This window comes from Streptomyces sp. MI02-7b (assembly GCF_033793585.1).
In the GTDB taxonomy this organism is placed as follows: domain Bacteria; phylum Actinomycetota; class Actinomycetes; order Streptomycetales; family Streptomycetaceae; genus Actinacidiphila.
The window spans coordinates 167,462-223,730 of the sequence record NZ_JARAWX010000007.1 but is presented as its reverse complement, the minus strand read 5'-3'; the positions used below and the strand labels follow the sequence as shown (position 1 = coordinate 223,730).

The 56,269-nt window shown below is 71.4% G+C and carries 55 protein-coding genes and 1 tRNA gene (2 of these 56 cut by a window edge); 23 read left to right on the top strand and 33 right to left on the bottom strand.

Features of this window, described 5'->3' with window-relative positions; genetic code table 11:
- Positions 1–215: the beginning of an aspartate aminotransferase family protein gene (locus tag PV364_RS14115; protein WP_319660260.1), read on the bottom strand. Its footprint begins 1,144 nt before the window's first position; the window shows 215 of its 1,359 coding nt (coding positions 1–215); its start codon is at positions 213–215; the stop codon falls past the left edge of the window.
- Between the two features lie 113 nt (positions 216–328).
- The gene (locus PV364_RS14110) at positions 329–1,612 is read right to left on the bottom strand and encodes an adenylosuccinate synthase (protein WP_319660259.1); all 1,284 of its coding nucleotides are present in this window, start codon (positions 1,610–1,612) and stop codon (positions 329–331) included.
- A 187-nt stretch (positions 1,613–1,799) separates the two neighbouring features.
- Here PV364_RS14110 and PV364_RS14105 point away from each other — a divergent pair, with 187 nt between their 5' ends.
- Complete coding sequence (locus tag PV364_RS14105) at positions 1,800–2,579, top strand: diacylglycerol kinase (protein ID WP_319660400.1); 780 nt, start codon at positions 1,800–1,802, stop codon at positions 2,577–2,579.
- 45 nt (positions 2,580–2,624) lie between these two features.
- On the opposite strand, the gene PV364_RS14100 is transcribed toward PV364_RS14105, so the two are convergent.
- Complete coding sequence (locus tag PV364_RS14100; RefSeq protein WP_319660399.1) at positions 2,625–3,086, bottom strand: GbsR/MarR family transcriptional regulator; 462 nt, start codon at positions 3,084–3,086, stop codon at positions 2,625–2,627.
- Positions 3,087–3,186: 100 nt separating this feature from the next.
- On the opposite strand from PV364_RS14100, the gene PV364_RS14095 reads away from it, so the two are divergent.
- A complete protein-coding gene (locus tag PV364_RS14095; protein WP_319660258.1) occupies positions 3,187–4,122 on the top strand; it encodes an ABC transporter ATP-binding protein in 936 nt (311 codons plus the stop codon).
- On the top strand, positions 4,119–5,711 hold the full coding sequence (locus PV364_RS14090) for an ABC transporter permease (protein WP_415924551.1): 1,593 nt from the start codon (positions 4,119–4,121) through the stop codon (positions 5,709–5,711). Before PV364_RS14095 ends, PV364_RS14090 begins: the two co-directional genes overlap by 4 nt.
- 62 nt (positions 5,712–5,773) lie before the next feature.
- Here PV364_RS14090 and PV364_RS14085 read toward each other — a convergent pair whose 3' ends face one another.
- From PV364_RS14085 to PV364_RS14020, 14 genes are all read right to left on the bottom strand, one after another.
- Entirely contained in the window at positions 5,774–6,991 is a 1,218-nt protein-coding gene (locus PV364_RS14085) for a cytochrome P450 (RefSeq protein WP_319660257.1), read from the bottom strand.
- Between the two features lie 24 nt (positions 6,992–7,015).
- Positions 7,016–7,684: a response regulator transcription factor gene (locus PV364_RS14080; RefSeq protein ID WP_319660256.1), complete on the bottom strand. Its 669-nt coding sequence runs from the start codon at positions 7,682–7,684 to the stop codon at positions 7,016–7,018.
- Positions 7,681–8,976, bottom strand: a complete 1,296-nt coding sequence (locus tag PV364_RS14075) for a histidine kinase (protein WP_415924550.1) — start codon at positions 8,974–8,976, stop codon at positions 7,681–7,683. Before PV364_RS14075 ends, PV364_RS14080 begins: the two co-directional genes overlap by 4 nt.
- 84 nt (positions 8,977–9,060) lie before the next feature.
- Positions 9,061–10,014 (bottom strand): alpha/beta hydrolase, encoded by a 954-nt coding sequence (locus tag PV364_RS14070; protein WP_319660255.1) that lies wholly within the window; start codon positions 10,012–10,014, stop codon positions 9,061–9,063.
- A gap of 2 nt (positions 10,015–10,016) precedes the next feature.
- Positions 10,017–11,252, bottom strand: a complete 1,236-nt coding sequence (kynU, locus tag PV364_RS14065; protein ID WP_319660254.1) for a kynureninase — start codon at positions 11,250–11,252, stop codon at positions 10,017–10,019.
- On the bottom strand, positions 11,245–12,078 hold the full coding sequence (locus PV364_RS14060) for a tryptophan 2,3-dioxygenase family protein (RefSeq protein WP_319660253.1): 834 nt from the start codon (positions 12,076–12,078) through the stop codon (positions 11,245–11,247). Before PV364_RS14060 ends, kynU begins: the two co-directional genes overlap by 8 nt.
- A 195-nt stretch (positions 12,079–12,273) precedes the next feature.
- The gene (locus PV364_RS14055; protein WP_319660252.1) at positions 12,274–12,687 is read right to left on the bottom strand and encodes a DUF3151 domain-containing protein; all 414 of its coding nucleotides are present in this window, start codon (positions 12,685–12,687) and stop codon (positions 12,274–12,276) included.
- Positions 12,688–12,767: 80 nt separating this feature from the next.
- Complete coding sequence (fbaA, locus tag PV364_RS14050) at positions 12,768–13,790, bottom strand: class II fructose-bisphosphate aldolase (RefSeq protein ID WP_319660250.1); 1,023 nt, start codon at positions 13,788–13,790, stop codon at positions 12,768–12,770.
- A gap of 191 nt (positions 13,791–13,981) precedes the next feature.
- Entirely contained in the window at positions 13,982–14,521 is a 540-nt protein-coding gene (pyrE, locus tag PV364_RS14045) for an orotate phosphoribosyltransferase (RefSeq protein WP_319660249.1), read from the bottom strand.
- A 10-nt stretch (positions 14,522–14,531) separates the two neighbouring features.
- A complete protein-coding gene (locus tag PV364_RS14040) occupies positions 14,532–15,362 on the bottom strand; it encodes an aldose 1-epimerase (RefSeq protein ID WP_319660248.1) in 831 nt (276 codons plus the stop codon).
- 10 nt (positions 15,363–15,372) lie between these two features.
- Complete coding sequence (locus PV364_RS14035) at positions 15,373–16,326, bottom strand: SRPBCC domain-containing protein (protein WP_319660247.1); 954 nt, start codon at positions 16,324–16,326, stop codon at positions 15,373–15,375.
- An 84-nt stretch (positions 16,327–16,410) separates the two neighbouring features.
- A complete protein-coding gene (locus PV364_RS14030; RefSeq protein ID WP_319660246.1) occupies positions 16,411–17,991 on the bottom strand; it encodes a polyamine aminopropyltransferase in 1,581 nt (526 codons plus the stop codon).
- Positions 17,992–18,099: 108 nt separating this feature from the next.
- On the bottom strand, positions 18,100–18,633 hold the full coding sequence (locus tag PV364_RS14025; protein WP_319660245.1) for a DUF2617 family protein: 534 nt from the start codon (positions 18,631–18,633) through the stop codon (positions 18,100–18,102).
- Positions 18,634–19,280: 647 nt separating this feature from the next.
- A complete protein-coding gene (locus tag PV364_RS14020) occupies positions 19,281–19,826 on the bottom strand; it encodes a tyrosine-type recombinase/integrase (protein WP_319660244.1) in 546 nt (181 codons plus the stop codon).
- Between the two features lie 31 nt (positions 19,827–19,857).
- On the opposite strand from PV364_RS14020, the gene PV364_RS14015 reads away from it, so the two are divergent.
- Entirely contained in the window at positions 19,858–20,442 is a 585-nt protein-coding gene (locus tag PV364_RS14015; RefSeq protein WP_319660243.1) for a hypothetical protein, read from the top strand.
- A gap of 271 nt (positions 20,443–20,713) precedes the next feature.
- On the opposite strand, the gene PV364_RS14010 is transcribed toward PV364_RS14015, so the two are convergent.
- On the bottom strand, positions 20,714–21,250 hold the full coding sequence (locus tag PV364_RS14010; RefSeq protein ID WP_319660242.1) for a hypothetical protein: 537 nt from the start codon (positions 21,248–21,250) through the stop codon (positions 20,714–20,716).
- 809 nt (positions 21,251–22,059) lie between these two features.
- Here PV364_RS14010 and PV364_RS14005 point away from each other — a divergent pair.
- Entirely contained in the window at positions 22,060–23,253 is a 1,194-nt protein-coding gene (locus PV364_RS14005) for a pyridoxal phosphate-dependent aminotransferase (RefSeq protein WP_319660241.1), read from the top strand.
- A 134-nt stretch (positions 23,254–23,387) separates the two neighbouring features.
- Here PV364_RS14005 and PV364_RS14000 read toward each other — a convergent pair whose 3' ends face one another.
- Entirely contained in the window at positions 23,388–23,933 is a 546-nt protein-coding gene (locus tag PV364_RS14000; protein WP_319660240.1) for a YbjN domain-containing protein, read from the bottom strand.
- Between the two features lie 95 nt (positions 23,934–24,028).
- Positions 24,029–26,626: an ATP-dependent chaperone ClpB gene (gene clpB, locus PV364_RS13995; protein WP_319660239.1), complete on the bottom strand. Its 2,598-nt coding sequence runs from the start codon at positions 26,624–26,626 to the stop codon at positions 24,029–24,031.
- 166 nt (positions 26,627–26,792) lie between these two features.
- On the opposite strand from clpB, the gene PV364_RS13990 reads away from it, so the two are divergent.
- The 6 genes from PV364_RS13990 to PV364_RS13965 all read left to right on the top strand — a co-directional run bounded on the left by PV364_RS13990 (position 26,793) and on the right by PV364_RS13965 (position 32,791).
- Complete coding sequence (locus PV364_RS13990) at positions 26,793–28,553, top strand: PA14 domain-containing protein (protein WP_319660238.1); 1,761 nt, start codon at positions 26,793–26,795, stop codon at positions 28,551–28,553.
- Positions 28,554–28,566: 13 nt separating this feature from the next.
- Positions 28,567–28,971: a pyridoxamine 5'-phosphate oxidase family protein gene (locus tag PV364_RS13985; protein ID WP_319660237.1), complete on the top strand. Its 405-nt coding sequence runs from the start codon at positions 28,567–28,569 to the stop codon at positions 28,969–28,971.
- A gap of 102 nt (positions 28,972–29,073) precedes the next feature.
- Positions 29,074–30,669: an Hsp70 family protein gene (locus tag PV364_RS13980; protein WP_319660236.1), complete on the top strand. Its 1,596-nt coding sequence runs from the start codon at positions 29,074–29,076 to the stop codon at positions 30,667–30,669.
- 22 nt (positions 30,670–30,691) lie between these two features.
- Positions 30,692–31,852 carry a hypothetical protein gene (locus tag PV364_RS13975; RefSeq protein WP_319660235.1) on the top strand — a complete coding sequence of 387 codons (1,161 nt, stop codon included), beginning with the start codon at positions 30,692–30,694 and terminating at the stop codon, positions 31,850–31,852.
- Positions 31,849–32,478 carry a nucleotide exchange factor GrpE gene (gene grpE, locus PV364_RS13970; RefSeq protein ID WP_319660234.1) on the top strand — a complete coding sequence of 210 codons (630 nt, stop codon included), beginning with the start codon at positions 31,849–31,851 and terminating at the stop codon, positions 32,476–32,478. The genes PV364_RS13975 and grpE (PV364_RS13970) overlap by 4 nt, the downstream gene beginning before the upstream one ends.
- Positions 32,479–32,494: 16 nt before the next feature.
- On the top strand, positions 32,495–32,791 hold the full coding sequence (locus PV364_RS13965) for an NIPSNAP family protein (RefSeq protein WP_319660233.1): 297 nt from the start codon (positions 32,495–32,497) through the stop codon (positions 32,789–32,791).
- Here the strand turns inward: PV364_RS13965 and PV364_RS13960 are convergent.
- Positions 32,749–33,213 carry a hypothetical protein gene (locus PV364_RS13960; protein WP_319660232.1) on the bottom strand — a complete coding sequence of 155 codons (465 nt, stop codon included), beginning with the start codon at positions 33,211–33,213 and terminating at the stop codon, positions 32,749–32,751. The genes PV364_RS13965 and PV364_RS13960 overlap by 43 nt on opposite strands.
- Positions 33,214–33,418: 205 nt before the next feature.
- Between PV364_RS13960 and PV364_RS13955 the strand changes: the two genes are divergently transcribed.
- From PV364_RS13955 to PV364_RS13945, 3 genes are all read left to right on the top strand, one after another.
- Positions 33,419–35,443, top strand: coding sequence for a PA14 domain-containing protein (locus PV364_RS13955; protein ID WP_319660231.1), 2,025 nt, complete (start codon positions 33,419–33,421; stop codon positions 35,441–35,443).
- A 65-nt stretch (positions 35,444–35,508) separates the two neighbouring features.
- The gene (locus PV364_RS13950; protein ID WP_319660230.1) at positions 35,509–36,666 is read left to right on the top strand and encodes an ImmA/IrrE family metallo-endopeptidase; all 1,158 of its coding nucleotides are present in this window, start codon (positions 35,509–35,511) and stop codon (positions 36,664–36,666) included.
- Positions 36,663–37,205: a hypothetical protein gene (locus PV364_RS13945; RefSeq protein ID WP_319660229.1), complete on the top strand. Its 543-nt coding sequence runs from the start codon at positions 36,663–36,665 to the stop codon at positions 37,203–37,205. Before PV364_RS13950 ends, PV364_RS13945 begins: the two co-directional genes overlap by 4 nt.
- A gap of 10 nt (positions 37,206–37,215) precedes the next feature.
- On the opposite strand, the gene PV364_RS13940 is transcribed toward PV364_RS13945, so the two are convergent.
- From PV364_RS13940 to dnaK, 4 genes are read right to left on the bottom strand one after another with little or no spacing between them, the layout of a single operon-like run.
- A complete protein-coding gene (locus PV364_RS13940; RefSeq protein ID WP_401973125.1) occupies positions 37,216–37,665 on the bottom strand; it encodes a heat shock protein transcriptional repressor HspR in 450 nt (149 codons plus the stop codon).
- Positions 37,666–37,684: 19 nt separating this feature from the next.
- Positions 37,685–38,869: a molecular chaperone DnaJ gene (gene dnaJ / locus PV364_RS13935; RefSeq protein ID WP_319660228.1), complete on the bottom strand. Its 1,185-nt coding sequence runs from the start codon at positions 38,867–38,869 to the stop codon at positions 37,685–37,687.
- Between the two features lie 39 nt (positions 38,870–38,908).
- A complete protein-coding gene (grpE, locus tag PV364_RS13930; RefSeq protein WP_319660227.1) occupies positions 38,909–39,580 on the bottom strand; it encodes a nucleotide exchange factor GrpE in 672 nt (223 codons plus the stop codon).
- Positions 39,577–41,421 carry a molecular chaperone DnaK gene (gene dnaK, locus PV364_RS13925; protein WP_319660226.1) on the bottom strand — a complete coding sequence of 615 codons (1,845 nt, stop codon included), beginning with the start codon at positions 41,419–41,421 and terminating at the stop codon, positions 39,577–39,579. Before dnaK ends, grpE (PV364_RS13930) begins: the two co-directional genes overlap by 4 nt.
- Before the next feature lie 335 nt (positions 41,422–41,756).
- Here dnaK and PV364_RS13920 point away from each other — a divergent pair, with 335 nt between their 5' ends.
- Positions 41,757–44,024, top strand: a complete 2,268-nt coding sequence (locus PV364_RS13920; protein ID WP_319660225.1) for a (Fe-S)-binding protein — start codon at positions 41,757–41,759, stop codon at positions 44,022–44,024.
- Positions 44,025–44,111: 87 nt separating this feature from the next.
- Here the strand turns inward: PV364_RS13920 and PV364_RS13915 are convergent, their stop codons facing one another.
- The gene (locus PV364_RS13915) at positions 44,112–44,891 is read right to left on the bottom strand and encodes a thioredoxin domain-containing protein (protein WP_319660224.1); all 780 of its coding nucleotides are present in this window, start codon (positions 44,889–44,891) and stop codon (positions 44,112–44,114) included.
- A 226-nt stretch (positions 44,892–45,117) separates the two neighbouring features.
- Between PV364_RS13915 and PV364_RS13910 the strand changes: the two genes are divergently transcribed.
- Positions 45,118–45,972: a Yip1 family protein gene (locus PV364_RS13910; RefSeq protein ID WP_401973117.1), complete on the top strand. Its 855-nt coding sequence runs from the start codon at positions 45,118–45,120 to the stop codon at positions 45,970–45,972.
- An 86-nt stretch (positions 45,973–46,058) separates the two neighbouring features.
- Here the strand turns inward: PV364_RS13910 and PV364_RS13905 are convergent, their stop codons facing one another.
- Entirely contained in the window at positions 46,059–46,925 is an 867-nt protein-coding gene (locus PV364_RS13905) for a GNAT family N-acetyltransferase (protein WP_319660223.1), read from the bottom strand.
- 594 nt (positions 46,926–47,519) lie between these two features.
- Between PV364_RS13905 and PV364_RS13900 the strand changes: the two genes are divergently transcribed.
- On the top strand, positions 47,520–48,359 hold the full coding sequence (locus tag PV364_RS13900; RefSeq protein WP_319660222.1) for a calcium-binding protein: 840 nt from the start codon (positions 47,520–47,522) through the stop codon (positions 48,357–48,359).
- 75 nt (positions 48,360–48,434) lie between these two features.
- Here PV364_RS13900 and PV364_RS13895 read toward each other — a convergent pair whose 3' ends face one another.
- From PV364_RS13895 to PV364_RS13885, 3 genes are all read right to left on the bottom strand, one after another.
- Entirely contained in the window at positions 48,435–48,935 is a 501-nt protein-coding gene (locus PV364_RS13895) for a phosphoribosyltransferase (protein WP_319660221.1), read from the bottom strand.
- Positions 48,936–48,939: 4 nt separating this feature from the next.
- The gene (gene dcd, locus PV364_RS13890; RefSeq protein ID WP_319660220.1) at positions 48,940–49,515 is read right to left on the bottom strand and encodes a dCTP deaminase; all 576 of its coding nucleotides are present in this window, start codon (positions 49,513–49,515) and stop codon (positions 48,940–48,942) included.
- Positions 49,516–49,586: 71 nt separating this feature from the next.
- The gene (locus tag PV364_RS13885) at positions 49,587–49,766 is read right to left on the bottom strand and encodes a hypothetical protein (protein ID WP_319660219.1); all 180 of its coding nucleotides are present in this window, start codon (positions 49,764–49,766) and stop codon (positions 49,587–49,589) included.
- Between the two features lie 313 nt (positions 49,767–50,079).
- On the opposite strand from PV364_RS13885, the gene PV364_RS13880 reads away from it, so the two are divergent.
- Together PV364_RS13880 and PV364_RS13875 are read left to right on the top strand one after the other, a co-directional pair.
- Positions 50,080–50,153, top strand: a tRNA-Gly gene (locus tag PV364_RS13880).
- Positions 50,154–50,383: 230 nt separating this feature from the next.
- Complete coding sequence (locus PV364_RS13875) at positions 50,384–50,557, top strand: hypothetical protein (RefSeq protein WP_319660218.1); 174 nt, start codon at positions 50,384–50,386, stop codon at positions 50,555–50,557.
- Positions 50,558–51,187: 630 nt separating this feature from the next.
- Here the strand turns inward: PV364_RS13875 and PV364_RS13870 are convergent.
- Entirely contained in the window at positions 51,188–51,439 is a 252-nt protein-coding gene (locus PV364_RS13870) for an integrase core domain-containing protein (RefSeq protein ID WP_415924549.1), read from the bottom strand.
- A gap of 87 nt (positions 51,440–51,526) precedes the next feature.
- On the opposite strand from PV364_RS13870, the gene PV364_RS13865 reads away from it, so the two are divergent.
- The 4 genes from PV364_RS13865 to PV364_RS13850 all read left to right on the top strand — a co-directional run bounded on the left by PV364_RS13865 (position 51,527) and on the right by PV364_RS13850 (position 54,530).
- Positions 51,527–51,874, top strand: coding sequence for a hypothetical protein (locus PV364_RS13865; protein ID WP_319660217.1), 348 nt, complete (start codon positions 51,527–51,529; stop codon positions 51,872–51,874).
- Between the two features lie 282 nt (positions 51,875–52,156).
- A complete protein-coding gene (locus PV364_RS13860) occupies positions 52,157–52,444 on the top strand; it encodes a hypothetical protein (protein ID WP_319660216.1) in 288 nt (95 codons plus the stop codon).
- Positions 52,444–52,695 (top strand): alpha/beta hydrolase, encoded by a 252-nt coding sequence (locus tag PV364_RS13855; RefSeq protein WP_319660215.1) that lies wholly within the window; start codon positions 52,444–52,446, stop codon positions 52,693–52,695. The genes PV364_RS13860 and PV364_RS13855 overlap by 1 nt, the downstream gene beginning before the upstream one ends.
- A 161-nt stretch (positions 52,696–52,856) precedes the next feature.
- The gene (locus tag PV364_RS13850) at positions 52,857–54,530 is read left to right on the top strand and encodes an esterase-like activity of phytase family protein (protein WP_319660214.1); all 1,674 of its coding nucleotides are present in this window, start codon (positions 52,857–52,859) and stop codon (positions 54,528–54,530) included.
- A gap of 224 nt (positions 54,531–54,754) precedes the next feature.
- On the opposite strand, the gene PV364_RS13845 is transcribed toward PV364_RS13850, so the two are convergent.
- Both PV364_RS13845 and PV364_RS13840 read right to left on the bottom strand, forming a co-directional pair.
- Positions 54,755–56,011 (bottom strand): hypothetical protein, encoded by a 1,257-nt coding sequence (locus PV364_RS13845; RefSeq protein WP_319660213.1) that lies wholly within the window; start codon positions 56,009–56,011, stop codon positions 54,755–54,757.
- Between the two features lie 69 nt (positions 56,012–56,080).
- Positions 56,081–56,269, bottom strand: the 3' portion of a protein-coding gene (locus PV364_RS13840; protein WP_319660394.1) for a SigE family RNA polymerase sigma factor. The gene runs 327 nt beyond the window's last position; 189 of the gene's 516 nt are visible here — the last part of the coding sequence; its start codon lies off the right edge, out of view; the stop codon is at positions 56,081–56,083.

Sequence of the window (56,269 nt, the reverse complement as noted above, 5' to 3'; positions counted from 1 at the left end):
ACCGCGGGGTGCTGGTACCCGATGTTGGTGAACACCAGGCCACTGGTGAAGTCCAGGTAGCGGTTGCCGTCGTAGTCCCAGAAGTACGCGCCCTCCGCCCCGGCGACCGCCAGCGGGTCGATCAGGTCCTGCGCCGACCAGGAGTGGAAGACGTGCGCGCGGTCGGCGGCCTTCACGGCGGCGCCGGTCCCGGGGTCTGCGTAAGGAGGGGTCATGGCCCCAAGGCTAAGCAGACGCCCGGGCGACCTCCCATTGGCACCCTGTATGACGGTGGGCGGGCACGCCGACAGCTTGTACGGCACGCCCGCCCCTTCTCCGTCAGGTGCGGCTACAGGAACGAGTTGATCTCGATCGTCTCGGTCCGGCCGGGACCGACGCCGATGGCGGAGATCGGGGCGCCCGACATCTCCTCCAGCGCCTTCACGTACGCCTGCGCGTTCTTCGGCAGGTCGGCGAAGGTCTTGGCCTGGGTGATGTCCTCGCTCCAGCCGGGCAGCGTCTCGTAGATCGGCTTCGCGTGGTGGAAGTCGGTCTGGCTGAACGGCAGTTCCTCGACGCGCTTGCCGTCGATCTCGTAGGCGACGCAGACCGGGATGCGCTCCCAGCCGGTCAGCACGTCGAGCTTGGTGAGGAAGAAGTCGGTCAGGCCGTTGACCCGGGTCGCGTACCGGGCGATGACCGCGTCGAACCAGCCGCAACGGCGGTCACGGCCGGTGGTGACGCCCCGCTCACCACCGATGCGCCGCAGCGCGTCGCCGTCCTCGTCGAACAGCTCGGTCGGGAAGGGGCCGGCGCCGACGCGGGTGGTGTACGCCTTCAGGATGCCGATGACCCGGCTGATCTTGGTGGGGCCGATGCCCGAGCCCGTGCAGGCGCCGCCCGCGGTCGGGTTGGAGGACGTCACGAAGGGGTACGTGCCGTGGTCGACGTCCAGCAGGGTGCCCTGGCCGCCCTCCAGGAGCACGACCTTGCCCTCGTCGAGGGCGGAGTTGAGGAGGAACGTCGTGTCCGCGACGTAGTCCTTGATCTGCTCGGCGTAGCCCAGGTACTCCTCGACGACCTGGTCGATGCTGATCGCCCGGCGGTTGAAGATCTTGACCAGGACCTGGTTCTTGTCGTGGAGCGCGGCCTCGACCTTCTGCCGCAGGATCGACTCGTCGAAGAGGTCCTGCACCCGGATGCCCACGCGGTTGATCTTGTCGGCGTACGCCGGGCCGATGCCGCGGCCGGTGGTGCCGATCCTGCGCTTGCCGAGGAAGCGTTCCGTCACCTTGTCCAGGGTCTGGTGGTACGGCGTGATCAGGTGGGCGTTCCCGCTGATGACGAGCTTGGACGTGTCGACGCCGCGCTCGTTCAGCCCGCTCAGCTCGGAGAGCAGGACGGCCGGGTCGACGACGACGCCGTTGCCGATCACGGGGGTGCACCCGGGCGAGAGGATTCCGGAGGGCAGAAGGTGCAACGCGTACTTCTGGTCACCGACGACCACCGTGTGGCCGGCGTTGTTGCCGCCCTGGTAGCGCACCACGTAGTCCACGGAACCACCGAGCAGGTCGGTGGCCTTCCCCTTGCCCTCGTCACCCCACTGAGCACCGAGCAGCACAAGTGCGGGCACAGGCGTACACCCCTTCCGGGCGGGGCATGTCCAACGTGGCTCCCCATGGCGGGGAGAGCGGTCGGACCGGTGCCCCGGAATAGACGAAGCCCCTGGCGCAAGGCAGCGCAAGGGGCTCTTGCACCGAGATGTTACCTGAGGAAGGACCAAGGTGTCGGCTCAGCGACCGGTCGGGCAGCCCCTGCTCGTGGTCATCGACCCTGCCGCCCGTGTCATGGACGGCGAATCCGTACGCATCGCGAAGGATGTGCTGTGCGGGGGATCGCTCTCCGTGAAGATCGCACTTCCGGAGTCCGAGGAAGAGGCGGTACGGGCGCTGGAGCACCGGGGACGGCGGCGCCCGGTCGTGGTGGGCGACGACGCGGCGCTGCTGCGCACCGTACGGGCGCTGTACGGGGCGCGGGCGCTGGGCGAGGCGGTGGTCGGACTGGTCCCGGTCGGGCGGAGCACCGCGCTGGCCCGGGCGCTGGGCGTCCCCGGCGGTGCGGTGAACGCGGCGCGGGCGGTGCTCGACGGGGCCGAACGGGAACTGGACCTCCTGCTCGACGACAGCGGCGGCATCGTGCTGGGCGCCCTGCGCATCTCCTCCGCGACCCCGGCGTGGCTGATGCCCGTCGAGCGGCGGGCCCGCTCACTGGCCCGCACGTTCAGCCTGCACGGGCACCCCGCGGGCCTGGCCATGCGCGGCGTCCAGCGGCTGCGCGTCGAGGCCGACGGGGTCGTCCTGGCCGACCTGGACGACGGCGTCGAGGAGGTGTCGGTCTCCATGGCCGCCCCCGGCCTGGCCGAGGTCCTGGTACGCCGCGACGGCGCCGCGACCGCCGCGCCGGTGCACGCCCGCACGGTCACCGTCTCCGGACGGGACTTCCGCTACACCGCGGACGCGGCGAATGCGGGCCCGGTCCGCCGCCGCACCTGGACGGTGATGCCGGCGGCCTGGCGGCTGACGGTGCCGCGGTCTTTTTAAGGGGCTCGGTTCGCCTCCGGCTCACTCGCGACGGGGAGGCAGGGGCTAGAGGAGGCCGTTCTCGCGGAGTTCGGACTTGTGCTCGCGCCAGCGGTCCATGAGGTCGACGATCTCCTTCTGGAGGAAGTCGAAGAACGCGGCGGTCTCGGCGATGCGGCGGCCCGCGGGAGTGTCGGGGCCGGCCTCCTCGATGCCGTCGCGGAGGGCGCCCTCCCAGCGGGCGAGGATGCGGTCGCGGCGGGTGAAGGTCTCGTACCACTGGTCGCTGTGCACCCGGTAGCGCTCGCGCCGGGAGCCGGGCTCGCGTTCGCGGGTCAGCATGCCGACCTGTGAGAGGTAGCGGACCGCGCCGGAGATCGCGGCGGGGCTGGCCTGCAGGCGTTCGGCCAGCTCGGCGGCGCTGAGCATCCCGGTGTCGGAGGCGAGCAGCGCCGCGAAGACGCGGGCGGCCATGCGCTGCATGCCGGCCTCGACCAGTTCCGCCGCGAACCGCTCGACGAACGTCATCGGCTCGAAGGATCGCTCTGCCACCACTATCGCCTCCCGTCCGAAGTTTATACAGTTCCTTAACTTCACAAATTTGTGAATGTACTGTACGTTCAGAACCATGACGAAGGCAATCAGTGTGGCCGGACTCCACAAGTCCTTCGGCCGCACGCACGCACTGGACGGCCTGGACCTGGCCGTCGAGACCGGTGAGGTGCACGGCTTCCTCGGGCCCAACGGGGCGGGGAAGTCCACGACCATCCGCGTCCTGCTGGGGCTGCTCCGCGCGGACGGCGGTGCCGCCCGGTTGCTCGGCGGGGACCCGTGGCGGGACGCGGTCGCGCTGCACCGGCGCCTGGCCTACGTCCCCGGTGACGTCACGCTCTGGCGCAACCTCAGCGGCGGCGAGGTCATCGACCTGCTCGGGCGGCTGCGCGGCGGGCTGGACGAGGCGCGCAGGCGCCGGCTGCTGGAGCGTTTCGAGCTGGACCCGGCGAAGAAGGGCCGCGCCTACTCGAAGGGCAACCGGCAGAAGGTCGCGCTCGTCGCCGCGTTCGCCTCCGATGTCGAGCTGCTGATACTCGACGAGCCCACCTCGGGGCTGGACCCGCTGATGGAGGAGGCCTTCCGGGAGTGCGTCCGGGAGGAGCGCGACCGCGGGCGCACAGTGCTGCTGTCCAGTCACATCCTCAGCGAGGTCGAGGCGCTGTGCGACCGGGTGAGCATCATCCGCAAGGGACGCACCGTCGAGACCGGGAGCCTGGCCGAGTTGCGGCACCTCACCCGCACGTCGGTCACCGCCGAGCTCGCCGGGCCGGCCGACGCCCTGGCCGGCCTGCCCGGCGTGCACGACCTGGACATCCAGGGCAGTCGCGTGAAGCTCCAGGTCGACGCCGGGGAACTGAACGCGGTGCTGAGGCGGTTGAGCGAGGCCGGGGTCCGCAGCCTGACCAGCACGCCGCCCACGCTGGAAGAACTGTTCCTGCGGCACTACGAGACGGACAGCGACGCCGCCGCGGACGACGACACCGCCGGCGTGACGGAGGCGGCGCGGTGAACCGGCCGGACACGCTCGCCGGCACCGCGGTGCTCACCCGCCTCGCGCTCCGCCGCGACCGGATCATGATCCCGGCGTGGGCGGTGCCGATCGCCCTGCTCGTCGCCTCCAGCGCCTCCGCCTTCGGTTCGCTGTACGACACTGCCGCCAAGCGTGCCGAGGTGGCCGCGAGCGCCGCGGGCAACGCCTCGCTCCGCGCGCTGTACGGACCCGTCTTCGACACCGGCATCGGCGGGCTGACGGCCTGGCGCACGATGGCCTTCGGTGCCGCCGCGGCCGGGCTGATGGCCGTGCTCCTGGTCGTCCGGCACACCCGCGAGGAAGAGGAGGCCGGCCGGCTGGAACTCGTCGGCGCGGGCGCCGTCGGCCGCCGGGCGCCGCTGGCCGCGGCCCTGGCCACCGGTTTCGGGGCCTCCGTCGCGCTCGGCGTCCTCGTCACGCTCGGGCTGCTCGGGCACGGCGCGCTCGGGGCCGTGGCCTTCGGCTGTGCCTTCGCGGGCGTGGGCTGCGCCTTCGCCGCCGTCGGCGCGGTCGCCGCGCAGCTCACCGAGAGCGCCCGTGCCGCCCGGGGCATCGGCGGCGCCGTGCTCGGCCTCGCCTTCCTGCTGCGCGCCGCCGGCGACGGCGGCTCCGGCACGCTGACCTGGCTCTCGCCGCTCGGCTGGGCCGAGAACATACGGCCCTACGGCGACGAACGCTGGTGGGTGCCGGCGCTGTTCGCCCTATGGGTCGCCGGGCTCGTCGCCCTCGCGTACGCCCTGGTCGCCCGGCGGGACATCGACGCCTCCCTGATCCCGTCCCGTCCCGGACCCGCCGCGGCCGGTCCCCGGCTGCGCGGCGCGCAGGGCCTGGCCTGGCGGCTGCAGCGCGGTTCCCTGGGGGGCTGGGCGTTCGGCTTCGCCGTGGGCGGCGCCACGCTGGGCGCCCTCGCCGACGGGGCCACCGGCCTCGTGCGCGGCAACGACCGGCTCGCGGACGTCATCAGGGACATGGGCGGCGCGTCGGGCCTCGTCGACTCCTATCTCGCCTCGATGAGCGGCGTGATGGGCATGATCGCGGCGCTCTACGCCGTCCAGGCCGTGCTGCGGCTCCAGGGCGAGGAGAACTCCGGCCGCGCCGAACCCGTCCTCGCCACCGGTGTCGGCCGGGTCCGCTGGGCCATGAGCCACACGCTGCTCGCCGCGGGCGGGTCCGTGCTGCTCCTGCTGGTGTCCGGGCTCGCCATGGGCCTCGGTTACGGGGCGACGACCGGGGGCACGGGGCACCAGATGGTGCGGCTGACGGGCGCGGCCCTGGTGCAGCTGCCCGCGGTGTGGTGCGTGGCGGCGGTCGCGCTCCTGCTGTACGGCGCCGTCCCCAAGGCCGCTGTGGCGAGTTGGGGCGTGGCCTCGCTGACCCTGGGGATCGGGCTGTACGGACCGGCGCTGAAGCTCTCGCCCTGGGTGATGGACCTGTCGGTCTTCACGCACCTGCCGAAGGCACCGTCCGCGGAGGTCACCCCCGGCCCGCTGGTGCTCCTCACCGTGCTCGCGCTCGCCCTGGGCACCGGCGGCCTCGCGGCCCTGCGCCGCCGGGACCTCGTCGCGTGACGTCCCCGCGACGAAGCGCCCCCGCCGCCCCGGAGGACCGGGCGGCCGGGGCGCGCCGACGTTCAGCAGCTGACGCGCAGTTCCCGCAGGCCCCGGATGACGTACCCCTCGTTCCAGCTCGGCTCCGCCACCAGTTCCAGGCGCGGCGCGGCCCGCAGCAGAGCCGAGAAGGACGCGGCGAGTTCGATGCGGGCCAGCGGCGCGCCGAGGCAGTAGTGGATGCCCGCGCCGAAGGTGATGTGCGGATTGTCAGGCCGCGTGAGGTCCAGGCGGTCGGGGTCGGCGAACCGCTCGGGGTCGCGGTTGGCGGAGCCGAACAGCAGGGCCACCTCGCTGCCGCGCGGGATCACGGTGCCGCCGACCTCGATGTCGTCCAGCACCCACCGCTCGAACATCTGCAACGGCGTGTCGAAGCGCAGCAGTTCCTCGATCGCCGTCGGCAGCAGTTCCTCAGGTGCCGCACGCAGCGCCGCCAGCTGGTCGGGGTGCCGGAACAGCGTCCACCAGCCGTTCCCGGTGGTGTTGACGGTCGCCTCGTGCCCGGCGTTCAGCAGCAGCACGCAGGTGGAGACCATCTCCTGCTCGCTGAGCCGGTCGCCCTCGTCGTGCGCCGCGATCAGGGCGCTGATCAGGTCCTCGCCGGGCGCCTTGCGCCGCTCGGCGATCAGCTCGCGCAGGTACTCGGAGAACTCCACGCTCGCCCGGACCGCCCGCCGCGCCGCCTCCTCGGTCGGGTTGAGCTCGAACATCCCGACGATGTCCGCCGACCACGGCCGCAGCAGGTGCCGGTCGCCGGCCGGTATCCCGAGCATCTCGGCGATGACCGCGACCGGCAGCGGCTCGGCGACGGCGGCGATCAGGTCGCCGCCGCCCTCCGCGACCAGCCGCTCCACGAGTTCTCCGGCCAGCCGCTGGACGGTCGGGGTGAGCCGCTCGACCGTCCGCGGGGTGAAGGCCTTGGAGACCAGTCGCCGGATGCGGGTGTGGTCCGGGGCCTCCAGGTCCAGCAGGCCGTTGCCGTTGAGCACGGTGAAGGGCTCGTGCTCGGGCGGCGGCGGGGTGCGCCCGAAGTCCTCGTGGCTGAAGCGGTGCAGGTAGGTTCGGCCGAGGCGGCGGTCCCGCAGCAGGGCGCTGACGTCCGCGTAGTGCGGGATCAGCCACTGGCTGCTGGGCTCGAACCAGTGCGCGCGGCCCTCTGCCCGAAGCCGGGAGTACGCCGGGTAGGGGTCGGCCACGAACTCGGCCGACCAGGGATCGAAGGCGGTCGCAGGGCTGCTCATGTGCGGAGACTACCCTCCGTCCCGTCAGCCGCCAGGGGTGACCAGCCGCGCCTCGTACGCGAAGACCGCCGCCTGCGTCCGGTCGCGCAGCCCGAGCTTCACCAGCACGCGGCTCACGTGGGTCTTCACCGTCGACTCCGCGACCACCAGGTGCTCGGCGATCTCCCCGTTGGACAGTCCCTGGGCGACCAGCACCAGCACCTCCGTCTCACGCTCCGTGAGGTCCCCGACCCGTTCCTGGGTCGGCGGCCGCGGCGTGCCGAGCCGGTTGAACTCGGTGATCAGCCGCCTGGTGACCGCCGGGGCCAGCAGCGCGTCCCCCGCGGCGACGATCCGCACCCCGTCGGCGAGCTGGCGCGCGGAGGCGTCCTTGAGCAGGAAGCCCGACGCGCCAGCCCGCAGCGCCTGGTAGACGTACTCGTCCAGGTCGAAGGTGGTCAGCACGAGCACCTTGGCGTCGGCGTCCGCGGCGACGATCTCGCGGGTCGCCTCCAGGCCGTTCATCTCGGGCATGCGGATGTCCATCAGGACCACGTCCGGCCGCAGCGCCGCGACCTGCTCGACCGCCTGCCGGCCGTCGACCGCCTCACCGACCACCTCGATGTCCGGCTGTGCGTTGAGCAGCACCGAGAAGCCCTCGCGGACCATCATCTGGTCGTCCGCGACCAGCACCCGGATCGTCGTGGCGCTCATGACCGGTCCGCGACGACGGGGATGAAGACCGCGACCTCGTAACCGCCGTCCTCGGTGGTCCCGTCGGTCATCTCGCCGCCGAGCATCGTCACCCGCTCCCGCATGCCGGTGATGCCGTGTCCGGCCCCGGGTGACGGTTTCGCCAGGCCGCGCGGCGGCCCGTTGACGACGCGCAGGCCGAGGCCGCCGAGGACGTAGGAGATCTCCACCCGGGCCGAGGCGCCCGGTGCGTGCCGCAGGGTGTTGCTCAGCGCCTCCTGGATGATCCGGTACGCCGACAGCTCGACGCCCTGCGGCAGTTCGCGCACCGCGCCGGTCACCGTCTTGTCCACGCCGAGCCCCGCCTCGCGCACATTGGCGATCAGCCGGTCCAGATCGCCCAGCGTCGGCTGCGGGGCGTCGGGCGCCTCGTAGTCCTCCGCCCGTACGACGCCCAGCACCCGGCGCAGCTCGGTCAGGGCGATGACGGCGTTCTCGCGGATGATCGCGAAGCTCTGGGTCAGCGCCTCGGGCGGGTTCTCGACGCGGTAGGGGGCGGCCTCCGCCTGGATGGCGATCACCGACATGTGGTGGGCGACGACGTCGTGCAGTTCGCGGGCGATGGTCGTGCGCTCCTCCAGCAGCGTGCGACGGGTGCGCTCGACCTCGGTGACGGCGACCTGCGCGGCCACCTTCTTCTTGGAGTCGCGCAGCCCGCGCACCGCCGCCACGACGAACAGCAGGACGCCGGACAGGAAGATCATGATGAACGGGTCGGCCCCGTACCAGCCCCCCAGGGAGCTGAAGGCCAGTGCCAGCACGGCGGTGAGCAGCCACATCTCGACGGCCACCCGGGCCCGGGAGCGCGCCGCGACCACCGCCAGCACCGTCAGGTGCGAGACGAAACCGGCGTCCGTCCACGGCGCGGTGGACGACCAGCCGTCGGTGAACAGCAGCCCCGTCACGACCGCGGCCCCGAGCGACAGCCACCAGGCGCCGACCGGCCGGAACATCGTCGTCAGCAACGGCACACCGGCGAGCAGGGCGGCCAGGAAACCGCCGAGGCCGCCGTTGCTCTCCGCCGCCACCAGCGTCAGCAGGAACGCGAAGCCGGTCAGCACGGCGTGCGGCAGCCAGCGGGCGTACACCCGCAGCCGGCGCGGCACCAGGCTGAGCAGGGGGTGCCCGTCACGGAGCGGTGCCATCGGGTCGAAGGCGAAGGCGTCGGTTATCAGGTCCTGCCGCAGTCCGCTCAGGGCGCCGCGGGCCATGCGGAGCTCGGTCCGCAGCGTGGTCTGGCTCGTCTCGGTCACGCTCTCACCGTAGGGATCGCTGCGTCCGCCGTCGTCACCGCAGAAGATGACGTCCGGGCATCCGTCTCAAGTACGACACGGGCGTCACCAGGCCAGTTGCGCGATCTCCTCGGCGACCACGGCCGCCGCGTCGGCGTCGGGGTCGATGACCGGGAAGTGGCCCACATCCGCCAGCAGCGTCAGCTGTGCCTCCTCGCCCGCCTTCGCCGTCGCGGTCACGAACGCCTCCGCCACCAGGGACGGCACCACGGTGTCGGCGCTGCCCTGCACGACGGTCACCGGGATGCCCGTGGGCAGCAGCGCGGCCGGGTCGGTCTCCGGGCCGCGCAGCGCCAGCTGCTCGGCGCCGCCGAGCAGTTCGGTGACCGCGCCGGAGCAGACGTCCAGTTCCACCGCCGTCGCGAAGTCCGCCAGCGGCGCCAGCGCGACCACCCCGCGCAGCGGAGCGGGCGCCGGACGGTACCAGCGCGACCGCGGCGGCAGCACGTGCCGTGCCGCCGCCCACAACGCGAGGTGACCGCCCGCGGAGTGCCCGGCCAGCACGATCCGCCGGGCGTCCACGGCCGGTGCGCCCAGGGCGGCCACGGCCAGTCCCGGCACGGCGTCCACGGCCGCGGCCACGTCGTCGAAAGTGTCCGGCCAGCGCCCCGCCACCGGACCGCCGTTGCCCCGGCGGTACTCCACCGAGGCCACCGCGAAGCCGCGCCGCGCCAGGAACGCCGCGAGCGGCGAGACGTGACGACGGTCGTACGCGGCACGCCAGGCGCCGCCGTGGAAGAACACCACGAGCGGCCCCGGGCGGCCCTGCGCGGCGTCGCCCGGGCGGTAGAAGTCGACGACCTGGTCGGGGTGTTCGCCGTACGCGGCGGTGGCGTCGGGCGCCACGGGGGCGTGCCCCAGCGCCGACGCCTCCTCGGCGGCGTCCCGCAGCGCGGCCGCCTCCCCCGCCCCGGCGCCGCCGGCCGCGGTGGTGCCGCTCGGCCCGGAGGCCACCTCCGGTCGGCCGGCGGAGGCGGGGAACGGGGTGGGGTCGTGCATGCTTACCGGCTTCCTTCGAGGACCTCGGCGAGGACCCGGGCCGCGCGCTCCGCGTCCGCGAACCTCGTGTACAGCGGGGTGAATCCGAAGCGGAGGATATCCGGCTCCCGGAAGTCCCCCACCACGCCCCGGCCGATCAGTTGCCCCATCACCGCGCCCGCGTCGGCGCAGCGCAGGGCGACCTGGCTGCCGCGCTCGGCGTGCGCGGCCGGGGTCACCGGGGTGACCAGGCCCGCCGGGACGTACCCGGCCACGCACTCCAGGAAGAAGTCGGTCAGGGCCAGGCTCTTGGCCCGCACGGAGTCCAGGGACACGCCGTCCCAGACGTCGAGGGCCGTGTCCAGCGCCAGCAGCGACAGGATCTCGGGGGTCCCGACCCGGCCGCGGGGGCTGCCGTCGGCAGGCCGGTAGGCGGCCTCCATCGCGAACGGGTCGCGGTGGGAGTTCCAGCCCGGCAGCGGCGAGTCGAAGCGCGGCTGCAGGTCACGGCGGACGTACAGGTACGCCGGCGCGCCCGGGCCGCCGTTGAGGTACTTGTAGGTGCAGCCGACCGCCAGGTCCACACCGTGCTCGTCCAGTCCCACGGGCAGCGCCCCTGCCGTGTGGCACAGGTCCCAGACCACCAGCGCGCCGGCCGCGTGGACGGCGGCGGTGGTGCCCGGCAGGTCGTTCAGCCGGCCGGTGCGGTAGTCGACGTGGTTGACCAGCGCGACCGCGGTCTGCGGGCCGGCCGCGGCGGCGAGTCCGGCCGGGTCGACCGCGCGGATCGAGCAGCCGGTCATCCGGGCGGCGGACTCGGCGATGTACCCGTCGGTGGGGAACGTGGTGGCGTCGACCAGCACCTCGGTGCGGCCCGGATCGGCCTGCTGCGCCATCCGGACGGCACCCACGACGGCCTTGAAGACGTTGACGCTGGTGGAGTCGCCGACCACGACCTGGCCGGGCGCGGCGCCGATCAGCGCGCCGACGCGGTCGCCGATCCGCTCGGGCGCGGTCCACCAGCCGCTCTCGGTCCACGAACGGATGCGCAGGGAGCCCCACTCGCGCGCGATGACGTCCGCGATGCGGTCCTGCACCCCGGCGGGCAGCGCGCCCAGCGAGTTGCCGTCCAGGTAGACCACGTCGTCCAGCACGAAGCGGTCGCGGACCTTGGCCAGTTCGTCGCCGGTGTCCAGGCGCAGCGCCCTGGCCGCGGGGGACTCGGAGCCGGAGTCGGGGTGGTTCGTGGTGTCAGACATGGCTGCGGGCCGTCCAGAGCTCGGGGAACACGTTCTTGCCGGCGCGCTTCTCCAGCCAGGCGACCCCGGCGGAGCCGCCCGTGCCGGTCTTGGCACCCATCGCGCGGCGGGTGGCGACCAGATGGTCGTTGCGCCAGCGCCACACCAGTTCGGCGACCTCGGTCAGCGCCTCGCCGAGCCGCACCAGCTCCGCGTCCTGGTCACCGGAGTAGATCTCCTGCCAGGCCCGCTCGACGGCCGGATCGCCCTCGTACCGCTGGGACAGGTCGTCCCGCGCCGGGATCGCGTACCCGCGCCGCGCCAGCAGGCGCAGCACCTCGTCGTACAGGCTCGGCTCGTGGAGCGCCTTCTCCAGTTCGGCGTGGACGCGCGGCGAGCCGCGGTGCGGCACCAGCATCGAGGCCGACTTCTCGCCGAGCAGGAACTCCATGCGCCGGTACATCGCCGACTGGAAACCGGAACCCTCGCCGAGCGCGGCTCGGTAGGCGTTGAACTGCGCCGGCGTGAGGTGCGCGATCGGCTCCCACGAGGCGTTCAGCGACTGCAGTTCATACGTGCTGCGCTTCAGCGCGGCCATCGCCGTCGGCAGGTCGTCGGCCGCCAGCGCCCGGGAGGCGGTCTCCCACTCGTGCACGATGACGGTGAACCACAGCTCCATGACCTGGGTGGTCACCAGGAAGACCATCTCGCCGGGGTCGTCGGAGCGGGGGTGCTGAAGGTGGGTGAGGACGTCCGCCTGGACGTAGTCCTCGTACGGGGTGGTGCCCTCGAAGTCCAGGTGCGGGGCCTCGGCGGCCGCCTGGGAAGCATCGGGGTGGTGGGACATCGGTGTCTCCGTGAATACGAGCTACCGGGTAGCGGTCTGCCCCCCGCCGTCCGGCGGCGGGCCCCGGTCCCCTCGGGTCCGCGCTCACACGGGTGCCGGACCCATCGCGCATCATCCGTGGTCGGGGCCCGGTCCGGCAAGCCCCTCCCACCAGCCGCGATGGTCCGAGGTCGGCCGTTCCGGGCCCCGCGGGCGTCAGCCCAGGGTGTCCGCGGCGGTCGGGGAGGAGTCGCGCAGGAAGGTGGAGCAGCGCTCGTACTCCTCCTTCTCGCCGATCGACTGGGCGGCCCGCGCCAGTGCGTGCAGAGCGCGCAGGAAACCGCGGTTGGGCTCGTGCTCCCAGGGCACCGGGCCGTGGCCCTTCCAGCCGTTGCGGCGCAGCGCGTCCAGACCGCGGTGGTATCCGGTGCGCGCGTAGGCGTACGACTCGACGACCCGGCCGCCGGCGTAGGCGTCGTCCGCCAGTTCCGCCCAGGCCAGGGAGGACGCCGGGTACTTCGCGGCGACGTCCGCGGCGGCCGCTCCGGAGGCGAGCAGCTCGCGCGGCTCGGGGTCGTCGGGCAGGTTGGTCGGGGGCGGTCCCCCGAGCAGGTTCTCGTGAATGGCCATGGGCCCCAGTATGGCCGGGGCCCGGCCCCTCCACCTGGAGGGGCCGGGCCCGGTGCCGGTGCCGTTCGCGCGGGCGACGGCTACTTCATGCGGGTGCCCGCGGAACGCAGGTCGCCGCAGGCCTCGACGACACGGGCGGCCATGCCGGCCTCGGCCGACTTGCCCCAGGTGCGCGGGTCGTACTGCTTCTTGCTGCCGACCTCGCCGTCGACCTTCAGCACACCGTCGTAATTGCGGAACATGTGCTCCACGACCGGGCGCGTGAAGGCGTACTGCGTGTCGGTGTCGATGTTCATCTTGACGACGCCGTTCTCCAGCGCCGTGGCGATCTCCTGCTTGGTGGAGCCGGAGCCGCCGTGGAAGACGAACCAGAACGGCTCCTGCTTGCCGTACTTGGCGCCCACGCCCGCCTGGAGGTCCTTCAGCAGCTCGGGGCGGAGCACGACGTTGCCCGGCTTGTAGACGCCGTGGACGTTGCCGAAGGAGGCGGCGAGCAGGTAGCGGCCCTTCTCGCCCAGGCCGAGCGCCTCGGCGGTGCGCAGCGCGTCCTCGACGGTGGTGTACAGCTCGTCGTTGATCTCGTGGGAGACACCGTCCTCCTCACCGCCGGTGGGGGTGATCTCCACCTCGAGGATGATCCTCGCCTTGGCGGCCTCGGCCAGCAGCTCCTGCGCGATGGCGAGGTTGTGGTCGAGGGTCTCGGCGGAGCCGTCCCACATGTGTGACTGGAACAGCGGGTTGCGGCCGGCGGCCACGCGCTCCTGGGAGAGCTTCAGCAGCGGGCGCACATAGCCGTCGAGCTTGTCCTTCGGGCAGTGGTCGGTGTGCAGCGCGACGTTGACCGGGTACTTCTCGGCGACGATGTGCGCGAACTCCGCGAGCGCGACCGAGCCGGTGACCATGTCCTTGTTGTACTGGCCACCGAGGAACTCGGCGCCGCCCGTCGAGATCTGGACGATGCCGTCGCTCTCCGCCTCCGCGAAGCCGCGCAGCGCGGCGTGCAGGGTCTGGGTCGAGGTCACGTTGATGGCCGGGTAGGCGAACCTGCCTGCCTTCGCCCGGTCGAGCATCTCGCTGTAGATCTCGGGGGTTGCGATGGGCATTGTGTCCGCTCCTTGTGATGTGCGGGTTGTTCGGTGAGTGACCCTGACCTGGGATCGACGTCATCGTCGTCCCCATCTTGGCAGACGACCGCATCAGCTCCACACTATGCGCACCGTGGACATACGTCAGGGGTCGGCCGTTTCACGTGAAACGTCCGACCCCTGATGAAAACCCCAGCTCAGGACGGGAGTCAGGCGAGGTCCAGGTCCTCCAGCCCGAAGGCCTGGAGGTACGGGAGGCCCGCCTCCGCGATGGCCGGCGCGGCGCCGCGCTCGACGATCACGGCGACGGCGACCACCTCGGCACCGGCCTCGCGGGCGGCCTCCACGGCGGTCAGCGGGGAACCGCCGGTGGTGGAGGTGTCCTCGACGACCAGCACCCGGCGGCCCGCGATGTCCGGGCCCTCGATCCGGCGCTGCATGCCGTGCGCCTTCTGCGCCTTGCGGACGACGAACGCGTCCAGCTTCCGGCCGCGCGCGGCGGCGGCGTGCAGCATCGAGGTGGCGACCGGGTCGGCGCCCAGGGTGAGCCCGCCGACGGCGTCGAAGTCCAGGTCCGCGGTGGTGTCCAGCATGACCTGGCCGACCAGCGGGGCCGCCTCGGCGTCCAGCGTGATCCGGCGCAGGTCGATGTAGTAGTCGGCCTCGATGCCCGACGACAGGGTCACCTTGCCGTGCACCACGGCCTTGTCCTTGATCTGCCGCAGCAGGGCTTCACGCGCGTCACTCATGGTCGCGAGCCTATCCGAGCCGTTCCCAGGCCCAGGTCGCGCGCATCTCCAGCGGCTCGATCGGGGTGACCAGCCGCGGGTCGGTGTTGAGGCCGTTGGGCGGGCCGGACTGCGGTTCGACGCAGACCGCCTCCGGCTGCTCGTCGTACAGGACCACCCACGGCGCGGGGCTGGTCACCCGCAGCAGCAGCTCACCCGGCCAGGTCAGGGTGACGTCCACACCGTCCGGCATGCCGAAGCAGTCGTCCCACGGGCGCGGCGTCGGGTCGACCCGCTGCCCGGTGGGCAGGTGGTCCTCGCCGCGCAGCTCCATCCAGCCCGGCGAGAAGGCGATCTCGGCGTCCTGGCCGCCGCGGCCGAGGTTGCGCAGGAACCAGGGGTGCCAGCCGGCCTGGGCGGGGAAGGAGTCGCCGGTGGTCTCCACGCTCATGGTGAGCTCGGCGTGGTCCTCGGCGAGCGCGAAGCGCTGGGTGACCCGGCCCTTGTACGGCCAGGGCTCGGCGAGGTCGTAGTAGAAGCTGGCCTCGCTCGCGGTGGCGCCCGGCGCCTGCTGCCAGGCGGTGTGCCGGCCGGTGCCGTGGATCGCGTGGGGCCCGGCGTCGCGCGGCAGCTGGTGCAGGACGCCGCCGTTGCGGAACTGCCCGTCCCGGGTGCGGCCGCACCACGGCACCATCGGGAAGGACCCGAACTTCTCGCCCTGCCGCAGCAGCTCCACGCCGCCGACGGTCAGCGAGGCGACGCGGCAGCCGCGATCCGGGTGGATCGTCAGCCGCGCCTGCCCGGCCTCGAGTTGGACTGCCTGCTCGTCGATTCGCCCGTCATGGGTCTGGTCCGTGGCCACGGACCCGACCCTACGGGAACGACCGCCTGCGGCGCCTCAGTACGCGCCCCGCGACCACCGCCGACAGCAGCAGCGCCGCCGCTGCCGGGGCGTAGCGGCGCAGCGAGGCCGTGGCCGAACCGTTCTGCGGGGCGGGCACGGGGGCGTACCGGCCGCGCGGCGGGGCGTGGTCGACCTCCTCGGCGCTGCGGCCGATGAGGGTGCGGCGGGCGTAGGCGGCCTCGGCCGGCAGGTCGATCCCCGCGGGGTCCTCGGGGACGTCCGGGACCCGGCCGATGGGTCCGATGCCGTCGATGTCCTCGTCCTCGTCGAGGTCGTCCGCGAGGTCGTCGTCCGCGAGGTCGTCGTCCACGGCGTCCAGGTCGCCGGAGAGGTGATCGGCGAGTTCGCCGGGTTCCCCGGTCTCCGGGCCGCGGGCGTCGCGGGTCTCGTGCACGTCGTGCACGTCGTGCACGGTGAACTCGTCGACCTGCGCGGGCAGGTCCTCCTCGGCGAGGTCCACCAGGCCGGCGATCTCCTCGATGCCCTCCCCGGCCGGTTCCAGGTCGGAGGTGAGGGCGGCGGCGAACCGGTCCAGCAGCCGTACGCCCGCGGCCGCCGCGACGGCGTCGTCGTACTCCGCGAGCCGGCCGTCGGCCTGCGCCCCGCCGGTGAAGGTCAGCAGCGTCCCGCCCGACACGGCGTCCACGCCGACCTCCAGCGCCAGCTTGACCGTGCCGGCGCCGCGCGCCTCCACCGCCTCGCCCTCCACGGACAGGCCGCCGCCGCGCGGGGCCAGCCGGAGGGTGCCGCGATAGGTGATCGTCGAGCCGCCGATACGAAGCCTCAGGCGGCCGGCGAGGCCCTCCGCGGCGCCGGCGTCGCGCTGGAGGCCGGGAACGCAGCGGGCGACGCGTTCCAGGTCGGCGAGCGCCTGGCGAATGGTTTCGGCCGGAAACGGAACGAACACCTCATGCGGCTCCATGCGGGCGAGCCTAATCGCCCCCGGCGCGATCCGGTGGGCGATCGGCCCTGGTTCGCGCCCCCGGATGGCGCCCACCGGGTCCGCTCAGCCCGTCCGCGGGTGCATCAGCGTGGAAGGAGGCAGGTCCCGCACGGCGGACGCGTCCGCCCTGCGCTCGGCCGCCGCGAGCGACGCGGGGGACAGCGAGCGCAGACGGGGAGCGTCCGCCGCCAGGCGCAGCGGCGGGGCGTGGTGCCGGGCGGCGAGGACGAAGCCCCGGTCACCGCCCCGGTGGCCCGCGCCGATCCAGTAGTCGGCGGTGCGCAGCCCCGCGGCGCGCACGGTGGCGTCCACGGTCCAGAAGCCGCTCGGCGACGCCCCGAGCGCGCCCGCGTGCACGGCGAGCCGCCCGTCCGGGGCCAGCACGCGTTCGGCCAGCCCGTAGAACTCCTGCGAGTAGAGCTTCGCGCTGCGCGAGAGGTCCGGGTCGGGCAGGTCGACCAGCACGACGTCGTACCTCCGCGACGGCCCCGCACCCGGGCCCGCCCGGCGCAGCCACTCGAAGGCGTCCCCGGTCCGCACACGCACCCGGGGGTCGCGGTAGGCGTGCCGGTTCAGCCGGGAGAGCTCCGGGTCGGTGCGGGCCAGGGCGACGAGTTCGGCGTCGAGGTCGACCAGCGTCACCGAGCGGACGTCGGGGTAGCGCAGCACCTCCCGCAGCGCGAGGCCGTCGCCCCCGCCGAGGACGAGGACGCGGCCGTGCGGGCCGGCCATCGCGGGGTGGACCAGTGCCTCGTGACAGCGGTACTCGTCGCGGCCGGACACGCGCAGCCGTCCGTCGAGGTAGAGCCGCAGCGGGGAGCCGGTCACCACGACCTCCTGGACCGCGGTCCGCTCGGCCAGCCGCACATGGCCGCCGTACACCGCCTCCCGTGCCGCCCGCTCGAAGGGTCCGGCCGCCCAGGCCGCGCCGGCCAACACCGCCAGCACGGCGGCGTTGGCGACGAGCAGCCGGGTACGTGCCCGGGCGGTGACGTCGGCGCGGAAGAGCCACAGCACGATGAGGCCGCCCGCGACCGCGTTGACCGCGCCCGTGAGCAGCGCCCCGGTCAACTGGCCCAGCGCGGGCAGCAGGAGGAAGGGGAAGGCCAGCCCGCCGACCAGGGCGCCCACGTAGTCCGCCGCGAACAGGTCGGCGACGGCCCCGCCCGCGTCCTGCCGGCGGATCCGCTGGATCAGCGTCATCAGCAGCGGGACCTCGGCCCCGATCAGCACCCCGATCGCGAACGCGAAGCCCACCATGGCCGCACGGGACTGGCCGCACCAGGCGAAACTGGCGTACAGCCCCATCACCGACAGGCCGCCGACCAGCGCCAGCAGGATCTCCACCGCGGCGAAACCGACCGCCGCCGCGCAGTTGAGCCGCTTGGCGAGCAGCGAGCCGACGCCCATGGCGAAGACCATGACCGACAACACGACGGACGCCTGGGTGACGGAGTCGCCCACCAGGTACGAGGCGAGGGCGACCAGTTCGAGCTCGTACACCAGCCCGCAGGCGGCGCAGACGAAGACCGCGGCGAGCACCAGCGCCCGTGCCCGCCCCGCCGGGACGGGCAGCCGGAGCCGGCCCGGGTGTCCCGCCGGGGCCCGTGACCCGGCCGCGGTGGAGGTCGACTGGTCGATCATGTCTGAACGCTATGTCACGTTTGCGGCCTCACATGTCACCCACAGGGGTGCGACCAGTGGCACCCGGCGGCGCGTTGACGCCCCGGAGGTCGCCCGCCGTACCCACGCTCACGTCTGCGCGCTCAGCCGCGACCGGGTGGCGACCAGCCGTCCTTCCTGGGGATACGCGTGCCACGTGCGCCACAGCACGCTTCCGCCGCTGTACTGCACGAGCATCGCGGTGAACGCGTGCGGATCGCCGGGGAACGTTCCGGCGAGGCCATTGGGGTGATCGGCCACAAGTGCGAGCAACTCCTGTGCCCGACCGGCGAACCCGCCCCGCGTCAGCGTCTCGATCCGTGCCGCGAACTCGTAGTCCCAGCCGGACACCCGTCTGGCCACCCCGAAGGGCAGCGGCGTGCTGCTGCCGGGCATGCAGGCCACGGTCTCCGAGCACCGGCCGTTCGGCGAGTCCAGGACGACCTGGTGGGACGCCCCGAGCAGCCGCATCTGGACCTGGACCGCGGGCGCGGCGACCGCCGTCCCGATGCCCGGGAGTTCACGGTCGAGCACGGCCAGCGCCGGCAGCTCTTCCTTTCCCAGACACCAGGCCAGGTCCCCGGCGCGGGTGTCGGTGTAGGCGGTCTGAAGGGTGGTGAGCATGGAGTCGGCTCCGCAGGCACATCGCGAGCAAGCAGGGAAGGGGGAAGAGGGAAGGGGTGGGAACCAGGTGCGGGGGGCAGGGGGAGCAGGCCAGGATGGAGAAAATTCACACGGAAGAAGACGGGACGACCCGCGCCTGTGGGGAAATCGCCCGCCGGCTTGCGCCCACGCAGGGGTCGGAGAATACGCAATCATGAAAGGCGCGCCGTCTTCAGCGTTTTTACCCATCTCCACCCGCTTTACATCCCCAAGGGCGCGTAGGGGTTCAGGTGTTCACCACAAATGCGCCAGGCGGGCGAGTAACCCACCGGGCGCATATGCGATTCGGCACGGGCAATGCGCAATTTCGTATCGTCAGCTTCCGCCGCCGCAGCCACCGCCCCCGCCGCAGGAACTCCCCCCGCCGCAGGAGGAGTGACCGCCGCCGCCGCACGAATGGTGACCGCCCCCGTGGTCCCCGCCGTGGTGGCCGCCGCCTCCCCCGTGCGACGACGAGCCGCTGTCCCCCGCCCACCAGGCGGCGACCCCCGCACCGCCGGCGTCGGCGGCCGTCGAGCCGTGGCGGTGCCGGCGTCCGCCGCCCCCGCGATGCGCGTTCCGCGCGGCCGCTATCGCCAGTACCAGCACCACGCCGAACCCGAGGAGGATCAGCAGAATGACAAGAGGTCCCATCGGTACCACCCCCCGCTTTCCTTGCTTTCCGTTGTGCCACGGTGATGCCCCTGCCCCTCGCGGCCGAAAGCAGAGTTGAGGAAGTTCAGAGCCTTCTCACGGAGGAAGGGCCCCTGACATGTACAGATGGACAGACCAGAGGCCGTCGGAGTCCTGCCTGGCCGCGTGTGGGCCGTGATCTTCCCGGGCCATGCGCTGAAAAACGGTACCGATAGCTCTACGGGCACGCTCTCGGCTGTCGGGCACCAGGTGGCGTACACCCGCAGCGTCATCGCCGGATCGGCATGGCCCGTGTACTCGCTGACGGCCTTGATGTTCTCCCCCGCGTCCAGCAGCGCCGAGGCGTAGAAGTGCCTCAGGGCGTGCATCCCGTGTTCGCGTGCCGAGTCGCACTTGCCGTTCTGATCCGCTTCCGGGATGAGGCCGGCGACCGCCAGGGCGGGCTTCCACTCCTTGCCGTTGAAGTTGCTGCGCCACACCATGCCGCCCTGCTCAGCCGTGAAGATCAGGCGGGCGGACACCTTCGGTCCCTCCGGCACGTCCCACGGCAGCGTGATCTCTGCGGACCTGCAGGCGTCCATGTGCGCGCGGAGAGTAGCCGCCACGGAGTCGGGCAGTGGCACGTCCCGCGCCGAGATCGCGCCCGAACCCGAGCCTGAGCAGGAGCCGCCGAGCAACGACCTCGACCCGCTGCGCGTCGCGCTGACCGGACACCCCACGCTGGGAAGCCTCTTCGGGCAGATCACGGCTTGCCCGGAGCCCTCGCTCGACGACTTCCACCGGCACGTCGACGAGCTGTGGGACCTCGCCCATGCGGCGAGCTACGCGGCACTGAGCGACCGGCTCTCCAAGGTGCTGCCGCAACTCGAAGCCGCCGTACGCCACGGTCCCGAAGCCGAGCGCGCAGAGCTCCATGCCCTACTGGCGCGGACCTACCAGGTAGCCGCGGCGAGCTTCGTGCGCCAGGACGAGCCGGACGCCGCATGGGTCGCCGCCGACCGAGCACTCCAGGCAGCCGAACGCGCCGGCCAACCGCTGGAAGTCGTTGCGGGTCTCTTCCGCCTGGCTCACGCCTTCATAAGGCAACAGCGCCCGGACCAGGCCGACAAGCCGCCATGTCGGCGATCAACGTGCTGACACCTCGCAGCCAGGCAGACGCCAGCCCCCCGGAGGAAAGGTCGCTCCCAGGCGCCATGCACTTGGTCATGGCCGTCATCAGCGCCCGCGAGGGAGACCGCTCCGCCACCCACGCCCACATCGCCGAAGCCCGGCGCATCGCCGCCACCAATAGATCCGACCGCAACGACTTCGACACCGAGTTCGGCCCCACCAACGTCGAAATCCACGCCGTCAGCACAGCCGTCGACCTCGGCGACGCCGGAATGGTTGGGCTGCGAGTAAACGACGGTCACAGGCGGCGGTCCGGGCCCGCTTCCAGGACCTCTCGGATTGCTCGCTTGCGGGGGAAGAGTGCGCGTGAGCCGTACCGGTGGCCGCTCAGCTTTTGGATGACTGCGGTGAGCCACTCGGGGTCGCCGAGCTGCGCGACTCGGCCGCTGGTCGATACCTCGTCGAGTAGCTTGCAAGCTGCGGTGATCTCACGCCGGGGGTACCGGTAGGCATGGTGGGTGAAGTTCGCGCTCCACTCTTCATAGGGACAGCGCGCAAGCCCCCCGATGGAAGCGGGGAGCCCCACGTGCTCGGTCGGCTGGCCAAGCCAAGACAGGATCACCGCAACCTTCCGCAGCCTCTTCGAGTGGTCGCGCCGGTGAGGCTGGACGTCGAGCGCGATGTCCATCACGCGCGCCCACGGAATCTGCTGAGCCTCGACGCCCTCCACCCATTGCGAGAAACCGTCCCCCCTCAGCCTTACATGGTCCCCAGCGGGATCACCGATCACCCACTCCCCGTCCGTGAACGCAAGGGGTCCGAGTCGATCGGGCATGTTCTGGTCCTTCGTTCCGCCGCGCCGTCCAGCGCTGCCCGAAGAATGATGCATGACGCGTTTCGCGGGCTATCTGCCGGGGCGCTGCGCGTCAGACGGGTGCCGGTTCGCGTCGACGTGCCACAGCCGTGCCAGATACGACGGGGCCAAGCGGGGAATGGCGGGGAACCACGGACAGCATCCGGCGTTCGTCCAGGTCCACGTCGGTGCAGCTCAGGGGCTATCCGGAGCCTCAGTCTTCCAAACTGGTGCTCATGGCCTCAGCATTGATCGGATGCGGTTCGCTGATGAGATTGGGGAGCGGTGGCCAAGAGACAAACCTTGGTTGAGAGCCCGGGGTACACGCTGCTGGTGATAGTCGTATGGGTCTGGACTGCTGCAAGCAGCGGGAGCTCAATCTATGTTCGGGTCCCGGCCGCAGTCTTCGCAGTCTTCTGGAGCGCTCTGTTGATTGGCGACCTGATCAGGCGCCGTCGGAAGCGTGCCTCGCGCGCACCTGACATCGAAGTCTGACATCAACGACGCCGGACTGGAGCGCATCACCCCGGCTACAGGCAGGCCAGAATTCCTCACCAAACGTGGGTTCCCGCAGGTCGCTCCAGCTCCGGCCCGAACTCCTCAAAGCGGGTGGCGTCGTGCAAGTTGAGAACCGCCGCGGGGCCGTCCCTGGGCCGTCCGACGGTAGCCAGCGACGACAGATAATGACAGTCGTCGACGCCCTTTCCCCTGCTCAGGGGCGATGCTCCGAACACCGGCGCAGGTGCTCATCCCCGAACGTCAGTTGAGGAAGTCCAGAGGTTCGGCGGAGGATGGCGGGCATGACCTCCTCGCGACCCCCGCTCAACCGCGCCCTCGCGGAGTTCGGCACCACCATCTTCGCCGAGATGTCGGCCCTCGCCGCCCGCACCGGCGCGATCAACCTCGGCCAGGGATTCCCCGACACCGACGGGCCCGAGGAGGTCCGCGAGGCCGCCGTCCGGGCACTGCGCGACGGCCGCGGCAACCAGTACCCGCCCGGCCCCGGCGTGCCCGAGCTGCGGCAGGCCGTCGCCGCCCACCAGGCGCGCTTCCACGGCCTGGGCTACGACCCGGACACCGAGGTACTGGTCACCGCCGGCGCCACCGAGGGCATCGCCGCCGCCATGCTCGGCCTGCTGGAGCCGGGCGACGAGGTGATCGCCTTCGAGCCCTTCTACGACTCGTACGCCGCCTGCATCGCCATGGCCGGGGCCGTCCGCGTCCCCCTCACCCTGCGCGCCCCCGGCTTCCGCCCCGACCTCGACGCGCTGCGTGCCGCGATCACCCCCCGCACCCGGCTGCTGCTGCTCAACAGCCCGCACAACCCGACCGGCACGGTGCTCAGCCGCGAGGAACTGACCGCGATCGCGGAACTCGTCGTCGAGCACGACCTGCTGGTCGTCACCGACGAGGTCTACGAGCACCTGACCTACGACGCCGAGCACATCCCGCTCGCCGCCCTCGCCGACCGCTTCCCGGAGCTGCGCGAGCGCGTCGTCACCATCTCCAGTGCCGGCAAGACCTTCTCCTTCACCGGCTGGAAGGTCGGCTGGGTCACCGCCGCCCCGCCCCTGGTCAGCGCGGTCCGCGCGGCCAAGCAGTACCTCACGTACGTGGCCTCCGGCCCGTTCCAGTACGCCGTCGCCGAGGCCCTCGCCCTGCCCGACGCCTACTTCCGGGACTTCCGCGACGGCCTGCGGCGCAAGCGCGACCTGCTCGCCGACGGCCTGCGCGCCGCCGGATTCGAGGTCCACCAGCCGCAGGGCACGTACTTCATCACCACCGACATCACGCCCTTCGGCGAGAAGGACGCCCTCGCCTTCTGCCGGGCCCTCCCCGAACGCTGCGGCGTCGTCGCCGTCCCCAACTCCGTCTTCTACGACGACCCCGACGCCGGCCGCAGCCAGGTCCGCTTCGCCTTCTGCAAACGCGACGACGTCCTCACCGACGCGGCCGCCCGCCTCCGCAAGGCGTTCGCCGGCTGACCCGCGCGTGCCGACCGGCATGCCCGAATGACGGCAGCCCGGCCCCGCCACGGCCGCCGGAGGCGGTCGGGAGGGGCCGGGCTGCCGTTCTGCCACGGGACGCCGGCCGGCGTGCGCCCCGCGGGGCCGCTGCGTCAGTCGTGGGCGGCGCCGTCGCCGTCGTCACCCTCGCCGTCGGCGGAGTCGGCGTCCTTCTCCAGTCCCAGAGCCTCGAGGATCCACTTCTCGAACTCGATGGACGCGCGCACCCAGCTGACGGTGCTGGAGACGAAGTGCTCCAGGCCGACGCCGAGACCGATCAGCATCTGGGCCTCGCCGATCAGGCGGACCGTGCCGTCGTCGTGGGTGTGCGTGTAGACCTTCGGCCACAGGGTGCGGCGGTTCCAGTCGTCGAGCGCCTCGTGCAGCTGGGGCTTGTCCTCAATGCTGTACGGGCGGTCGTAGAAGGTGCGGACCGCGAAGATCTGTTGGTCCTCCTCCCCGCGGAACATGAAGTAGGTGCGGAACTCCTCCCACGGCGCGGCGAGGTCGCCTTCCTCGTCGACGACGTACTTGAGCTCCATCTGCTCCAGCAGCTGCTTGACCAGATCCTGGTCAGGAATGACCACGTTCCCGGCAGGGCCGGGCTGGGGGTCCGGCTGGCCCCCGAAATTCGGAATCGAGGACGGGTCGATGCTCACCTTGGAGTTCCCTTCGTACGGATAACCCCATCCTCCCTCACGGCGGGCCGCGCTGTGCAAGCGCGGCCCGTCTGTCCGGCGACGCGTCGCCGGACTCAGAGGGTCTTGCCGGTGGCCGTCCCCACCAGCAGCTGGTCACCGACCCGGTCGACCCGCACGGTGTCGCCGTCCCTGAGCTCGCCGGCCAGGATCTCGCGGGCCAGCTGGTCGCCGATGGCGGTCTGCACCAGGCGGCGCAGCGGGCGGGCGCCGTACGCCGGGTCGTTGCCCTCCTCGGCCAGCCAGTCCAGCGCCTCGTCGGTGATGTCGAGGCCGATCCGGCGGTCGCGCAGCCGCAGGGCCAGGCGGTCGGTCTGCAGCCGGGCGATGCGGCGCAGCTCCTCCTTGCCGAGAGCGGTGAAGACGACGATGTCGTCCAGCCGGTTCAGGAACTCCGGCTTGAAGGACGCGCGGACCGTCTCCAGGACGCTCTCCTTCTTCTCGTCGTCCCCCAGCACCGGGTCGACCAGGTACTGGCTGCCCAGGTTGGAGGTGAGGACGAGGATGGTGTTGCGGAAGTCGACGGTGCGGCCCTGGCCGTCGGTGAGCCTGCCGTCGTCGAGCACCTGGAGCAGGACGTCGAAGACCTCGGGATGCGCCTTCTCCACCTCGTCCAGCAGCACCACCGTGTACGGGCGGCGGCGCACGGCCTCGGTCAGCTGGCCGCCCTCCTCGTAGCCGACGTAGCCGGGAGGCGCGCCGACCAGGCGGGCGACGGAGTGCTTCTCGCCGTACTCGCTCATGTCGATGCGGACCATGGCCCGCTCGTCGTCGAAGAGGAAGTCAGCGAGCGCCTTGGCCAGCTCGGTCTTGCCGACGCCGGTCGGGCCGAGGAAGAGGAAGGAGCCGGTGGGGCGGTCCGGGTCGGCGATGCCGGAGCGCGAGCGGCGCACGGCGTCGGAGACCGAGCGCACGGCCTCGGTCTGGCCGATCAGCCGCTTGCCGAGCTCGTCCTCCATGCGCAGCAGCTTCTGGGTCTCGCCCTCCAGCAGGCGGCCCGCCGGGATGCCGGTCCAGGCGGCGACCACATCGGCGACGTCGTCGGGGCCGACCTCCTCCTTGACCATGGTGCCGCGCTTGGCCACCTCTTCCGCTTCGGTGGCCTCGGCGAGCTCCGCCTCCAGCTTCGGCTTCTCGCCGTACATCAGCTTGGACGCGGCCTCGAAGTCGCCGTCGCGCTGGGCGCGCTCGATGCGGGTGGTCAGGTCGTCCAGGCGCTCCTTGAGCTCACCGACCCGGTTCAGGCCCTCCTTCTCCTTCTCCCAGCGGGCGGTCAGGCCGCGCAACTCCTCGTCCTTGTCGGCGAGGTCCTTGCGCAGCTTCTCCAGCCGCTGCTTGGAGGCGGGGTCGGTCTCCTTCTCCAGCGCCATCTCCTCCATGCGGAGCCGGTCGACGGAGCGCTGCAGTTCGTCGATCTCGACGGGGGAGGAGTCGATCTCCATGCGCAGCCGCGAGGCGGCCTCGTCCACCAGGTCGATGGCCTTGTCGGGCAGGAAGCGCGCGGTGATGTAGCGGTCGGACAGGGTGGCGGAGGCGACCAGGGCGGCGTCGGCGATCTGCACCTTGTGGTGCGCCTCGTAGCGGCCCTTGAGCCCACGCAGGATCGCGATGGTGTCCTCGACGCTGGGCTCGGCGACCAGCACCTGCTGGAAGCGGCGCTCCAGGGCGGGGTCCTTCTCGATGCGCTCGCGGTACTCGTCCAGCGTGGTCGCGCCGACCATCCGCAGCTCGCCGCGGGCCAGCATCGGCTTGAGCATGTTGCCCGCGTCCATGGCGGAGTCGCCGCCCGCGCCGGCGCCGACGACGGTGTGCAGCTCGTCGATGAAGGTGACGATCCGGCCGTCGCTGGCCTTGATCTCCGCCAGCACCGCCTTCAGCCGCTCCTCGAACTCGCCGCGGTACTTCGCGCCGGCGACCATGGCGCCGAGGTCCAGGGCGACCAGGCGCTTGTTGCGCAGGCTCTCGGGCACGTCGCCCTTGACGATGCGCTGGGCCAGGCCCTCGACGACCGCCGTCTTGCCGACGCCGGGCTCGCCGATGAGGACCGGGTTGTTCTTCGTGCGCCGCGACAGCACCTGCACCACACGCCGGATCTCGTTGTCCCGGCCGATGACCGGGTCGAGCTTGCCCTCGCGGGCCGCGGCGGTGAAATCGGTGCCGTACTTCTCGAGCGCCTTGTACGTGCCCTCGGGATCGGGTGTCGTCACGCGCTGACCTCCCCTGATCTGCTCGAACGCGTCCTGCAGCTTCTTGCCTGTCGCACCGTACTGCGCCAGGAGCTCGCCGGCGGCCCCGCCCTTGAGGGCGATGCCGATCAGCAGATGCTCGGTGGACACATACGCGTCCCCGAGTTCCTTCGCGCGCGTGGTGGCGTCCGCGATCACGGCGAGCAGATCGCGGCTCGCCTGCGGGGGCGCCACGGTGCTGCCCTGCACGCTGGGCAGTCCGCCCAGCAGCCGCTCGGCCCCGGACCGGACCGCGGCGACATCGGCCCCGGTCGCCGCGAGCACGTCCAGCACGCTGTCGTTCTCCGGCTGCTCCAGAAGCGCGAGCAGCAGGTGCGCGGGGGTCAGGTCCGCGTGTCCCGCCGACACCGCCTTGGTGTTGGCGGCGCCCACGGCCTCCCGGCTCTTGTTGGTCAGCTCGGCATCCACGTCCGCGTACTCCTCCTTCTGAAGCCCCTTCGAAGCTGCCTTGTTCAGCGTGAGACAAGTTGAGTCTATTCCACTCAAGTCTATGAATGCCAGCGCCGGAGGCCGAAATGCCTGGGCATCTCCCGTTATCTCTGCCAAGATCCTCCACCGGGAGGGGATCATTGACATGTCCATACGCCACTTAGCGGCCTTCACCGCCGCTGCCGCGCTCGCGACGGCCACCACCGCGGCCGCCGTTCCGGCACACGCCGCCACCACCACCGTCACCTGCGGTGCCCATACGTGGAAGGCGTCCTACTACGCCAACACGACCTTCAAGGGCACCCCCAGGAAGACCGTCTGCGACACGAAGATCGCCGAGAACTACGGCACGGGCGACCCCGCCGGGGTCACGCTGCCCAAGGACAACTTCGGCGTCCGCTGGACCCTGACGAGGAACTTCGGGTCCGGCGGCCCGTTCGGTTTCAGCGCCGCCGCGCAGGACGGCATCCGCGTCTATCTCGACGGCAAGCTCGACATCAACCTCTGGAAGGACGTGACCAAAACCCAGCGGAAGACGGTCAACCTCACGGTCCCCAGGGGCACGCACACCGTCCGCGTCGACTTCGCCGCCTTCAGGGGGAAGGCCGACGTCGCGTTCGCCTACGCGCCCCGCACCTCGGCCTCCGTCGACAAGGTCGCGCCGCTGGCGCCGGCCGGCCTGCACGTCACGTACTCCGGCAGCACGGGCGGGGCCGGCCTGACCTGGTCCAGGAACGTCGAGATGGACCTGGCCGGCTACCGCGTCTACCGCCGGTTCCCGACCGCGACCACCTGGACCCGGATCAGCGGCGCCGGCCCGGTGACCTCGACCGGATTCACCGACACCCCGCCGGCCACCGGCGCGAAGTACGTCTACGTGGTCACCGCCGTCGACAGGGCGGGCCGCGCCTCCGGCGTCTCCGCCCCCGTCACGGTCACCAGCATCGACCGGAAGGCCCCGGCCGCGCCGACCGGGGTCCGGGCGACGTACTCCGAGTCCACCGGCGCCGTGAAGGTGACCTGGGCCGCCGGCAAGGAGGGCGACCTGCGCTCCTACCGCGTGTACCGCCGCACCGGCGCCGACGGCGCCTGGGTCCGGCTCGCCCCGGACAGCACCCCGTCCACCGAGCTGTTCCTGAACGACCAGCTGCCCGGCGGCACGGCCGGGACGTACTCCTACGCGGTCACCGCGGTCGACGCCTCCGGCAACCAGTCCGCCAGGTCGCAGGCACCCTCGGTCACCCTGACCGAGACCTCCGGCCCGCCGGCCGCCGTCACCGGCCTCACCGGCACGGCCGAGAAGTACGGCGTCGAACTCGACTGGGACGCCGGCACGGCGGCCGACCTCGACCACTACGAGGTCTCCACCGGCTCCTGGGAGATCAACGCCTACACCGGCGAGCCGTACTTCGAGAAGGACACCACGGCCGTGGTCGCCGCCGGCACCACGCACTACCGCCTGGTCAAGGCGCTCGGCAGCCGGCCCGTGAGCTTCCTGGTCGTGGCCGTCGACACCGCGGGCAACGCGACGGTGGACACCGTGGCCGCCACCTTGGACGTCACGCCGATCGACATGGTGGACACCCCGTACCCGGCGCCGGGCACCCTCGCGGTGAGGCTGGACAGCGTTTCGGAGACGGGCGCGGGCGGGGTGCTCCTGGACTGGTACTGCTCGAACGCTTCCGTGTGCGACCGGATCACCGGCTACAACGTGTACGACTTCGACTACACCACCCGCGCCTTCGTCAAGCTCGACGCCGCACCCCTGCCCACCGTGCCGTCGAGCTGGACCGACACCACGCCGGCCCGGGGCACGACCCACGTCTACCAGGTGACCGCCGTCCTCGACGACGGGACGGAGTCCTTCCCGTCGTGGGGCTCCATCGCCCTGGCGCCGGCCGGGTGACATCCTTCCCGGTATGACGCTCGACCCACGCGACCCCGATCCCGGCTACCTCGCCTTCTGGCGGGAGTACCTGATGAGCACGCTCACCACCCACCGGCCCGACGGCACTCCGCACGTCGTGCCGGTGGGGGTGACGTACGACCCGGAGGCGGGGCTGGCACGGGTGATCACCAACAAGGCGAGCCGCAAGGTCGCCCACGTGCTGGCCGCCGGGTCCGGGGGCGCCCGGGTCGCGGTCTGCCAGGTGGACAAGGGGCGGTGGGCGACGCTGGAGGGCGTGGCCCGGGTCAACACCGATCCGGAGGCGGTGGCGGACGCCGTGCGCCGGTACGCCGAGCGGTACGGCCGCACCCCCGCCCCCAACCCGGACCGGGTCGTCGTGGAGATCACGCTGACCCGTGCCATGGGCCGCGCCTGACCCTCCGACCCCGTCAATCCCATCCCCTGAACACCCCTGCATGCTGCATGATTGACGCTCCGGCAGATTCGGGCGGCACGAGTTACGGGGAGGTGCCCGGGGGTGGCACGGGTTGTGGGAATCGATCTCGGAACGACGTACTCCGCTGTGGCGGTGGCCGACCGGACCGGCACCGCGTCCATCGTCCGCAATCGCGAGGGGGAGAACATCACCCCGTCCGTGGTGATGTTCCAGGGCGACACGGTCGTCGTCGGCTCGCAGGCCAAGCGGTCCGCGGCGACCGCCCCCGACCACGTCGTGCAGTTCGTCAAGCGCTACATGGGCGAGCCCCACCCCGTCTACACCTCCGAGTCCGGCACGCACTTCCGCCCCGAGGAGATCTCGGCGCTGATCCTCAAGCGGCTCAAGGAGGACGCCGAGATGATGCTCGGCGAGCCGGTGGAGCGCGCCGTGATCACCGTCCCCGCGTACTTCGACGACGCCCGCCGCAAGGCGACCCAGGACGCGGGCCGGATCGCCGGCCTGGAGGTGCTGCGGATCGTCAACGAGCCGACCGCCGCCGCCCTGGCCTACGGCGTCGACCAGGACGACGACGAGCGCGTCGGCACCGTGCTCGTCTACGACCTGGGCGGCGGCACCTTCGACGTGACCGTGATGAGGGTCGAGGACGGCGACTACGAGGTCGTCGCGACCGACGGCGACCGCAACCTCGGCGGCTTCGACTGGGACGGGGTGCTGATGGAGCACCTCAACGGAGCCTTCATGGCGGCCGGCGGCCCCGACCTCACCGACGACAGCGCTACCCTCGCCGAGCTGCGGGACAAGGCGGAGATCGCCAAGCGCACGCTGTCCAACGCCCCGCAGGCCGTGGTCGTGCTCTCGGCGGGCGGGCGCCACGAGCAGATCCGCATCACCCAGGCCCGGTTCGAGGAGCTGACCGCCGAACTCCTGGACCGCACCCGCATCCTCACCGAGGGCGTCCTGGAGGAGTCCGGCCTGACCTGGGGTGACATCGACAAGGTGCTGCTCGTCGGCGGCTCCACGCGGATGCCCCAGGTCCCGGCGCTCGTCGAGCGGCTGTCCGGGAAGAGCGCGGAACGCGGCGTCAACCAGGACGAGGTGGTGGCGCTCGGCGCCGCGCTGATCGCCCTGGACGCCGAGGTGCGCGCCGAACAGGCCGCGGAACGCAAGAAGTACATCGGCAGCGGCGCCCACGTGGAGTCCGCCCCCGGCGACGGCCTGGCCCGGCTGACCAAGGGCAGGGTCAGGTCCATCAAGGACGTCACCTCGCAGTCGCTGGGCATGGTCGCGGTGCACGACGACGCCCCCGGCTCCCCCGAGTACAACGCGGTGATCATCACGCACAACACCACCGTCCCGGCCAAGGAGAGCGACACCTTCTACACGATCCGGGAGCGCCAGACCGCGCTGCGGGTGCAGGTCACCGAAGGCGAGGGCGAGGACCTGGACTACGTGAAGGTGGTCGGGGAGAGCACCCTCAAGATCCCGCCGTACCCCAAGGGCGCGCCCTTCGAGGTCTTCTACTCCTACGACGTCGACGGCATCATCCACGTCGAGGTCAAGGACCTGACCTCCGGGGAGTGGCTGGGCGAGTTCGAGGTCGAGCGCCCCGACAACCTCGGCACCGGGCAACTGGAAGAACTCAGCGACCGGGTGGCCCGTACCGCCGCCCTCTGACCGGAGCCGGAGGCGCCGCGCCATGACCGCGACCGATGTCCCCGACTACTACGCCGAGTTCGGGATCAGCACCAGCGCCACACCGCAGGAGATCGGCAAACACCTCGACCGCGAGCACCGCACCTGGGCGGGCAAGGCCAGCAAGGCCCCCTCCGCCGAGAAGCGCCGCGAGGCCGAGGACAAGGTGCGGCGTGTCCTGGACGCCCGCAAGGCGCTCACCGACCCCGCCGCCCGCGCCCTGTACGACCAGCGGCTCGCCCGGGCCAAGAAGGGCGGGCCGCGGCAGCCGCCCCGGCCGGAACCGGTGCAGCCCACCCTCGGCGGCACCGTCCGCGACTGGGTCGGCACCGCCCAGCAGCTCATCACCGAGGGCGACCTACAGGCCGCCGCCTACGAGCTGCGCCAGGCCGTGCACCACGACGACCGCAACGCCTTCGCCTGGCGGCTGCTCGGCGCCGTCCACACCGACCTCGGCGAGTACCGGGACGCCCTCCAGGAGCACCGGCGCGCCCTGGAACTGGAGCCCGCCGACGCCGGCACGCACTACCTGGTCGGCACCGTCCACACCGCCCTCGGCGACCACGGCACCGCGCTGAGCTGGTACCTGAAGGCCGCCACCCTCGCCCCCGGCGACCTGGGGACCGAGATCGCCATCGGCGACGGGCTGTACGCCGCCTCGCGCTTCGACGAGGCCCTGAGCTGGTACGAGACGGCCCTGAGTCATTCCCCCGGGCACGCCGGGCTGCGCAACCAGATCGCCCGCATCTGGTCGCTGCGCGCGGAGGGCGCCATGGTCACCCACCCGTACACCCGCCGGCTGGTCGTCGCGGCCGCGGAGACCGCGCAGCGGGTGCTGCACTGCGTCGACCAGGGACTGGCCGTCCGCCCCGGCGACCCGGAACTGACGGGACGGCTGGAGTTCTACGGCGCGCTCGCGCGCGACGCCCTGCGCAAGACCTGGAACTGGCGCGGCGGCATGCTCCTGGTCGTCCTCGCCGGTGTGGCGCTGGCGTTCGCCGTCGGCGACGGCAAGGCCGGTCTCTACAGCCTGCTGGTGCTGGCCGTCACCGCCGCGCTCGTCGCCTGGCTCGGCTACCGGCCCCGCTGGTTCCACACCCGCAAGTCCCTTCCCCGGCACGCCCGGGACCCGCAGCGACAGCAGCAGCCCTGGAGCACCGCATGAGCACTCCGCCGTCCGTACCCCCGGTCCCGCCCACGCCGCCCACGCCTCCCGCACCGCCCGCGCCGCCGGGACTTCCGATGCCGCCGGAGGCCGTCGCCGCCGAGCCGGTGCCGGTGCCCGCGCAGGCGTCGGCACCGGTGCCGGCGCCCTCCCCCGATCCGTTCGCGATCGTCGCCGACGCCGTGGACGGGCTCAGGGAGGAAATGGCCGCGCTCGGCGACCAGTTCCGGCGCAGGCTGCTCAACGACCGCGAGGGCCGGCGCGGCCTGGACGAACTGCGCGCCGAACTGGACCACACCCGCAAGGCCGCCGAGGGCCGCCTGATGCAGCCGCTGCTGTACGACCTCGTGCTGCTCCTGGACCGCATCGACCGCCACCCCGGCATCGACGGCGGTTTCGCGGACTCGGTCGGCGCCGAACTCCTCACCGTCCTGGAGAAGTACGGCATGACCCGCATCCCGGTCGCCGCGGGCCGCTTCGACCCCGGCCACCAGGAGGCCGTCGGCACCGTCCCCGCCCCCCGGCCCGAACTCGCGGGCGACGTCGCGGAAGTGGTCCGGCACGGCTACCGCGTCGGCGACCGCGTCGTGCGTCCCCAGCAGGTCCGCGTCCACGCGGCCCCCTGACCCCCAGGAGTCCCGCATGCCCAGGACCTTGCAGCTGCGCACGTACACCATCAGGCCTGACGCGCTCGACGCCTGGCTCGCGCTGTGGCACACCGAGATCGTCCCGCTGCGCCGGGCGCACGGCTTCGAGATCGGCCAGGCCTGGGTGGACCGGCAGCGCAGCCAGTTCGTCTGGCTGATCGGCTACGCGGGCGAGGACGGCTTCGAGGCCGCCAACGCCCGCTACTGGAACAGCCCCGAGCGCGAGCGGATGCCCCTGCAGCCGGAGGACTACCTCGTGCGCAGCGAGGTCCGCGACGTCGAACCGGCCTGAGCCGCGCCCCACACCGCCACGGCCGCCCACAGCGGCAGCCACGCGGCCGCGAGCAGCGCCCCCGCGCCGAGCGCCGCACCCGCCACGGTCACCTCCCGGCGCCGGGCCCACACGGAGCCGACACCGCCGACCGCGAGCAGCGCCACCACGACCGGGACCGGCACCAGGTCCGCGTAGCGCGGCACCTCCTCCACCCCGTACGCCGCCACCCCGAGGCTCACCAGGACCAGCGCCAGAACGCCCATGACCCACCAGGGCCCCTCACGGTCCGAGGCCAGTCGCAACGCGGCCCACAGGCCCACCGTCGCCATGGCCACGTCCAGCCCCTCGGAGCTCCACGCCAGCGCGTGCGGCACCGCCGCGGCCAGCATCCCGAAGGCGAGACCCGTCACCACTCCTGTCCACACCGCTCCACGTGACATGTCCCGCGTCTTCCCCGTCCCGCCCCCCACAGGCCTCCCCCGCCCGCCCCGCCACCCCTTCGGCGTCACGCCTCGGGCGCCGCGCGCGGGGTTCGGAAAGCGGGGCGGGCAGGGCGTCGCAGGACACGGCATGATCACGGGCATGCACAACCCCTGGGCACAAGGGGTCGGGAGTGTCAGGATTTTGCTCCTCAGGGAGGGATCTTTGACCACGCACATACGGACGACCGCCACCGCGCTCGTCCTCGCCACGGCGGCCGCGGGCCTCGCGACACTGCCCGCGAGCACCGCCCACGCCGCCACCACCTGTTCCACCGGGGTGTGGGTGGCGTCCTACTACGCCAACACCACGTTCAAGGGCAGCCCCAAGAAGACCGCCTGCGATGCCTCGATCAACGAGAACTACGGCACCGGCCACCCCGCCGGCATCGCACTCCCCAACGACAACTTCGGCGTCCGGTGGAGCCTCACCCGCGACTTCGGCTCCGGCGGGCCGTTCACCTTCACCGCCGCGGCCCGCGACGGCATCCGCGTCTACCTGGACTCCAGCCTCAAGATCAACCTCTGGAAGGACGTGAGCACCACACAGAACAAGACCCTCAACCTCACCGTCCCCAAGGGCCGCCACACCCTGCGCGTCGACTTCGCCGCTTTCAAGAGCGCCGCGAACGTCAAGTTCACCTACGCGCCGCGCACGTCGGCGTCGGTGGACAAGACCGGGCCGCTGACGCCGACCGGGCTGAAGGCCCCGGCCACCGGGCACGCGTTCACGCTCGCGTGGACCAAGGGCGCGGAGATGGACCTCGCGGGGTACCGCGTCTACCGCCGCACCGGCTCGGGCAGCTGGGTCCGGATCAGCGGCGCGCCGGCGGTGACCTCGACGTCCTACCGGGACCTGCCGGCGTCCACCGGCGCCAAGTACTCCTACGCGGTCGCGGCCGTCGACAAGGCGGGCAACGCCTCGGCGCTGTCGGCCGCGGTCACGGTCACCTCGATCGACGAGCAGGCCCCGGCCACACCGACCGGCCTGAAGGTGGCGGCCACCGCCGACGGCAGGGGCTACGCGCTGACCTGGAACGCGATCGCGGACGCGGTGAAGTACCAGGTGTACCGGGCGACGTCGGCGACCGGCCCGTGGACCGCGCTCGGCACCCCGTCGGGCGCCTCGTACACGGACACCACGGCCGCCTCCAGGACGACGTACCTGTACGCCGTGCACGCCGTCGACGCCGCCGGCAACCTGTCGGGCAGGTCCGCCGCCGCCGGCACGGCCCCGCTGGTGATCCGGCCGGTCGCGCCCCATGACGTGGCGGCGACGCCCCTCGTGAACCTGCTCGGCGTCAAGCTGACGTGGAGCCTCCCGGCGGCCCAGGACGTCGGGACGTACACGGTGTACCGCTCGACCACCTCGCCGGTGAACCCGGCCACCGCGACCCGCGTCACCTGCACGATCGATCACGAGGGCAACCTCGGCGCCGACCCGGCCCGGTACAGCTGCACCGACAGCAGCATGTCCTTGCGACGCGGCGTGACCTACCACTACGCCGTGACCCAGAGCGCCGACGGCCTCACTTCGGCACCCTCGAACGAGGTCACCTTCACCGTGCCCGGCGACGAGGTCCCCCCGGCCCTGGTCTCCGGACTGACCGCCGAACCGACGGAGTACGGGGTGCGCCTGCACTGGGACCCCAACACCGAGCCGGACCTTGCCCGTTACACGGTCTACAGCGGTGAGCTGTACGAGGACGACGGGCAGTGGACCTGCTTCGGCCATGCGGTCGAGTGGCTGGGCCCGGACGCCACCGGGTACCTCGCCGAGCGGCTGCCCGACGGCGAGCGGGGCTGCTACTTCGTCGACGCCGAGGACACCTGGGGCAACTCCATGTTCCTGTGGGAACAGGAGGCCTCCGTGGTGGAGTTCACCGAACTCGACCTGACGCCCTCCGTCGCGACCCCGGAGGACTCGCCCGTGCGGCTGACCGCCGAGGACGTGCTCAGCGGCGTGCGACTGGGCTGGGACGGGGTTTCCGGCGCCGCTGGTTACCGCGTCTACCGCTGGGACCGTGCCGCCGGCCGGTACGAGAGCCTGACGCCGGATCCGGTGACGGGCACGGCCTGGACAGACACCACCGCGCCCCGCGGCACCACCCACTACTACTGGGTGACCGCCGTGGACGCGGACGGCACGGAGTCCGCGCCGGGCGGGGCCTCCGTGATCCTGGCCCCGTAGCACCACCGCAGCACAGTACGTAGGCGGGTCTTGCGATTATCGCAAGGCCCGCCTACGCTGTTTTCATGGACCCGCATGTCATCGAACGCGTACGCACCGTGATGGACGCGGCCGCGATGACCAAGGCCGCCTTCGCCCGGACGGTCGGGCTCACGCCCGACAAGCTGTCGAAGTCGCTCAGCGGGGTGCGCCGCTTCACCTCGCTCGACCTGGCGCTCATCGCCGAGGCCGGCGGCACCACGGTGGACTGGCTGCTGACCGGCAACGAACCGCTGCGCCCCGCCCTCGCGGCCCGGACGCGCAGCGACAGCGCCCCCGACCCGGTCGGCACACAGGAGGTCACGGCGCGCTTCGCGGCCGCCTATGAGGTGCTGGAACTCCTCGACCGGACAGCGGAGTTGCCTGCCGTCCCCGAGCCGGACCCCGCGCTGGAGCGGTACGCGGCGCAGGGCGAGCGGCTGGCGGAGCAGGCGCGGGAACGGCTGCCGGCGGCGGAGCTGGAGACCGACGAGCTGATCGCCGCGGTCGAGGAGCACTTCGGGGTCGACGTGGCCATCACGGGCCTTCCCCAGGCTGTGGACGGGCTCGCGTGGCAGACCGACACCTTCCGCCTCGTGCTCGTCGCGCCCACCGGCCTGTGGACACGGCAGCGCTTCACCCTGGCCCACGAGCTCTGCCACATCCTCGCCAAGGACGCCCGCAGCGTCGTCGTGGAGTCCCACGTCGCCCCCGGCCGGCAGAAGGACCTGGCCGAGGTGCGGGCCAATGTCTTCGCCTCGCATCTGCTGATGCCCGCCCGGGCGCTGACGGATGCCGCCGCGGCGGAGGGGGAGCTCACGGACACCGCCTTCGAGCGGCTGGTCGTCCGCTTCCGGGTGTCGCCGAGCGCGCTCGCCGCACGGCTGCACCAACTGGGCCTGATCGACGCCGTACGCCGCAAGCACCTGCGCGGCCTGACCACCGAGTCCTGCCACCTGCTGGCGGGCGCCGGTGACGAGTACCAGCGGCAGGCGGCGCGGGCCTCGGCGGAACGCTTTCCGCCGCGCCTGGCCTCGGAGTTGTACAAGGCCTACCGGGCGGGCGAGACGACGCTGCGCCCGCTGGCCGCGCTGCTGGACACCGACGTGGAGCGGCTGCACGACCTGCTGGCCCCCGAATCCGCACCCGGCAACGGCGCCGATCAACAGGACGCCGAAGAAGGGGACCTGGTCTTCCAGCCATGACCGCCTGGTGGTTCCCGGACAACACCGTCCTGTGCAACTTCGCCGCCGTGGACCGGATGCTGCTGCTGGAGAAGGTGCTGGACGGCCGCGGTCGCTGGACCCAGGCCGTCGCCTACGAGGCGGCCCGCTCCGCGCGGTTCCTCCCGCGCCTGGCGGGGCTGGCCGAGGCCGGCTGGCTGGGCGAGCCGGTGGAGATCACCGAGAGGGACGAGCTCCGGGAGGTCGACCGGCTGCGCCGCGCGGTCTTCGGCGGCCCGGCGAACGCGCCGACCCGGCATCTCGGGGAGGCCGAGACCTGCGTACTGATCACGCGGCGGCGGGAGTTCCGCGGCTCCGTCTGGATCACCGACGACCGCTCCGCCCGCAACTTCACGCGCCGGCGCGGGATCACCACGAAGGAGACCTTCGACCTGATGCGGGACGCGTGCGCCGAGGGGCTCGTGCCCGCGGCCGAGGGCCATCGGCTGCTGCACGCCATGATCGCCTCGGGCCGGCACCTGCACCATGTGTCGCAGGGGCCCGCCGACCTGCTGGCGTAGCGGGAACGGGCTACTCGGGCCGCTTGGCGGGCCGCCACACCACCAGCGCCGAGGTCTGCTGCACGTCCTGGTACGGCACCAGGTCCCGCCGGTAGGAGGCGTGGACGGCCGCTTCGCGCTGCTGCATGGCCGCCGCGGCGCCCTCGACGGCCGCGGCCAGTTCGGCCACCCGGGACTGCAGGGCCGCGACCTGGTTCTCCAGTTCGATGATGCGCTTGATGCCCGCGAGGTTGATGCCCTCGTCCTGCGACAGGCGCTGGACCTCGCGCAGCAGCTCGATGTCACGGGCCGAGTACCGGCGGCCTCGCCCGGCCGTGCGGTCGGGCGAGACCAGGCCGAGCCGGTCGTACTGCCGAAGGGTCTGAGGGTGCAGGCCGGAGAGCTGGGCCGCCACCGAGATGACGTAGACAGGGGACTCGTCCGTCAGCTCGTACGGGTTGCGACCCCGTCCGCCTCGCATGCCGCCCATGCTCATCGGTTCAGACTCCCTTCGCGGCCTTGAACAGCTCTGCCCGCGGATCGATGTCCGCGGTCGCCTCCCGGTACGCCTCCAGGGCGTCCAGCGCCTTGCCCTCGGTGGCCGCCGGAACGGCGACCTCGACGGTGACCAGCAGATCGCCGTGCGTACCGTCCTTGCGGACGGCACCCTTGCCACGCGCCCGCAGCGTACGCCCGTTGGGCGTGCCCGGGGGCAGCTTCAGGGTGACCGGGGGGCCGCCGAGCGTCGGGACCTTGATCTCGCCGCCGAGGGCCGCCTCCGTGAAGGAGACCGGCACCACGACGGTGAGGTTGTCGCCCTTGCGGCCGAAGACCGGGTGGGCGTCGACGTGCACGGTCACGTACAGGTCGCCGCCCGGGCCGCCGCGCTCGCCGGGCGCGCCCTTGCCGCGCAGCCGGATGCGCTGGCCGTCGGTGACGCCGGCCGGGATGCGCACCTGCATGGTGCGCGCCGAGCGGGCCCGACCGCTGCCGTTGCAGACCTCGCAGGGATCCTGCGCGATCAGGCCGCGGCCCTTGCAGTCCACGCAGGGGTCGGTGAGCGAGAAGCCGCCACCGCCACCGCGCGAGACCTGGCCGGTGCCGACGCAGGTCGGGCAGACCCGCGGCGTGCCGTTCTTGTCGCCGGTACCCGAACAGGCCTTGCAGGGGGCCTGGCTGGTCATCTTCAGCGGAACCGTGGCGCCGTCCACCGCCTCGGTGAACTTGAGCGTCACCTCGGTCTCGACGTCCTGGCCGCGCCGGGGCTGCGTACGGGTCGTCGTACCGCCCCGGTTGAACAGGCCGCCGAACACGTCCCCGAGGCCGCCGCCGAAGCCGCCGCCCTGGGCCGTGCCGGCACCGCCGGCGGTACCGCCGCCGAAGAGGTCGCCGAGGTCGAAGCCGAACCCGCCCGCGCCGGCCGGGCCGCCGCGGAAGCCGCCGTTGCCGAAGAGGGCGCGGCCCTCGTCGTACTCCTTGCGGCGCTTGGGGTCCGACAGCACGTCATTGGCCTCGGAGATCTCCTTGAAGCGCTCCTCGGCCTTGGCGTCGCCCTTGTTGGCGTCCGGGTGGAACTCGCGGGCGAGCTTCCGGTACGCCTTCTTGATCTCCGCCTCGGTGGCGTCCTTCGGGACGCCGAGGACCTTGTAGAGATCCTTCTCGAACAAATCCCTGCTGATGCTCATCCCCGGCGTCCCTCCTTCCGTGCCTTCGCGTGACTCACGTCAGCCCTGCTCCGGGCCACCGTTCTCCTCGTCCGCCGAGTCGGCGTTGCCCTGCGTGCCCTGCGTCCCCGGCTGGGGCTCGGCGACCGCCACCCGCGCGGGGCGGATGGTGCGCTCTCCGATGCGATACCCGGGCTGCAGGATCTGCACGCAGGTCGTCTGTGTGACGTCCGGCGAGTAGCTGTGCATCAGGGCCTCGTGCACCAGCGGGTCGAAGGGCTCGCCCTCCTTGCCGAACTGCTGGAGGCCCAGCTTGGCGGCCACCGTCTCCAGGGACTCGCCGACCGACTTGAAGCCGCCGACCAGTTCCTTGTGGTCCCGGGCCCGGCCGAGGTCGTCGAGCACCGGGAGCAGTTCGGTGAGCAGATTGGCGATCGCGACCTCGCGGACGGCGATACGGTCCCGCTCCACCCGGCGGCGGTAGTTCTGGTACTCCGCCTGGAGCCGCTGCAGGTCCGCCGTGCGCTCGCCGAGCGCCGTGCGCACCTGGTCCAGCTGCGCCTGCAGAGCGACCGTGGCGTTCGCGTCCCCGGCCGGGGCCGCCGGGGCCGCCTGCTCGGCGGACCCGGCGCCCGGCGCCGTGTCGCCCGCGGAGTCCGCGGACGACGCGGAACCGGCCTCGGCAGAGGGGACGTCAGGCTCCTGCTCGAAGCCCGGGGTCTCCTCCGTCACGCGGCACCGTCCTTCTTGTCCTCGTCGACGATCTCGGCGTCGACGACGTCGTCGTCGGCCTGGGCACCGCCCGCGGCACCGGCGGCACCGGCCGCGCCACCCTCGGCCTGGGCGTTGGCGTAGAGCGCCTGGCCCAGCTTCTGGGAGGTGGCGGCGACCTTCTCGGTGGCCTCGCGGATGGCGGCGGAGTCCTCGCCCTTCAGCTTCTCCTTGAGGTCCGCCACGGCCGCCTCGACCTCGGTCTTGACGTCGGCGGGGACCTTGTCCTCGTTGTCCTTGAGGAACTTCTCGGTCTGGTAGACCAGCTGCTCGGCCTGGTTGCGGGTCTCGGCGGACTCGCGGCGCTTGTGGTCCTCCTCCGCGTACTGCTCGGCCTCGCGCATCATGCGGTCGATGTCGTCCTTCGGCAGCGCGGAGCCACCGGTGACGGTCATGCGCTGCTCCTTGCCGGTACCGAGGTCCTTGGCGGAGACGTGCATGATGCCGTTGGCGTCGATGTCGAAGGCGACCTCGATCTGCGGGATGCCGCGCGGCGCCGGCGGCAGGCCCGTGAGCTCGAACATGCCGAGCTTCTTGTTGTACGCGGCGATCTCGCGCTCGCCCTGGTAGACCTGGATCTGGACCGACGGCTGGTTGTCCTCGGCCGTGGTGAAGATCTCCGAGCGCTTGGTCGGGATCGTGGTGTTGCGCTCGATCAGCTTGGTCATGATGCCGCCCTTGGTCTCGATGCCGAGGGACAGCGGGGTGACGTCGAGCAGCAGGACGTCCTTGACCTCGCCCTTGAGCACACCGGCCTGGAGCGCGGCGCCGATGGCCACGACCTCGTCCGGGTTCACGCCCTTGTTGGCGTCCTGACCGCCGGTCAGCTCCTTGACGAGCTCGGCGACGGCGGGCATGCGGGTGGAGCCACCGACGAGAACGACGTGGTCGATCTCGGAGAGCTGGATGCCCGCGTCCTTGATGACGTTGTGGAACGGGATCTTGCAGCGCTCGAGCAGGTCCGCGGACAGCTGCTGGAACTGGGCGCGGGTGAGGCGCTCGTCCAGGTGCAGCGGGCCCTCGGCCGAGGCGGTGATGTAGGGCAGGTTGATCGAGGTCTCGGTGGACGAGGACAGCTCGATCTTCGCCTTCTCGGCGGCCTCGCGCAGACGCTGCAGCGCCATCTTGTCCTTGGACAGGTCCACGCCGTGACCGGAGGCGAACTGCTTCACCAGGTAGTCGACGATGCGCTGGTCCCAGTCGTCACCACCGAGGTGGTTGTCGCCGTTGGTGGCCTTCACCTCGACGACGCCGTCGCCGATCTCCAGCAGCGAGACGTCGAAGGTGCCGCCACCGAGGTCGAAGACGAGGATGGTCTGGTCGTCCTTGTCCAGGCCGTACGCCAGGGCGGCGGCCGTGGGCTCGTTGACGATGCGCAGGACGTTGAGGCCCGCGATCTCGCCGGCCTCCTTGGTGGCCTGGCGCTCGGAGTCGTTGAAGTACGCCGGGACGGTGATGACCGCGTCGGTCACCTTCTCGCCCAGGTAGGCCTCGGCGTCACGCTTCAGCTTCTGCAGGATGAAGGCGCTCATCTGCTGCGGGTTGAAGTCCTTGCCGTCCAGGTTGATCCGCCAGTCGGTGCCCATGTGGCGCTTGACCGAACGGACGGTCCTGTCGACGTTGGTGACGGCCTGGCGCTTGGCGACCTCGCCGACGAGCACCTCACCGTTCTTCGCGAAGGCGACGACGGACGGCGTGGTCCTGGCACCCTCGGCGTTGGTGATGACGGTGGGCTCGCCGCCTTCGAGAACGCTGACGACGGAGTTAGTCGTGCCCAGGTCGATGCCGACCGCACGTGCCATGGTGAAATCCTCCAACTGCCTACTTGAGTGGAACAGACTCAAGAGTGCCGGACGGTTCTCCCGGTGTCAACAGACATGAGTCGTGGCCACTCAACTTTAGGGCGGACGCTCCGCGCATGGCTGCCTGCGCAGCGCGTTCACGGGCCTCCCCACCCCGGGCTCCGACGCGTCCCGGCCCGGGCAAGGCGGCCCTCAGCGACGCAGATCACCGGCGGCGCGGCTGCGCACGTGCGCCGATACTGGGTACCCTCAGGAGAAACGAATAAGTTACTGCTTAGTAGTCAGCCGGGCAGTCGGCCCGCGCCTCCGCTCTCGCAGGTCCGAGGAGCCCTGAAATGCAACTCGCCGCGATCATCGTGTCGCTGGTACTCGCCGTGGTCGGCGTGGCGCTGTTCAGCCGAGCCATCGCCCAGATCTACCGGTTCGTACGACTCGGCCAGGACGTACCCGCGGGCACGCGCACCGACGACTGGCGCGCGCGCACCGTCACGGTGGCGCGGGAGTTCCTGGGTCACACCCGGATGAACCGCTGGGGCGTGGTCGGCGTCGCCCACTGGTTCGTCGCCGTCGGCTTCTTCTCCCTCGTCCTCACCCTGGTGAACGCCTTCGGGCAGCTCTTCCGGGCCGACTGGGCGCTGCCGGTCATCGGTCACTGGCTGCCCTACGAGGTCTTCGTCGAGTTCATCGGCCTGATGACGACGCTCGGCATCCTCACGCTGATCGTCATCCGCCAGCTGTCGCTGCCCGACCGGCCCGGACGCAAGTCCCGCTTCTCCGGCTCCAACCTCGGCCAGGCGTACTTCGTCGAGGCCGTCATCCTCATCATCGGCCTCGCGATCATGACGCTGCGCGGCCTGGAGGGCGCCCTGGCGGGCGTGCACGGCTACGAGGCCGCCTACTTCGCCTCGTACCCACTGGTCGCGGCCTTCAAGGGGCTGAGCGTCGGCACGCTCCAGAACCTGGTCTACCTGACCGCGATGATCAAGATCGGCACCTCCTTCATCTGGATGATCACGGTCGGCCTCAGGACCGACATGGGCGTCGCCTGGCACCGCTTCCTGGCCTTCCCGAACATCTGGTTCAAGCGCAACGCCGACGGCGCCGTCGCGCTCGGCGCCCTGCTGCCGATGACCTCCGGCGGCAAGCCGATCGACTTCGAGGACCCGGGCGAGGACGACGTCTTCGGCGTCAGCCAGGTGGAGCAGTTCTCCTGGAAGGGCATCCTCGACTTCTCGACCTGCACCGAGTGCGGCCGCTGCCAGTCGCAGTGCCCCGCCTGGAACACCGGCAAGCCGCTCTCCCCGAAGCTGCTGATCATGTCGCTGCGCGACCACGCGCACGCCAAGGCCCCGTACCTGCTGGCCGGCGGCGGCAAGACCATGGAGGGCGAGGAGAAGGCCTCCGAGGAACAGCTCAAGGACGTCCCCGCGGCCGCCCTGGCCGAGGCCGAGCGCCCGCTGATCGGCACCGCCGAGGAGAACGGCGTCATCGACCCCGACGTCCTGTGGTCCTGCACCACCTGCGGCGCCTGTGTCGAGCAGTGCCCGGTGGACATCGAGCACATCGACCACATCGTCGACATGCGCCGCTACCAGGTCATGATCGAGTCCTCGTTCCCGTCCGAGGCGGGCACGATGCTCAAGAACCTGGAGAAGAAGGGCAACCCCTGGGGCCTGCCCAAGAAGCAGCGCCTGGCATGGGTCAAGGAGGTCGACTTCGAGGTCCCCGTCGTGGGCGAGGACATCGAGGACCTCACCGAGGTGGAGTACCTCTACTGGGTCGGCTGCGCCGGCTCCCTGGAGGACCGCGCCAAGAAGACCACCAAGGCCTTCGCCGAGCTGCTGAACATCGCGGGCGTGAAGTTCGCGATCATGGGCGGCGAGGAGAACTGCACCGGTGACTCCGCCCGCCGCCTGGGCAACGAGTTCCTCTTCCAGCAGCTCGGCGCCGAGAACGTCGCCATGCTGAACATGGCCTTCGGCGAGGACGACGAGGACGAGAGCACCAAGCTCCCCGCCTCGAAAAAGAAGATCGTCGCCACCTGCCCGCACTGCTTCAACACCCTGGCGAACGAGTACCCGCAGCTCGGCGGCGAGTACGAGGTCATCCACCACACCCAGCTGCTGCAGCACCTGGTCGACGAGGGCAAGCTCGTCCCCGTCACCCCGGTCGAGGGCATCATCACCTACCACGACCCCTGCTACCTGGGCCGCCACAACAAGGTCTACACACCGCCGCGCGAGATCATCGCCAAGGTGCCGGGACTGCGGAACGAGGAGATGCACCGCCACAAGGAGCGCGGCTTCTGCTGCGGCGCCGGGGGTGCCCGCATGTGGATGGAGGAGCGGATCGGCAAGCGCGTCAACAACGAGCGCGTGGACGAGGCCCTGTCCCTCAACCCGGACATCGTCTCCACCGCCTGCCCGTTCTGCCTGGTGATGCTCTCGGACTCGGTCAACGGCCGGAAGAACGAGGGCAAGGCCAAGGAGTCGCTGCAGGTCGTCGACGTCGCCCAGCTGCTGCTGGACTCCGTCAGGACCCCGCTCGACCCGGACGGCGCGCAGGAGTCGGCCGTGGAGCCGGAGCCCGAGCCGGCGACGTAGCGGGCCCCGCACGGCGCAACGCCGGTGGGCGCGTACGGAAGTCCGTACGCGCCCACCGGCGTTGTGAGGGTCGCTGCCCGGACCCCGTCAGGCGCCGATCCCGGCCTGCCGCAGCAGCAGGGCGAAGGACGCCGGGTCGAACAGCTTCTGCAGGTCGTCCTGGGACACCGGCCTGCCGTCGATCTTCACGTAAGGGGTGCCCGTGGCACCGCTCTTGATGAACGCCTCCTCGGAGGCGGTCACGAAGTCCCCGTAGGACCGCTTGGCCACGGCCTGGTCGAAGGCGGCGCCGCGCAGCCCGTCGACGTCGGACGCGAGCTTCAGCAAGTACGCGTCGGTGAAGCCGTCCTCGGTCTCGGCGGGCTGATGGGCGTAGAGCGTCTCGTGGTACGTCGCGAAGGCACCCGTGCCGGCCTCGACGGAGGCGCGCAGGGCGTTCGCGGCCCTCTTGGAGCCCTCACCGCCCAGTTTGTCGTCCAGGAACGAGGCCAGCGTGTACTGCAGCCGGATCCGGCCGTCCGCCGCGAGCGCCGCCAACTGCGGTGCGGCCGCCTTCTCGAAGGCCTGGCAGATGGGGCAGCGCGGGTCCTCGTAGACGTGCACGGTCTTCGGCGCCGCCGGGTCGCCGACGGTGATCGTCGTGCCGTCGGCCTCCATACGGGCCGGCAGCCCGGCCAGCACCTTGGGGTCGGTCGCGGTCGGCACCCCGGGGGCGGAACCGGCCGCCGGCGAGGCCGAGGGCCCCGACGCACCGGAGGAACCGGAGGAACCCTCGGAGTCGGTCGTCAGCAGGCCGCACGCCGACAGCGAGAGGGCCAGCAGCCCGGTGGCGGCCGCCCCGGCCGCGACGCGGGCGGCATGACGCACGCGCGGGCGTGCTGCGTTCGGTACAACCCTGATGGCCATCGGCGGTTCCCGTCCCTTCGGATCACGTTGCCCCCGAACGCTAAGCGCTCACACCCCCGCCCGCGAAAACCCGCCCCCGTGAACGCTTCCGGCGGCCCGCCCGCCCACTGTCACAGCTTGGCCGCAAAGCCCGCCCACGGGCGGAGGGCCCCGCCCTTCACCCGCCGGAACGGGTACGTTCGAGGACGTGGCTGGATTCGACAACGGACGCGGACGGGACGGGGACGTGCAGCACCCGCATCAGCAGTACGGCGGACACCCTCAGCAGAACACGCGGCCGGGCGGCCAGCAGCCGCCCCAGTACGGGTTCTCGCAGGCCGCGGACGGCGAGCCCGAGTACTTCGGCACGCCGGCGCAGCACCACTCGTACGACGACAACCCCGGGCACACCCGCGCCTTCTCCATCGGCGACGCCCCGGACGCCTACGACCCCCAGGGGACGCAGCACCCCGACAACATCTCCACCTACCGCGCCGGCCAGACCACGGCGCCCCCGGCCGGCCCGCGACTGCCCTGGAAGCAGCTGCTCAGCGGGATCGTGATGCGCCCGGCGGCCACCTTCTGGCAGATGCGCGACTACCAGGTGTGGGCGCCCGCGCTGACCATCACCTTCCTCTACGGGCTGCTCGCCGTCTTCGGCTTCGACAGCGCCCGTGAGGACGTGATCGACGCCACGCTCTCCAACAGCATCCCCTGGGTGCTGAGCACCGCCGTCGCCGTCATCCTCAGCGGCCTGATGCTCGGCGCCGTCACCAACGCCCTCGCCCGCCAGCTCGGCGGCGACGGCGCCTGGGCGCCCACCGTCGGTCTCGCGATGCTGATCACGTCGATCACCGACGCACCGCGCCTGGTCTTCGCGATCTTCCTCGGCAGCGCCAACATGTTCGTCCAGGTCCTGGGCTGGATCACCTGGATCGCCTGCGCCGCGCTCCTGACGTCCATGGTGAGCAAGTCCCACGACCTGCCCTGGCCGAAGGCGCTGGGCGCGGCCTCCATCCAGCTGATCGCACTGCTGGTGCTCTTCAAGCTGCCGGTGATCTGACCCGGTAGCCGTAGCCCGGCAGCCGGGGTACGTATCCGCCTCCGTACGGGCGGCCACCTCACGGGGTGGCCGCCCGTCCGTGCGTTTCAGGCGGCGCGCGCGAAGTCGTGCACGGCCCATTCGGTGAGCGGGACGTACCCGATCCGCCGGTAGAGGGCGTTGCTGGTGGCGTTGGCCGGGTTCGTGAACAGCACGACCTCCTCGGCGCCCGCGGCCAGCGCGGCCCGGCTCACCTCGACCGTCACGGCGCCCGCGTATCCGCGACCGCGCAGAGGGGCCGGGGTGTAGACCGGGTCCACCCGGATCTGGCCGCCGACCATCGGGTTCGCCCCCGCCATGGACACGGGCGTGCCGTCCGGCGTCTCCCAGAACGTGTAGTGCTTCTCGGCGAAACGGGTGCCGGCCCAGGAAGCGGCGTCGATGGTGACGGCCTCCCCGACATCCGCGGCGAACGCACGGCACCAGCCCATGAGTTGTTCACTGTCCCGCTCGCCCACGAGCCGGCCCCGGCCCGGCGGGACCGGACCGGGCGCGGTGAGCGTGCCGAGGCGGTACAGAAGGAGCCGGTTGCGGAGCGTCGGCACCGCGCCGGTGTGCCGCTGCCAGGCCCCGGCGAAGGCGGCGGCGCTGTCGCGGTCCGCGCTGACGTAGCCGAAGGAGTGCCCGAGGGAAACCAGGCGGGCGGCGAGCGTGTCGGCCTGCCCGGGAGTCAGCGCGGTGACGCTCAAGCCGCGGGTCAGGAGGCCGTAGAAGGCGGCGCCGACGTCGCCCGCCCGCTCCAGCAGGCCGAAGACGCGGGCCCCGGGGCCGTGCACGTCCGCCCCGCGCGTGCGCAGTTTCTCGGTCGTCGTCAGGGCCATGGTGTGCAGGCCGGGCCGCGAGCGCAGGAAGTCCCCGGCCCGGGCGAGAAAGTCGTCGACGTCTGCTGTGAGGTGCCATTCATCCGGGCGCATGCTCCATGGTCGTACGCCCGGAGCGCTGCGGTCGGACGAACGGGCCGGTCTTGACGTCCGTGGACGCGCCGCCGGTCCGGAGCGTGATCCGACGGCAGCCCGGGTCAGAGCGCCTCGGTGGTCGGCTTGCCCCGCTCCCCCGGCTTGCGCACCGGAGGCAGGACACTCCAGGAGCCCTTGACCTGATGAAGGTGGTCGGCACCACGTCGTACCCGCATGTCGAAACCCCCTGATCGCCGAGGCGGCGGGCCGCGGTGGAGCGGCCTGAGCGGCGGGCGGCCGTCGGAGTGGTTCTTTCCGTGGTGCGCCCGGACCTGACCGGCGGAATGGGCAGGTGGGGTGCGGTGGCTGCCCTGGTGAAGAGGCGGGACCGACTGGGATGTGGCCTTCTGTACGAGTTGAATGATTCTCTGCTGCGGAGGGTGCACGTCGATGGAACTGGAACTGTTCGTTCGCCGCGACAAGCGGCGTGCAAGCGCACTTCGCGAGACCCTGGGTCCGGGTTCCGGATCGACTGTGGCTCCCGGCACGTGCTGCAGGGCGGCGGGCCGGGCCCGCGCTCTGCTGCTGCCTTTGCCGGCCTTGGCGGCCGCGATGTTCTTCACCACCGCCGGTCGCCCATCCGCCGACGTCCCCGCCACCTACCCGCGGACCCCCATATCGGGCACCGCGACCTGTGCGGGCGTGCCCGCCACGATCGTCGGCACGAACCGCGACGACAACATCGTGGGCACTCCGGGCAACGACGTGATCGTCGCCCTGCGTGGGAACGACCGCGTCGACGGCCTCGGCGGCAACGATCTCATCTGCGGCGACGGCGGCAACGACATCCTCTCCGGCAGTACCGGAAGCGACGTCGTCTTCGGCGGCGACGGCCGCGACAGCCTCGACGGCAGCGCGGGGGACGACACCCTCAACGGCGGCAAGGACAACGACGCTCTCTCCGGCGGCGACGGCAACGACACCCTCAACGGCGAGGCCGGCGACGACAGTCTCTACGGCGGCGCCAACAGCGACGACCTCAACGGTGGCGACGGCAATGACGCCCTCAACGGCAGCGCCGGTACCGACGACCTTGATGGGGGCGCCGGCGACGACAGCCTCTACGGCGGCGCCGGCGAAGACACTCTGCACGGCGGCGCCGGCCACGCCGGGCTCCACGGCGCCAACGACGGCCACAACAGTGTCCGCGGCGGCAACGACCACCTCTTCGGCGGCGACGGCAACGACCACCTCTTCGGCGGCGACGGCGACGACGCGCTCTTCGGCAACCCGGGCAACGACACCCTCAACGGCGAGGCCGGCGACGACGACCTCTTCGGCGGCGAAGCCAATGACGCGCTCAACGGTGGTACCGGCTTCAACTTCAATGACGGGGGTGCCGGCACCAACACCTGCGCCAACCCCTCCACCGGGCCCGGCTGTCCCGCTTGACGGCCGCCTCGAAAGCCGCCCGCCGGCCTGGTCCTCCGCTCAGGTGCAGATGCCCACAGCCCCTGCTGCCGCCGGTCAGGCCTCGAAGGCCTGACCCGCCCGACGGACCACGGGCCCATCGACGCTCCACGGGAAGTTGATCCAGTCGTCGGTACGCCGCCACACGTAGTCGCACTTCACGAGCGACTGCGACTTCTCGTAGATCACCGCGCTGCGCACCTCGGCGACATGGTCGACGCAGAAGTCGTGGACCAGCTTCAGCGTCTTGCCGGTGTCGGCGACGTCGTCCGCGATCAGCACCTTCTTGTCGGAGAAGTCGATCACGTTCGGCACGGGCGCCAGCATCACCGGCATCTCCAGCGTGGTGCCGACCCCGGTGTAGAACTCCACGTTGACCAGGTGGATGTTCTTGCAGTCCAGCGCGTAGGCCAGGCCGCCGGCCACGAAGACGCCGCCACGGGCGATCGACAGCACGATGTCGGGCTCGAAGCCGTCGTCGGCGATCGCCTGTGCCATCTCGCGCACGGCGTCGCCGAAGGCCTCGTAGGTCAGGTTCTCCCGCGCCGGCCCGGTCATATGCTCACACCTGCGTCCGGTGGAAGTTGAGGTAGGACCGCGAGGGCGTCGGCCCCCGCTGGCCCTGGTAGCGCGAGCCGTGCTTGTCAGACCCGTACGGGAACTCCGCCGCCGACGTCAGCCGGAACAGGCAGAGCTGCCCGATCTTCATACCGGGCCAGAGCTTGATCGGCAGCGTCGCGACGTTCGACAGCTCCAGGGTCACGTGCCCGGAGAAACCGGGGTCGATGAAGCCCGCCGTCGAGTGCGTCAGCAGCCCCAGCCGGCCGAGGCTGGACTTGCCCTCCAGACGGGAGGCGATGTCGTCCGGCAGCGAGATGACCTCGTAGGTGGACGCCAGCACGAACTCCCCGGGATGGAGGATGAACGCGTCGTCCCCCTCCGGCTCCACCAGCCGCGTCAGGTCCGGCTGCTCGACGGCCGGATCGATGTGCGGGTAGCGGTGGTTCTCGAACACCCTGAAGAAGCGGTCCAGCCGCACGTCGATGCTCGACGGCTGCACCATGGTCGGCTCGAACGGATCGACCCTGACCCGTCCGTTGTCGATTTCGGTCCGGATGTCCTTGTCTGAGAGCAGCACACCAGCAGATTACGCGGCGGTGGGGCCCGTGGCCGAATCGGCCACGGGCCCCCGCGTCCCGTCCGGCCTGCCTACTTCTCGTCCTCGGCCGGGACCGCCACCGACACCGGCACCACGCTCCGCATGCGCGCGCACTGCGGGCACCTGATCAACCGGCCCGGGCCCAGCCGTCCGGCTCCCAGGTTCTGCATCGGCAGCGTGGTGGTGCTGAACACGTGCCCTTCGGCACAACGAACGACGGTGCGATCCATCGCTCCCCTTCTCCCCGGTACCTCAACGACGAAAGCCACATTAGGGGATGAACCCACCCCTGCCCCGCACGGCACTCCGCCCACCCCGGCCCGGCCAACCGGCCCTCACCGTACGCCCGATCGCCACCACGGCGCACGCCCCGCCACTCCGCGAGACGCCCCTCCACAACCCCTTCACCACGCCGGCCGCCCGACCTCCGGCCGGGCCCCGACCAGGCCCGCGACCGCAACACGACGGCCCCGGCGCGCATGCGTCCGAGGCCGACCATGGGGTATAGTGTCCGACGATGAGCCGCCTCAACGGGCGTCTTACGCGGGTGTAGTTTAATGGTAGAACATGAGCTTCCCAAGCTCAGAGCGCGAGTTCGATTCTCGTCACCCGCTCCACCAGAAAGCCCCAGGCCAGCCGCCCGGGGCTTCTTTGTTGTTCAGACCAGATCAAGCGTCTCGTGCCAGATCCGTGGCAGATGCCGCATCGTCTGCCACCGCGCGCCGCTCCTGGACCAGGCGATCCAGACGAGCCGCGACCTCCCTCTGCCGATACCCCGGGGCGCGTACCCGACATCTGTGGGTGTTGCGGGATCGAGTTTGGGTACGAGGTCGCGACAGACGCGGGCGTGATCAAGGCCCGCAACGACTGGATTGCCCAGGGGTACCCCTGGAAGGGCAACGTTAAAGACAAACCGGCCGACTGGGATCCGGAGGCACAACTGCGCGAGTCGCTGCCGGTCACGTGTCCCAAGGGTGACCATGGCGCTCAATCCGCGCAGGATCCGAAGTCGTCCTACTGAGTGTCTAACTGCGCTACAACGGCCCCGCATCAGGGCGCACAACCACGGACGCTCACGGACGGTCCGCGCAGGTCACGAGCGGTTCGGCCGCAGGTCACAAGGTCGCGCGCATTGCTTCGGGACGAAGAGGCCAGTTTCCGCAGGCCGTCTGACGGGCTCGTCGATCCGCGGGGGTAGGCTCCCTGAGCTGTCAGGCTCCGCAGTTCAGGGCAGGAAGTGGATCGACTGATGCATTCGGGCATACGCAGAATCGGCACCGCACTCATGTGGCTTCTTAGCCTGGCATGGTTTGCCCAGAACTCGATCACAGGACACGGACTGTGGAGGTTCCTGTCCGCCGCTGTCCTGCTCCTGGGATTGATCCTCGCGGCCCTTTCGCTCTGGGAGCACACCCACCCTTCGCCCAAGCGGCGGCGAGCAAGGGAGCTTGAGCAAGATGGCAAGGGCTGACATCGACGGGTGACATCAACGAACTCGCACGGCGACGGATCGCACCGGATGCCCCGACGACCTGATACCGTCAATGACTTTGTCTTACTGGTCAGCCGGACCGGAGATCAGTAGACGGGGTACTCAGGGCCTGAACGCAGCATCGGACGCCGGGCCTTGACCCCGGATCCTGAACACGGGTTATGCGGCTTTGGCCAGCGTAGTTGATGTCGTTCCGAATGCTCGCTCGTAGGCGATCGGGCTGCGATGTCCGAGGCGGGAGTGGCGTCGAACGGTGTTGTAGCGGTGCAGCCAGCGGAAGAGGTCGAGGTGGGCTTCGCGTTCGGTGTCCCAGGCTCGGCGGCCTTGTAGGGTTTCGCGTTTGCAGGTCGCGTTGAACGATTCGGCGAGTGGTGGATCAGCGCAGCATGCTCGGCGCGCAACAAGAGACAACAGCTACCTTGGCCTCCGACCAGCGCTGGAGATCGCACCCACTCTCTTGCCGTTCCCCTGCACCAAGGGTCGTGGCATGATCCGCTCGTGCGGTACGGAGCCGCACAGACGATCTTCCGGGGAGAGGCGTTCGTCATGGGCGCTTATGGGTGGGCCGCTCTCGCAGCTCTTTTGGCCGTCACGCTGGTACCGGGCGGAGCGGCAGTCCTTCGCAGCTGGTTGTTCCCCCGGCTCAGAGGCCGTGTCGAATCGCCTCGGATCTGGGGGCTCGGCGTCATCCTGATGGGACTCGGCCTGTCGATCGAGCTTCTCGCCGCACATCGGCACGACGACATGTTCCGCAACGTCGCCGGATTGACGGGCGTCTGCATCCTGGTATCCGGCTTTTGCCTTGAAAAGTGGATGCGGGTTCGCGGCCGACTCAGCCGGTCGTAGCCCTGCAGTGGCGGAGCCACAAAAGCCTGGGGGATCGCCCGGCCACCGCTGGAGGCAGCCCGACGGCAACGACGATGGACGCCGCAGTCAGGGTCACCAGCGCGGAGCCCGCCAGAACGGGCGGGGAGTCAGGGGGAATCGCGGTCCACAGGGCGACCTGTCTCCCACTCCATCCGGAGCGGGGACTACGAACGCCGTTTACGACGCGAGGCGCACGCTCGGCGATCTGCATGGAGGCGGGCCGATCGCGGGGAGTGTGCCTGACCCCCTGGGTGAGGACCGGTGGTCCTCGTCGGGCACCCCTACGGCGGGGTGGTGATCAGCAACGCCGCCTCGGGCTCCGACAAGGTCAAGGCGCTGGTGTACGCCGACGCCTTCCTCCCCGACAAGGGCGAGAGCGCCAACGACCTGGCGAGCAAGGCCCCGGACCGTGCCATCGGCAAGGTGCTGCGTCCCGTCCCGTCCCGATCACCGATCCCGACGGCTCCAAGGACGTCGACCTCTACATCGACCAGTCCGAGTTCCACCAGGCCTTCGGTGCGGACGTCCCCGCGGAGACCGCCTCCCTGATGTCGGTCACCCAGCGTCCGGGCAGCGGCACCGCCCCCAACGAGTCCTCCGGTGAGCCCGCTTGGAAGACCGTCCCGTCCTGGGCCCTGGTGGGCACCAATGACCGGATCATCCCCCAGAAGCTCCAGGTCTCCATGGCCGAGCGCGCCCACGCGCACATCGAGAAGGTCCGATCCTCCCACGCTGTGACCGTGTCCCACCCGGAGGCTGTCACCCGCATCATCGAAGAGGCCGCGCGCACGGTCCACTGACCGGCACCCGCCCCGGGTGGGGCGGCACGGTGTGCCGCCCCACCCGAGCTCCGGCTCCTGCCGGTACGCCTCGGCGAAAAGACGAAGAGCCGGTGCTTTGTGAACCAGCGGTTCACCGGGGACAACCTCAAAATTCACCACTGACCGTCAAGTTCAGGGGTATGACTTCACGACGCTTCTCTCGCAAGCGCATCCGGCTCGTCATCGCGATCGGCGCCACCATCGCCGTGGCGGGCACGGGTACGGCCGCGGCCCATTCCGGTGGCTGGCTGTGGGCCCCGTCGCACGACTTCGGGGCGGTCGCCGACTCCTTCTCCGGCCACGGCAGGGTGACGGGCGACGTACTGCGGAACGACTCCGGCGCGACAGCGGTCGTGCGGCACACCGACCCCGCCAACGGCAAGGTGACGGTCGACGCGGACGGCACGTTCACGTACACGCCGAACTCCGGCTTCACGGGTACGGACACCTTCACGTACAGCACGACCGACGCGGTGCAGCTGTTCAAGGACGCCGGGGCCGACGGCGCTCCCCTGCCGCCGCTCGGTCATGTCGCCGGGCCGGCCGGCACGACCACCGAGCTCTCTGGTGAGGGCTTCGGCTCCTCGCTCGCCCCGGTGCCGGGCAAGCCGGGCCACTTCTACGGGCTCACCGACCGCGGCCCGAACGCCGACGCCCCCGACGGCAACAAGTCCGAGATGGTCCCGGACTTCACGCCGGAGATCGGCGAGTTCAAGCTCGTGAACGGCAAGGCCGAGCTGCTCAAGCAGGTCACCCTCAAGGGGCCGAAGAGCCTCGGCGGCGTGAAGTACAGCGGCCGCCCGCCGCACGACACGAGCGAGGTCATCGACGACGTCGCCGCGACGAACGCCAACGGCGGCACGCCGGCGCCCATCGCGCGGGACCCGTACGGCTACGACTCCGAGGGCCTGGTGGCGCTGTCCGACGGCTCGTTCTGGGTCTCGGACGAGTACGGCCCGTACATCACGCACTTCGACAAGAACGGCTACGAGCTGGGCCGGCTCACGCCGTACCGCAACAGCCCGGACAACGCCTACCACAAGGTCGTCGGGTACCTGCCGGCCGAACTCGCCTTCCGCGCGAAGAACAAGGGCATGGAGGGCCTGACCGTCACCCCGGACGGCTCGACCCTGGTGGGCGTCATGCAGTCCGCGCTCCAGCAGCCGGACCTCGGCAGCGTCAAGGCCGGCAACGTCGCGCCCACCCGCATCGTCACGGTCGACCTGCGCACCTACCGGACCAAGCAGTACCTGTACCTGCTGGACAACCCGGCGAGCACGGGCACCGCCAACAGCGAGATCACCGCGCTGTCCGGCACGAAGTTCCTCATCGACGAGCGCGACGGCGCCTTCGAGCCGTTCGCACAGAAGACGCTGTACCAGGTCGACATCAACGGCGCCACCGACGTCAGCGGCCTGACGATCGGCGGCAAGTCGCCCGAGGCGCTGGTCGGCACGAGCGGCACCAACGCGGCCCTCGCCGCGCTCACCGGTGCCGGCGTCAACGTCGCCCAGAAGCAGCCGTACGTCAACGTCGGCACGCTGGTCAGCCAGCTCGACCCCACCGGGGCGTTCTTCGCGCACGACAAGGTCGAGGGCGTCGCCACCACCGACGGCGGCCGGACGCTGTACCTGGCCAACGACGACGACTTCGGCATCGACAGCATCGTCGTCGACCCCGACGGCACGTGGACCGTCCACCAGAAGACGCTGCCGCCCACGGGCCGGACCGACAACGGCGAGATCCTGAAGGTCGACACCACGAAGCTGCCCGCGGTGCTCAAGACCGTCACGGTCACGGTCCACGTGCGCTGACGCGCCGCGGAGGCGCCTTCGGCACGCCCACCGGGGTGGGCGTGCCCGACGGCGCCCTGCAGAAAGGCGTGCCGCCCGGCCCCGGGCCCACTGCCGAGCCGGTGCGCGGACGCTCACGGGAGCGATCGGCCGCGCCGCGGGACGGCGAGCGGCCGTGCCGGATCGTGGCCGGCACGGCCGCCGCGACCGCGGTGCGCGCGGCACCGGCTCGCTCCCGCAGGGGGTCAGCCCAGCTTCTTCCACTTGGCGCTGGTGGCGATCGCCCTGAGCTGCTTCATCGTGAGCGCGGGGGTGCCGCGGGTCGCGGCGCTGTGCTGGTCGCCGGAGTTGAAGGCACTGACCACCACTCGCAGCCCGTCGGTCCTGATCGTGTCGACGGTCCACATGACGACGCCCGCGCCGCCCTTCTCGCCCGGTTCCTGGTGCGACACGACCTTCGTGCCGTCGGGCAGGACCTCGGCGCCGGAGCCGAAGAGCTCGCCCTCGACATCGGACATACGGGGCTGCACGTTGATCTGGACCAGGCTCCGGCCCTTGCCGTCGTCGAGCACGAGATCCGCGAAACCGTCCTGCCCCTGGCCCTTCGTGACGACCGTGACCCCCTTGGGGAGCAGGGAGACGAGCGTGTTCCTGACCGCGGCGCCGTCGGGCTGGGACGGCGGGGCCGGGGGTGCCGGCCGGTGCTCCCTGGGAATGACGTCGATGGCCTTGCGCCAAGCCGGGGCAGTGGCGATCTTCGTCAACTGCGCCATGGTCAAGGGGGGTTCGTCCCTGGTCTCCGGTGCGTCCTTCTCGGCCTCGGCGTTCCACTCGCTCACGTCGACCTGGTGCCCCTGAGGGCTCACGAGGACGGCGTGCCACCACTTCGTGTCCACGCGGCGGTCCGGGTACTCGTACCCCTGGAAGAGCATGAGCCGCGAGCCGTCGGCCAGTTCGGTGCTGGCGCAGCGGTCGTAGGGGACGGCGATCCTGTCCGGGCAGGCCGTGGCCTCGCGGACCTGCTCGCTGTGCGGCTCCACGCGGTTCAGCCCCACGGAGACCGCACCGCCTCCCTTGCCGTCGTCGTACACGACCTGTGCGTACGGCATCATCCTCGGGCCGACGCCCCGCCCCTGCTCCTCGCGGAACTCGCCCTCGGGGAGCAGTCCCTTGAGGGTACGGACCAGATCGGCGGCGGAGATCTCCCCGTCGTTCTCCGAGGGAGGAGGCGGGGTCGGCCGGGCGGCCGCCATGGACTGCCCCCCGCCCCCGTCGCCGCCCGAGGGGACGAGGAGCGATCCGCCCACGCCGACGAGGGCGACCGCGGCCACGCCTGCCGCGATGGCGGCCCTGCGCCGTCGCAGGAGCTTGCGGCCGCGCGCCGTACCGGCCGCGACCAGGGCCCTGCGGTCCGTCTCGTAGTCACCACTGGCGTGGACGAGGGCTTCGCCGAGCCGGTCCTCGAAGAGGTGGTCGTGTTCCTTGTGGTCTTCAATGGGCATGGCAAACCGCCGTCTCTGCACGGTTGTCGGAATGGGGGAAGTAGGAGAACAGGGATGGCCTGCGACCGGTCAGGGTGAGGCGTACTCGCCGATGCCGTCACCGAGCAGCACCCGGAGCCGGCCCAGGGCGCGGTTGCAGCGCGTGCGCACCGCGGCCGAGCTGGCCTCCATCACATCGGCGGTCTCCTCGATGCTGCGGTCCTCCCAGTAGCGCAGGAACACCACGGCCCGGTCCTTGGGGGACAGCTGGCCCAGCGC

What these genes read in the sequence shown, in the direction of transcription:
- dnaJ (WP_319660228.1), bottom strand. Translation starts at nt 38,869, where the DNA reads ATGAGCATCAGCAGGGATTTGTTCGAGAAGGATCTCTACAAGGTCCTC.
- PV364_RS14080 (WP_319660256.1), bottom strand. Translation starts at nt 7,684, where the DNA reads ATGAGCGCCACGACGATCCGGGTGCTGGTCGCGGACGACCAGATGATG.
- PV364_RS13945 (WP_319660229.1), top strand. Translation starts at nt 36,663, where the DNA reads ATGACCGCCTGGTGGTTCCCGGACAACACCGTCCTGTGCAACTTCGCC.
- fbaA (WP_319660250.1), bottom strand. Translation starts at nt 13,790, where the DNA reads ATGCCCATCGCAACCCCCGAGATCTACAGCGAGATGCTCGACCGGGCG.
- PV364_RS13950 (WP_319660230.1), top strand. Translation starts at nt 35,509, where the DNA reads ATGGACCCGCATGTCATCGAACGCGTACGCACCGTGATGGACGCGGCC.
- pyrE (WP_319660249.1), bottom strand. Translation starts at nt 14,521, where the DNA reads ATGAGTGACGCGCGTGAAGCCCTGCTGCGGCAGATCAAGGACAAGGCC.
- PV364_RS14010 (WP_319660242.1), bottom strand. Translation starts at nt 21,250, where the DNA reads ATGCCCGATCGACTCGGACCCCTTGCGTTCACGGACGGGGAGTGGGTG.
- PV364_RS14025 (WP_319660245.1), bottom strand. Translation starts at nt 18,633, where the DNA reads ATGCTCACCACCCTTCAGACCGCCTACACCGACACCCGCGCCGGGGAC.
- PV364_RS13895 (WP_319660221.1), bottom strand. Translation starts at nt 48,935, where the DNA reads ATGACCGGGCCGGCGCGGGAGAACCTGACCTACGAGGCCTTCGGCGAC.
- PV364_RS13850 (WP_319660214.1), top strand. Translation starts at nt 52,857, where the DNA reads ATGACTTCACGACGCTTCTCTCGCAAGCGCATCCGGCTCGTCATCGCG.
- PV364_RS13940 (WP_401973125.1), bottom strand. Translation starts at nt 37,665, where the DNA reads ATGCGAGGCGGACGGGGTCGCAACCCGTACGAGCTGACGGACGAGTCC.
- PV364_RS13975 (WP_319660235.1), top strand. Translation starts at nt 30,692, where the DNA reads ATGACCGCGACCGATGTCCCCGACTACTACGCCGAGTTCGGGATCAGC.
- PV364_RS13985 (WP_319660237.1), top strand. Translation starts at nt 28,567, where the DNA reads ATGACGCTCGACCCACGCGACCCCGATCCCGGCTACCTCGCCTTCTGG.
- PV364_RS14095 (WP_319660258.1), top strand. Translation starts at nt 3,187, where the DNA reads ATGACGAAGGCAATCAGTGTGGCCGGACTCCACAAGTCCTTCGGCCGC.
- PV364_RS13920 (WP_319660225.1), top strand. Translation starts at nt 41,757, where the DNA reads ATGCAACTCGCCGCGATCATCGTGTCGCTGGTACTCGCCGTGGTCGGC.
- PV364_RS14060 (WP_319660253.1), bottom strand. Translation starts at nt 12,078, where the DNA reads ATGTCCCACCACCCCGATGCTTCCCAGGCGGCCGCCGAGGCCCCGCAC.
- PV364_RS13990 (WP_319660238.1), top strand. Translation starts at nt 26,793, where the DNA reads ATGTCCATACGCCACTTAGCGGCCTTCACCGCCGCTGCCGCGCTCGCG.
- PV364_RS14055 (WP_319660252.1), bottom strand. Translation starts at nt 12,687, where the DNA reads ATGGCCATTCACGAGAACCTGCTCGGGGGACCGCCCCCGACCAACCTG.
- PV364_RS13900 (WP_319660222.1), top strand. Translation starts at nt 47,520, where the DNA reads ATGTTCTTCACCACCGCCGGTCGCCCATCCGCCGACGTCCCCGCCACC.
- PV364_RS14100 (WP_319660399.1), bottom strand. Translation starts at nt 3,086, where the DNA reads ATGACGTTCGTCGAGCGGTTCGCGGCGGAACTGGTCGAGGCCGGCATG.
- PV364_RS14030 (WP_319660246.1), bottom strand. Translation starts at nt 17,991, where the DNA reads ATGATCGACCAGTCGACCTCCACCGCGGCCGGGTCACGGGCCCCGGCG.
- PV364_RS14035 (WP_319660247.1), bottom strand. Translation starts at nt 16,326, where the DNA reads ATGGAGCCGCATGAGGTGTTCGTTCCGTTTCCGGCCGAAACCATTCGC.
- PV364_RS13885 (WP_319660219.1), bottom strand. Translation starts at nt 49,766, where the DNA reads ATGGATCGCACCGTCGTTCGTTGTGCCGAAGGGCACGTGTTCAGCACC.
- PV364_RS13845 (WP_319660213.1), bottom strand. Translation starts at nt 56,011, where the DNA reads ATGCCCATTGAAGACCACAAGGAACACGACCACCTCTTCGAGGACCGG.
- PV364_RS13905 (WP_319660223.1), bottom strand. Translation starts at nt 46,925, where the DNA reads ATGCGCCCGGATGAATGGCACCTCACAGCAGACGTCGACGACTTTCTC.
- PV364_RS14070 (WP_319660255.1), bottom strand. Translation starts at nt 10,014, where the DNA reads ATGCACGACCCCACCCCGTTCCCCGCCTCCGCCGGCCGACCGGAGGTG.
- PV364_RS13965 (WP_319660233.1), top strand. Translation starts at nt 32,495, where the DNA reads ATGCCCAGGACCTTGCAGCTGCGCACGTACACCATCAGGCCTGACGCG.
- dnaK (WP_319660226.1), bottom strand. Translation starts at nt 41,421, where the DNA reads ATGGCACGTGCGGTCGGCATCGACCTGGGCACGACTAACTCCGTCGTC.
- PV364_RS14085 (WP_319660257.1), bottom strand. Translation starts at nt 6,991, where the DNA reads ATGAGCAGCCCTGCGACCGCCTTCGATCCCTGGTCGGCCGAGTTCGTG.
- kynU (WP_319660254.1), bottom strand. Translation starts at nt 11,252, where the DNA reads ATGTCTGACACCACGAACCACCCCGACTCCGGCTCCGAGTCCCCCGCG.
- grpE (WP_319660234.1), top strand. Translation starts at nt 31,849, where the DNA reads ATGAGCACTCCGCCGTCCGTACCCCCGGTCCCGCCCACGCCGCCCACG.
- PV364_RS14005 (WP_319660241.1), top strand. Translation starts at nt 22,060, where the DNA reads ATGGCGGGCATGACCTCCTCGCGACCCCCGCTCAACCGCGCCCTCGCG.
- PV364_RS13960 (WP_319660232.1), bottom strand. Translation starts at nt 33,213, where the DNA reads ATGTCACGTGGAGCGGTGTGGACAGGAGTGGTGACGGGTCTCGCCTTC.
- PV364_RS13855 (WP_319660215.1), top strand. Translation starts at nt 52,444, where the DNA reads ATGTCGGTCACCCAGCGTCCGGGCAGCGGCACCGCCCCCAACGAGTCC.